At 69.7% G+C, this 54689-nt stretch carries 53 protein-coding genes, 1 pseudogene and 1 riboswitch (2 of these 55 running past the window's edge); of the genes and pseudogenes, 22 read left to right on the top strand and 32 right to left on the bottom strand.

Annotated elements, in window-relative coordinates:
* From BKK80_RS02900 to thiC, 6 genes are all read right to left on the bottom strand, one after another.
* Positions 1-406 carry the 5' portion of a GNAT family N-acetyltransferase gene (locus BKK80_RS02900; RefSeq protein WP_071010792.1) on the bottom strand. It extends 116 nt beyond the left edge of the window, so 406 of the gene's 522 nt are visible here — the first part of the coding sequence; its start codon is at positions 404-406; its stop codon lies off the left edge, out of view.
* Positions 407-807: 401 nt separating this feature from the next.
* The gene (locus BKK80_RS02895) at positions 808-1950 is read right to left on the bottom strand and encodes a thiamine phosphate synthase (RefSeq protein WP_071010791.1); all 1143 of its coding nucleotides are present in this window, start codon (positions 1948-1950) and stop codon (positions 808-810) included.
* Complete coding sequence (locus tag BKK80_RS02890; RefSeq protein ID WP_071010790.1) at positions 1947-2783, bottom strand: thiazole synthase; 837 nt, start codon at positions 2781-2783, stop codon at positions 1947-1949. The genes BKK80_RS02895 and BKK80_RS02890 overlap by 4 nt, the downstream gene beginning before the upstream one ends.
* Before the next feature lie 4 nt (positions 2784-2787).
* Positions 2788-2985 (bottom strand): sulfur carrier protein ThiS, encoded by a 198-nt coding sequence (thiS, locus tag BKK80_RS02885; RefSeq protein ID WP_071068573.1) that lies wholly within the window; start codon positions 2983-2985, stop codon positions 2788-2790.
* 15 nt (positions 2986-3000) lie between these two features.
* Positions 3001-4167, bottom strand: coding sequence for an FAD-dependent oxidoreductase (locus BKK80_RS02880; protein ID WP_071010788.1), 1167 nt, complete (start codon positions 4165-4167; stop codon positions 3001-3003).
* 138 nt (positions 4168-4305) lie between these two features.
* Entirely contained in the window at positions 4306-6189 is a 1884-nt protein-coding gene (gene thiC / locus BKK80_RS02875) for a phosphomethylpyrimidine synthase ThiC (protein WP_071010787.1), read from the bottom strand.
* Positions 6190-6293: 104 nt separating this feature from the next.
* Positions 6294-6395: riboswitch (TPP riboswitch) on the bottom strand.
* A 292-nt stretch (positions 6396-6687) separates the two neighbouring features.
* Here thiC and BKK80_RS02870 point away from each other — a divergent pair.
* Positions 6688-8349: an acyl-CoA dehydrogenase family protein gene (locus BKK80_RS02870; RefSeq protein WP_071068572.1), complete on the top strand. Its 1662-nt coding sequence runs from the start codon at positions 6688-6690 to the stop codon at positions 8347-8349.
* 244 nt (positions 8350-8593) lie between these two features.
* Complete coding sequence (locus BKK80_RS37810; RefSeq protein ID WP_071068571.1) at positions 8594-10138, top strand: methyl-accepting chemotaxis protein; 1545 nt, start codon at positions 8594-8596, stop codon at positions 10136-10138.
* A gap of 85 nt (positions 10139-10223) precedes the next feature.
* On the opposite strand, the gene BKK80_RS02860 is transcribed toward BKK80_RS37810, so the two are convergent.
* The 3 genes from BKK80_RS02860 to metK all read right to left on the bottom strand — a co-directional run bounded on the left by BKK80_RS02860 (position 10224) and on the right by metK (position 14525).
* Positions 10224-11903: a GMC family oxidoreductase gene (locus tag BKK80_RS02860; RefSeq protein ID WP_071010784.1), complete on the bottom strand. Its 1680-nt coding sequence runs from the start codon at positions 11901-11903 to the stop codon at positions 10224-10226.
* A gap of 240 nt (positions 11904-12143) precedes the next feature.
* Positions 12144-13088, bottom strand: a complete 945-nt coding sequence (locus tag BKK80_RS02855) for a Kdo hydroxylase family protein (RefSeq protein WP_071068570.1) — start codon at positions 13086-13088, stop codon at positions 12144-12146.
* A 273-nt stretch (positions 13089-13361) separates the two neighbouring features.
* Positions 13362-14525 (bottom strand): methionine adenosyltransferase, encoded by a 1164-nt coding sequence (gene metK / locus BKK80_RS02850; RefSeq protein WP_071010782.1) that lies wholly within the window; start codon positions 14523-14525, stop codon positions 13362-13364.
* A 255-nt stretch (positions 14526-14780) separates the two neighbouring features.
* Between metK and BKK80_RS02845 the strand changes: the two genes are divergently transcribed.
* The 4 genes from BKK80_RS02845 (at position 14781) to BKK80_RS02830 (ending at position 18342) form a co-directional block, all read left to right on the top strand.
* Positions 14781-15656, top strand: coding sequence for a lysophospholipid acyltransferase family protein (locus tag BKK80_RS02845; RefSeq protein ID WP_071010781.1), 876 nt, complete (start codon positions 14781-14783; stop codon positions 15654-15656).
* Positions 15653-16546 carry a lipid A biosynthesis lauroyl acyltransferase gene (locus tag BKK80_RS02840; RefSeq protein WP_071010780.1) on the top strand — a complete coding sequence of 298 codons (894 nt, stop codon included), beginning with the start codon at positions 15653-15655 and terminating at the stop codon, positions 16544-16546. The genes BKK80_RS02845 and BKK80_RS02840 overlap by 4 nt, the downstream gene beginning before the upstream one ends.
* Before the next feature lie 55 nt (positions 16547-16601).
* The gene (gene dapF / locus BKK80_RS02835) at positions 16602-17468 is read left to right on the top strand and encodes a diaminopimelate epimerase (RefSeq protein WP_071010779.1); all 867 of its coding nucleotides are present in this window, start codon (positions 16602-16604) and stop codon (positions 17466-17468) included.
* Between the two features lie 64 nt (positions 17469-17532).
* Positions 17533-18342, top strand: coding sequence for a polyphosphate kinase 2 family protein (locus BKK80_RS02830; protein WP_071010778.1), 810 nt, complete (start codon positions 17533-17535; stop codon positions 18340-18342).
* A 37-nt stretch (positions 18343-18379) separates the two neighbouring features.
* On the opposite strand, the gene BKK80_RS02825 is transcribed toward BKK80_RS02830, so the two are convergent.
* The 3 genes and pseudogenes from BKK80_RS02825 to pyrE form a co-directional block, all read right to left on the bottom strand.
* Positions 18380-19660 (bottom strand): DUF3734 domain-containing protein, encoded by a 1281-nt coding sequence (locus BKK80_RS02825; RefSeq protein WP_071038484.1) that lies wholly within the window; start codon positions 19658-19660, stop codon positions 18380-18382.
* 135 nt (positions 19661-19795) lie between these two features.
* A pseudogene (locus BKK80_RS35335) lies at positions 19796-19957 on the bottom strand (3-hydroxybutyrate dehydrogenase); the annotation flags it as partial.
* A gap of 77 nt (positions 19958-20034) precedes the next feature.
* Positions 20035-20736 carry an orotate phosphoribosyltransferase gene (gene pyrE / locus BKK80_RS02820; RefSeq protein WP_071010777.1) on the bottom strand — a complete coding sequence of 234 codons (702 nt, stop codon included), beginning with the start codon at positions 20734-20736 and terminating at the stop codon, positions 20035-20037.
* A 29-nt stretch (positions 20737-20765) separates the two neighbouring features.
* Between pyrE and BKK80_RS02815 the strand changes: the two genes are divergently transcribed.
* A complete protein-coding gene (locus tag BKK80_RS02815) occupies positions 20766-21542 on the top strand; it encodes an exodeoxyribonuclease III (RefSeq protein ID WP_071010776.1) in 777 nt (258 codons plus the stop codon).
* Between the two features lie 127 nt (positions 21543-21669).
* Positions 21670-22617 (top strand): N-acetyl-gamma-glutamyl-phosphate reductase, encoded by a 948-nt coding sequence (argC, locus tag BKK80_RS02810; protein WP_071068569.1) that lies wholly within the window; start codon positions 21670-21672, stop codon positions 22615-22617.
* 376 nt (positions 22618-22993) lie between these two features.
* Here argC and BKK80_RS02805 read toward each other — a convergent pair whose 3' ends face one another.
* Positions 22994-23950 carry a M48 family metallopeptidase gene (locus BKK80_RS02805; protein WP_071010774.1) on the bottom strand — a complete coding sequence of 319 codons (957 nt, stop codon included), beginning with the start codon at positions 23948-23950 and terminating at the stop codon, positions 22994-22996.
* Positions 23951-24112: 162 nt separating this feature from the next.
* Between BKK80_RS02805 and BKK80_RS02800 the strand changes: the two genes are divergently transcribed.
* Positions 24113-25369: a muropeptide transporter gene (locus tag BKK80_RS02800; RefSeq protein WP_071010773.1), complete on the top strand. Its 1257-nt coding sequence runs from the start codon at positions 24113-24115 to the stop codon at positions 25367-25369.
* A gap of 63 nt (positions 25370-25432) precedes the next feature.
* Here BKK80_RS02800 and BKK80_RS02795 read toward each other — a convergent pair whose 3' ends face one another.
* Together BKK80_RS02795 and BKK80_RS02790 are read right to left on the bottom strand one after the other, a co-directional pair.
* Positions 25433-26284 (bottom strand): acyl-CoA thioesterase, encoded by an 852-nt coding sequence (locus tag BKK80_RS02795; protein ID WP_071010772.1) that lies wholly within the window; start codon positions 26282-26284, stop codon positions 25433-25435.
* A 123-nt stretch (positions 26285-26407) separates the two neighbouring features.
* Positions 26408-27322: a DMT family transporter gene (locus BKK80_RS02790; protein WP_071010771.1), complete on the bottom strand. Its 915-nt coding sequence runs from the start codon at positions 27320-27322 to the stop codon at positions 26408-26410.
* A 137-nt stretch (positions 27323-27459) separates the two neighbouring features.
* Between BKK80_RS02790 and BKK80_RS02785 the strand changes: the two genes are divergently transcribed.
* Positions 27460-28452: a LysR family transcriptional regulator gene (locus BKK80_RS02785; RefSeq protein WP_071010770.1), complete on the top strand. Its 993-nt coding sequence runs from the start codon at positions 27460-27462 to the stop codon at positions 28450-28452.
* Here BKK80_RS02785 and metW read toward each other — a convergent pair.
* From metW to argB, 5 genes are all read right to left on the bottom strand, one after another.
* The gene (gene metW / locus BKK80_RS02780) at positions 28431-29042 is read right to left on the bottom strand and encodes a methionine biosynthesis protein MetW (protein ID WP_071010769.1); all 612 of its coding nucleotides are present in this window, start codon (positions 29040-29042) and stop codon (positions 28431-28433) included. The two genes, BKK80_RS02785 and metW, sit on opposite strands and share 22 nt — an antisense overlap.
* Positions 29039-30211: a homoserine O-succinyltransferase MetX gene (gene metX, locus BKK80_RS02775; RefSeq protein ID WP_071010768.1), complete on the bottom strand. Its 1173-nt coding sequence runs from the start codon at positions 30209-30211 to the stop codon at positions 29039-29041. Before metX ends, metW begins: the two co-directional genes overlap by 4 nt.
* Positions 30212-30551: 340 nt before the next feature.
* Positions 30552-31220: a nucleoid occlusion factor SlmA gene (gene slmA, locus BKK80_RS02770; protein ID WP_071010767.1), complete on the bottom strand. Its 669-nt coding sequence runs from the start codon at positions 31218-31220 to the stop codon at positions 30552-30554.
* Positions 31207-32208 carry a pyrimidine 5'-nucleotidase gene (locus BKK80_RS02765; RefSeq protein ID WP_071068568.1) on the bottom strand — a complete coding sequence of 334 codons (1002 nt, stop codon included), beginning with the start codon at positions 32206-32208 and terminating at the stop codon, positions 31207-31209. The genes slmA and BKK80_RS02765 overlap by 14 nt, the downstream gene beginning before the upstream one ends.
* Before the next feature lie 60 nt (positions 32209-32268).
* Entirely contained in the window at positions 32269-33186 is a 918-nt protein-coding gene (argB, locus tag BKK80_RS02760) for an acetylglutamate kinase (protein WP_071010765.1), read from the bottom strand.
* Positions 33187-33457: 271 nt separating this feature from the next.
* On the opposite strand from argB, the gene BKK80_RS02755 reads away from it, so the two are divergent.
* Genes BKK80_RS02755 through BKK80_RS02745 form a run of 3 tightly spaced genes read left to right on the top strand, consistent with a single transcriptional unit; the run spans position 33458 to position 34558 of the window.
* Entirely contained in the window at positions 33458-34036 is a 579-nt protein-coding gene (locus tag BKK80_RS02755; RefSeq protein ID WP_071015998.1) for a sigma-70 family RNA polymerase sigma factor, read from the top strand.
* 42 nt (positions 34037-34078) lie between these two features.
* Positions 34079-34312: a zf-HC2 domain-containing protein gene (locus BKK80_RS02750; RefSeq protein WP_071010764.1), complete on the top strand. Its 234-nt coding sequence runs from the start codon at positions 34079-34081 to the stop codon at positions 34310-34312.
* A 12-nt stretch (positions 34313-34324) separates the two neighbouring features.
* Positions 34325-34558 carry a cysteine-rich CWC family protein gene (locus BKK80_RS02745; RefSeq protein WP_071010763.1) on the top strand — a complete coding sequence of 78 codons (234 nt, stop codon included), beginning with the start codon at positions 34325-34327 and terminating at the stop codon, positions 34556-34558.
* Between the two features lie 15 nt (positions 34559-34573).
* Here BKK80_RS02745 and BKK80_RS02740 read toward each other — a convergent pair whose 3' ends face one another.
* Positions 34574-35077 (bottom strand): DMT family transporter, encoded by a 504-nt coding sequence (locus BKK80_RS02740; RefSeq protein ID WP_071010762.1) that lies wholly within the window; start codon positions 35075-35077, stop codon positions 34574-34576.
* A gap of 91 nt (positions 35078-35168) precedes the next feature.
* On the opposite strand from BKK80_RS02740, the gene BKK80_RS02735 reads away from it, so the two are divergent.
* Positions 35169-36104, top strand: coding sequence for a LysR family transcriptional regulator (locus BKK80_RS02735; protein WP_071010761.1), 936 nt, complete (start codon positions 35169-35171; stop codon positions 36102-36104).
* Positions 36105-36431: 327 nt separating this feature from the next.
* Here the strand turns inward: BKK80_RS02735 and BKK80_RS02730 are convergent, their stop codons facing one another.
* Positions 36432-36950, bottom strand: a complete 519-nt coding sequence (locus BKK80_RS02730; RefSeq protein WP_071068567.1) for a copper chaperone PCu(A)C — start codon at positions 36948-36950, stop codon at positions 36432-36434.
* A gap of 197 nt (positions 36951-37147) precedes the next feature.
* Here BKK80_RS02730 and BKK80_RS02725 point away from each other — a divergent pair, with 197 nt between their 5' ends.
* Positions 37148-38485, top strand: coding sequence for an ATP-binding protein (locus BKK80_RS02725; protein WP_083384193.1), 1338 nt, complete (start codon positions 37148-37150; stop codon positions 38483-38485).
* A 42-nt stretch (positions 38486-38527) separates the two neighbouring features.
* A complete protein-coding gene (locus BKK80_RS02720; protein WP_071010759.1) occupies positions 38528-39145 on the top strand; it encodes a response regulator transcription factor in 618 nt (205 codons plus the stop codon).
* 29 nt (positions 39146-39174) lie between these two features.
* Here the strand turns inward: BKK80_RS02720 and BKK80_RS02715 are convergent, their stop codons facing one another.
* The 6 genes from BKK80_RS02715 to BKK80_RS02690 all read right to left on the bottom strand — a co-directional run bounded on the left by BKK80_RS02715 (position 39175) and on the right by BKK80_RS02690 (position 44618).
* Positions 39175-39522, bottom strand: coding sequence for a hypothetical protein (locus BKK80_RS02715; RefSeq protein ID WP_071010758.1), 348 nt, complete (start codon positions 39520-39522; stop codon positions 39175-39177).
* Positions 39523-39697: 175 nt separating this feature from the next.
* Positions 39698-39901, bottom strand: a complete 204-nt coding sequence (locus BKK80_RS02710; protein ID WP_071010757.1) for a CsbD family protein — start codon at positions 39899-39901, stop codon at positions 39698-39700.
* Between the two features lie 300 nt (positions 39902-40201).
* Positions 40202-41533, bottom strand: a complete 1332-nt coding sequence (hslU, locus tag BKK80_RS02705; RefSeq protein WP_071010756.1) for an ATP-dependent protease ATPase subunit HslU — start codon at positions 41531-41533, stop codon at positions 40202-40204.
* A 41-nt stretch (positions 41534-41574) separates the two neighbouring features.
* On the bottom strand, positions 41575-42111 hold the full coding sequence (hslV, locus tag BKK80_RS02700; RefSeq protein ID WP_071010755.1) for an ATP-dependent protease subunit HslV: 537 nt from the start codon (positions 42109-42111) through the stop codon (positions 41575-41577).
* Positions 42112-42332: 221 nt separating this feature from the next.
* A complete protein-coding gene (locus BKK80_RS02695) occupies positions 42333-43319 on the bottom strand; it encodes a tripartite tricarboxylate transporter substrate-binding protein (protein WP_071010754.1) in 987 nt (328 codons plus the stop codon).
* A 393-nt stretch (positions 43320-43712) separates the two neighbouring features.
* A complete protein-coding gene (locus tag BKK80_RS02690) occupies positions 43713-44618 on the bottom strand; it encodes an alpha/beta fold hydrolase (protein ID WP_071010753.1) in 906 nt (301 codons plus the stop codon).
* A 158-nt stretch (positions 44619-44776) separates the two neighbouring features.
* Between BKK80_RS02690 and BKK80_RS02685 the strand changes: the two genes are divergently transcribed.
* The 6 genes from BKK80_RS02685 to BKK80_RS02660 all read left to right on the top strand — a co-directional run bounded on the left by BKK80_RS02685 (position 44777) and on the right by BKK80_RS02660 (position 51941).
* Complete coding sequence (locus tag BKK80_RS02685) at positions 44777-45307, top strand: Fur family transcriptional regulator (protein WP_071010752.1); 531 nt, start codon at positions 44777-44779, stop codon at positions 45305-45307.
* A 60-nt stretch (positions 45308-45367) separates the two neighbouring features.
* Entirely contained in the window at positions 45368-46468 is a 1101-nt protein-coding gene (locus BKK80_RS02680; RefSeq protein ID WP_071010751.1) for a CobW family GTP-binding protein, read from the top strand.
* A gap of 310 nt (positions 46469-46778) precedes the next feature.
* Positions 46779-47465: an RNA polymerase-binding protein DksA gene (dksA, locus tag BKK80_RS37295; RefSeq protein WP_236903715.1), complete on the top strand. Its 687-nt coding sequence runs from the start codon at positions 46779-46781 to the stop codon at positions 47463-47465.
* Between the two features lie 255 nt (positions 47466-47720).
* Positions 47721-49019, top strand: a complete 1299-nt coding sequence (gene zigA, locus BKK80_RS02670) for a zinc metallochaperone GTPase ZigA (protein WP_071010749.1) — start codon at positions 47721-47723, stop codon at positions 49017-49019.
* Positions 49009-49449 carry a hypothetical protein gene (locus BKK80_RS02665; protein ID WP_071010748.1) on the top strand — a complete coding sequence of 147 codons (441 nt, stop codon included), beginning with the start codon at positions 49009-49011 and terminating at the stop codon, positions 49447-49449. Before zigA ends, BKK80_RS02665 begins: the two co-directional genes overlap by 11 nt.
* A gap of 332 nt (positions 49450-49781) precedes the next feature.
* Positions 49782-51941, top strand: a complete 2160-nt coding sequence (locus tag BKK80_RS02660; protein ID WP_071037594.1) for a TonB-dependent receptor — start codon at positions 49782-49784, stop codon at positions 51939-51941.
* Positions 51942-52126: 185 nt separating this feature from the next.
* On the opposite strand, the gene BKK80_RS02655 is transcribed toward BKK80_RS02660, so the two are convergent.
* From BKK80_RS02655 to BKK80_RS02640, 4 genes are all read right to left on the bottom strand, one after another.
* On the bottom strand, positions 52127-52696 hold the full coding sequence (locus tag BKK80_RS02655; protein ID WP_231907968.1) for a GNAT family N-acetyltransferase: 570 nt from the start codon (positions 52694-52696) through the stop codon (positions 52127-52129).
* 105 nt (positions 52697-52801) lie between these two features.
* Entirely contained in the window at positions 52802-53746 is a 945-nt protein-coding gene (locus BKK80_RS02650) for an MBL fold metallo-hydrolase (RefSeq protein ID WP_071010746.1), read from the bottom strand.
* A 4-nt stretch (positions 53747-53750) separates the two neighbouring features.
* Positions 53751-54008, bottom strand: a complete 258-nt coding sequence (locus BKK80_RS36205; RefSeq protein WP_071037595.1) for a DUF1289 domain-containing protein — start codon at positions 54006-54008, stop codon at positions 53751-53753.
* Positions 54009-54345: 337 nt separating this feature from the next.
* Positions 54346-54689, bottom strand: the 3' portion of a protein-coding gene (locus BKK80_RS02640) for a YbaK/EbsC family protein (RefSeq protein ID WP_071010744.1). The gene runs 172 nt beyond the window's last position; the window shows 344 of its 516 coding nt (coding positions 173-516); its start codon lies beyond the right edge, outside the window; it ends in the stop codon at positions 54346-54348.

Raw genomic sequence — 54689 nt, 5'->3', positions numbered from 1 at the left:
CGACGAAGCCCAGCCTCGCATAGAACGGCGCGTTCCAGGGCAGGTGCGAGAAGGTGGTCAGCCCAAGCGACACCAGCCCCTGCGCGCGCGCCCACTGCACCACCGCCGCCACCAGCGCGCGGCCGATGCCGCGGCGGGCGTGCGCCGGATGGACGTCCATCTCGTCGAGGAAGGCCTGCGCGCCGGACCGGCTCGCCAGCGCGAAACCGGCCACCGTGCCGTCGCCGGCCTGCGCCACCCACAAGCGGCCCTGCCGCTGGGCATCGCACAGGTCCTGCGCGGGCAAGGTCTGCGCGCGCAGCGCGGGCGGCAGGTCATCGGCAGGAAACAGCGCAGCGGCGGCACGCTCGATGGACGGCAAGGCGGCGAGGTCGTCGATGGCGGCGAGGCGGACCTGGTAGGGCATGGGAAGACAGGGATGAGGCCGGGATGAGGCCAGGATGAGGCCGGGTCGAAACCGATGGCGTGAGCCAGGCCGCCACGGCCTGCCGGCGCCTGCCCTCACCCCCGGCGGGAGAGGGGAGCGAACCGGCGCGAAGCGAATCTCGTCGCGCCGGGCGAAGCCATCCGGATGCGCCCAAGCCGATCGGGAGAGCCAACACGCGCACCCGCGCCGCTCGACAGAACCAACAGGTGTTCCCCCTCTCCCCTCACGGGGAGAGGGCCTGGGAGAGGGGTGGGCTAACAAGGCGCCACGCCCAAACGAAGCCAGCGGTGTGGCCCAACACGCAAGCACAGAATCAAAGCCAACGGTATGGCCCGCCCCCCCCGCGATGCCAGCCATGCCGGCCAGCGCCAGTCCCCGCCCTACCCCGCCGGGAACATCCCCTTCAGGTTTGCCACCGCGGCCGGCACATCGGCCGCCTCGGTGATCGCGCGCACCACGGCCGCGCTGCCGACGCCCGTCGCCAGCACCTGCGGCAGGCGCGCGGCATCCACACCGCCGATGCCGACCAGCGAGGGCACCACCGGCTGCATCAGGCGCACATAGGCCTGGAAACGGCCCAGGCCCTGCGGCGCGGTGGGCATGACCTTGGTGGTGGTGGGGAAGATCGCGCCCAGCGCCAGGTAGCTCGGCCGCAGCGTCGCTACGCGCAGCATCTCGGCGTAGCCGTGGGTGGACACCCCCAGGTGCAGGCCGCTGGCGCGCAGGGCGTAGAGGTCGGCCTCGTCGAGGTCTTCCTGGCCGAGGTGGATGCCGTAGATTCCGCTGCGCGCGCTGTCGTTGCCGTGCGCGGCATGCCAGGCGACGGCGATGCGCCAGTGGTCGTTGATGAACAGCCGCGAGGCGGAGCCGCGCGCGGCCAGCGCGGCGCGCTCGACTTCGCGCTGCACCGCCTGGGCGTCGTCCGACTTGAAGCGCAGCTGCACGGTCGGCACCGCCAGGGCGACCAGGCGCTCGATCCAGTCGGCGTCGGGCACCACCGCGTACAGCCCCAGGGCGGGGCACGGCGGGAAGGCGGGCGGCAACTGGTCGGGCGCGGCCAGCGCGGGATGGCGCACCTGCGGGAAGCGCGCGAAGGCATCCGGCCAGTCCAGCGTGCCGGTACGCCAGGCTCGCGCCAGGCAAAGCGCGTCATGGGCGGGGAAATGCATCTGCAGGCAGGCCAGCAGCACGGCGACGAAGCCGGGGCCATGCGGCGCGTCACTATCCGCGCCAGCGCCCAGCACCCAGGTGCCCATCGGCGAATGCACGGTGTCGATCCACTGTCCGCCCTCGCGCTCGCTGCAGATCAGCACCGCGCCGGCTGCCGCCACGCGGGCGATCACCGGCGGCTCGGCCTCGCCATCGGCCAGCAGCACGTCATGGTCCTGCAGCAGCGCGGGCGCATCCTGCAGGCGCCAGGCGCGCCAGGCCTGGTCGGCGGCGCCGAAGGTGGCGCCGTGGCGCGCCAGCAGCTGCTGGCGCAATGCGGCGTCGCACGCCGCCTGCACGCCGTGCGCGCTCATGCCGCGCCCCCCGTGCCGGTGGCATGCCAGAACGGCATGCCGACCACCGGCGTGCTGGCCTGCGCGATCTCGCGCTCCGGCATCGGACCGGCCAGGTAGGCAGTGCGGCCCGCGGCCACCGCCAGAGCGAACGCGCGCGCCATCTCCACCGGATAGGCCGCCTGCGCGACCGCCGTATTCAGCAGCACGCCGTCATAGCCCCATTCGAGCACCTGGGCCGCATGCGAAGGCAGGCCCAGGCCGGCATCGACGATCAGCGGCGTATCGGGCAGGCGCTCGCGCAGCACGCGCATCGCATGCGGGTTGACCGCGCCTTTGCCGGTGCCGATGGGTGCGGCCCAGGGCATCAGCGCCTGGCAGCCGACGTCGAGCAGGCGGCGGCACAGCACCAGGTCTTCGGTGCAATAGGGCAGCACCTTGAAGCCTTCCTTGATCAAGGTCTCGGCCACCGCCGGCAGGTTCAGCGTGTCGGGCTGCAGCGTGTAGTCGTCGCCGACCAGCTCGAGCTTGATCCAATCGGTCTCGAACACCTCGCGCGCCATCATGGCGGTGGTGATCGCTTCCTGCGGCGCCAGGCAGCCGGCGGTATTGGGCAGCACCGGCACCGCCAGCGACTTGAGCATCTGCCAGAAGGCATGGCCGCCCTCGCCGTCGCCGACGGCGCCCTGGCGGCGCAGCGCCACCGTCAGCATGGCGGGATGGGAGGCCTCGACTGCGGCCTGCAGCGTGGCCGGCGAGGGATAGCGCGCGGTGCCCAGCAGCAGGCGCGAGTCGAAGGTCTCGCCGTACAGCACGAAGGGATCGCGCGCGGCGGGGCTTGCTTGCAATGTCATCGGTTCAGCCTCCCGTCACGGGTTGCACGAGATCGACGCGGTCGCCGGCGGCGAGCGCGGTGGCCGCATGGGCGACACGCGGCACGAAGTTGCCGTTCAGCGCCGCCGCGAAGGGCGGCGCGATGCCGGCGCGCGTCGCCGCGTCCGCCAGCGTGGCCGGCGCTTCGAGGGCGAAGGGACGGCCGTTGAGCAGGATTTCCATGGTTTCCATTCGGCGTCAGTGCAGCGTGGCCAGCGGCCTGGAAGCATCGGTCTCGATCATGCCGGGCCAGCGCAGCGCCGCCGGCACGGCGTGCGCGGCGGGATCCCCGCCCAGCAGCGCGCGCACCACGGCGCAAGCCGCCTCGGTCACCGCCGGGGCGATCAGGAAACCATGCCGGTACAGGCCGTTGAGGCGCACCACGCGCGCCTGCTGGTCGACACGGATGGCCGGCAGGTGGTCTGGCCGCGTGGGACGCCGCTGCACATTGAGTTCCAGCACGCGCGCCTCGCCGAAGGCCGGATCGAGCGAGTAGGCCGCCGACAGCAGTTCCAGCGCGGAGCGCACGCTCATCGGCGAATCATCCTCGCTTTCCAGCTCGGTGGCGCCGATCACATAGAGGTCGTTGGGCTTGGGCGCGATGTAGATCGGATAGCGCGGGTGCAGCAGGCGCACCGGGCGGTGCAGCTTGACCTCGGGCGCATGCACGCGCACCACCTCGCCGCGCAGGCCGCGCAGGCCCGGCATGCCACCGGCGGCCTGGGCCGGCCAGTCGCGGCGCGCTCCCAGTCCACGGCAATCGAGCACCACATCGGCGCGGATGCCCAGGCCGGGCAGGTCTCCGGCCTCCACTTCGCCAGCCTCCCACACGCAATGCACGCCTTCGGCCACCGCGCAGTGAAGCAGTGAGCGCAAGGCACCGCGATTATCGAGCTGCCCCTCGCCGGCCAGCAGCAGGCCCTGCTGGAAGCGGCCCGCCAGCGCGGGCTCCAGTTCGGCCACGCCGCGCGCGTCGAGCGCACGCATGCGCTCGGCTACCAGTTCCGGTGGCGCCACCGCGCGCACGCGGCTGGTGAACAGCGACATCTCGGCGCGGTCGCGCGCATGCCATACGACCAGCGTGCCATCTTCCTGGAAGAAGACCGGCTCGGGCAGCTCGGCCACCCAGGCGCGCCACAGGTCGACGCTGGCAATGCCCAGCTCGACGATGCGGCGCTCGGCGATGGCGGATTCCGCCAGCGGGGCCAGCATGGCCGCCGCCACGTGGGCGGCCGAGCCCGCGCCATCCGGGCCCATGCGCTCGACCAGGGCCACGCGCGCGCCGGCGCGTGAAAGCAACCAGGCGGCGATGCGCCCGGACAGGCCGGCGCCGAGAATGGCGACATCAAACGACTGCTGTGTCATGGGATTCGTTGTGCCGGCCGCGCGGGCGCCTGTGCGCCGCGCGGCCGGCCTCCTGTGCATCTGGGAGCGGCCGGCGCGCCAGGCGCGCGGACCGCTCCGGGATCGCGGGCATGCCCGCGTGGCGTGTGGGCCGAAGCCTTACGAGTAGATCTTGCCGCCTTGCTTGACGAACTCGATCGACTTCTCCTGCATGCCCTTCTCGGCCTCGGGCAGCGAGGCGGCGTAGTCGCGCACTTCCTGCGTGATCTTCATCGAGCAGAACTTCGGGCCGCACATCGAGCAGAAGTGCGCGATCTTGGCGCCTTCGGCCGGCAGCGTGGCATCGTGGTACGAGCGCGCGCGCTCCGGATCGAGGCCGAGGTTGAACTGGTCTTCCCAGCGGAACTCGAAGCGGGCCTTGGACAGCGCGTTGTCACGCAGCTGCGCGCCCGGCCAGCCCTTGGCGAGATCGGCCGCGTGCGCCGCGATCTTGTAGGTGATGATGCCTTCGCGCACGTCTTCCTTGTCGGGCAGGCCCAGGTGCTCCTTGGGCGTGACGTAGCACAGCATGGCGGTGCCCATCCAGCCGATATTGGCGGCGCCGATGCCGCTGGTGATATGGTCGTAGCCCGGCGCGATGTCGGTGACCAGCGGTCCCAGGGTGTAGAACGGGGCTTCGTAGCAGTGCTTCAGCTCCTCGTCCATATTGGCCTGGATGCGCTGCAGCGGCACGTGGCCCGGACCTTCGATCATCACCTGCACATCGTGCTGCCACGCCTTGGCGGTCAGTTCGCCCAGGGTGCGCAGTTCGCCGAACTGGGCATCGTCGTTGGAATCGGCGATGCAGCCCGGACGCAGGCCGTCGCCCAGGCTGAACGACACGTCGTACGCCTTCATGATCTCGCAGATCTCGTCGAAGTGCGTGTACAGGAAGTTTTCCTTGTGGTGGGCCAGGCACCACTTGGCCATGATCGAGCCGCCGCGCGAAACGATGCCGGTGACGCGGTCAGCGGTCAGCGGCACGTAGCGCAGCAGCACGCCGGCGTGGATGGTGAAGTAGTCCACGCCCTGCTCGGCCTGCTCGATCAGCGTGTCGCGGAACATCTCCCAGGTCAGGTCCTCGGCGATGCCACCGGTCTTGTCCAGCGCCTGGTAGATCGGCACCGTGCCGATCGGCACCGGCGAATTGCGCAGGATCCATTCGCGCGTTTCGTGGATGTGCTTGCCGGTGGACAGGTCCATGATGGTGTCCGCGCCCCAGCGGATCGACCACACCATCTTTTCCACTTCCTCGGCCAGCGAGGAGGTCACGGCCGAATTGCCGAGGTTGCCGTTGATCTTGACGCGGAAATTGCGCCCGATCGCCATCGGCTCCAGTTCGGTGTGGTTGATGTTGGCGGGGATGATGGCGCGGCCGGCGGCGATTTCCTTGCGCACGAACTCGGGCGTGATGTCTTCCGGACGCAGCGGCAGGCCGGCGCCCAGCGCGTTGCCGGGGTGCTGGCGCAGCAGCGCCTTGTACTCGGGCTTGTCGTACAGCGCCTGCAGGTTCAGCGATTCGCGCAGCGCAACATACTCCATCTCCGGCGTGACGATGCCGCGGCGCGCATAGTGCATCTGGGAGACATTGGCACCGGCCTTGGCGCGGCGCGGATTGGTCAGTTGCGAGAAGCGCAGGTGGGCCGTGGCGGGATCGTTGGCGCGTGCGCGCCCGTACTCGGAGGACAGGCCGGACAGGATTTCCGTGTCGCCGCGCTCCTCGATCCACTTGCCGCGCACCGAAGGCAGGCCTGCCTTGAGGTCGATATGCACGTCGGGATCGCTGTAAGGACCCGAGGTGTCGTAGACCGGGATCGGCGGGTTGGCCATCTCGCCCTTCTCGGTGCGCGTGGCGGTCTGCAGGATGGTGCGCGAGGGCACGCGGATATCGGGCCGGCTGCCGGTCAGGTAGGTCTTGCTGGAAGCCGGGTAGGCAAACTTCTGGTCGAGATCGCTGGCGAGCGTCTCGAAGGATGCGGCGGGGGCGGAATTGTTGCGGGCCATAGTGTCGTCCTCTCTCGTGCGGGGGATGGACGAAACCAGGAGCGCGGTGAGCATGCCGTGCCGGTTTGGCCGGGGGGGCATGTGCCTTGCGAAAGGCAGAGCGGTTCGGCTTACATGAAACTTCCCACGCCGGTACTAGCCGGATCGGGTTCGAAGGGACTCTCTCAGCCGCACGGCCCATCCGCGCGGCACCCCTGTTTCATCCAACGGGCTCAATTTAAGCACAAGCAGGGTGCAGGCGCCAGCCTTGTTTCGAAACGGCGCGCCTGCGGGACGCAGCGCGCCGGGGGTGCCGCCACCAAGCGGCTGCGGGGGCACCCCGCGTGCCGCCATGGACCCATGCAGGCTCGCGCGGTGGCACCAGTGCCGCCACGCGCGGCGGCCGGACAGCGCGCCGCCGGCCGCCGCCTTACGGGAATGTCCGGCAAATGGCCTACCATGCCAGCAGCAGGACCGTCGCAACGCAGCCCCAGCCCCTCAGCCAGGAGACAGGACAAGATGACCGACGCCGCCACGCACCGCGTGTTCAACCAGGTGCCCGAGCTGTCCGGGTACAACCTCTTCGCCACCGACCCGGCGCTGCGGACCGCGCTGGACCGGCTGGGCGGCGCCTGGCATGCCGGCGCGCTGGAGGATTTCGGCGCGCGCCTGGGCCAGCCCGAGGTGCTGGAGTGGGGCGCGCAGGCCAACCGCCACCCGCCGGAGCTGCACACCCACAGCCGCACCGGCGAGCGCATCGACCGCGTCGACTTCCATGCCAGCTGGCACAGCCTGCTGGGCCTGCTGCGCGGCCAGCAGCTCCAGGCGCTGCCGTTCTCGCAGCCGCGCGAGGGCGCCTGGGCGGCGCGCACCGCCGGCTATTTCCTGCAGGCCCAGGTCGAGGCCGGCTCGCTGTGCCCGGTCACCATGACGCTGGCCAGCATCCCGGTGCTGGCCAAGGAGAGCGCGCTGTTCGCCGAACTGGCACCGCGCTTGTACAGCGCCGAGCACGACGCCCGCGACCTGCCCTGGCGCGACAAGCGCGCCATCATGATCGGCATGGGCATGACCGAGAAGCAGGGCGGCTCGGACGTGCGCAGCAACACCACGGTGGCGCGCCCGCTGCGCGGCGAGGGACGCGGCGCCGCATACGCGCTGACCGGCCACAAGTGGTTCTTCTCCGCGCCGATGTGCGACGCGCACCTGGTGGTGGCGCGCGTGGGCGCGGAGGACGGGCCGCTGTCGTGCTTCTTCGTGCCGCGCTGGCGCGACGACGGCAGCAAGAACGCGGTGCAGATCCAGCGCCTCAAGGACAAGCTCGGCAACCGTTCCAACTCGAGCAGCGAAGTCGAGTTCCGCGACGCCACCGGCATCCTGATCGGCGAGGAAGGGCGCGGCATCCCCACCATCATCGAGATGGCGACCTACACGCGGCTGGATTGCGTGATCGGCAGCGCGGCACTGCTGCGCGCGGCGCTGGTGCAGTCCCTGCATCACGCGCGCCACCGCATGGCCTTCGGCCGGCTGCTGGCCGACCAGCCGCTGATGGACAACGTGCTGGCCGACCTGGCCTTGGAAAGCACCGCCGCCACGCTGCTGATGATGGAACTGGCCCATGCCTTCGAGCGCGCCGACGGCGACGCGCTGGCCTCGGCCTGGAAGCGCGTGGTCACGCCCGCCGCCAAGTTCTGGGTCTGCAAGCGCACCATCGAGGCCACCGGCGAGGCGATGGAGGTGTGGGGCGGCAACGGTTACGTCGAGGAGAGCCCGATGGCGCGCCTGTACCGCGAGGCGCCGGTCAACTCGATCTGGGAAGGCTCGGGCAACATCATGTGCCTGGATGTGCTGCGTGCGCTGCAGCGCAGCCCGGAGGACGGCGCACGGCTGCTGCAGGACCTGGCCCAGCGCGCGGGCGGCCACCCGGCGGTGCGGGCCGAGCTGGCTTCGCTGCAGGCGCAGCTGCGCGCCGCGCCCGACACGCTCGAAGCCGGTGCCCGGCGTTTCGCCCAGGGCCTGGTGCTGACCGCGCAGGCGGCGCTGATGCTGGCCCATGCCGATGCCGAAAGCGCCGCACTGTTCGTCGCCAGCCGGCTCGGGCACCAGCACGGCCGCGTCTTCGGCACGCTGGATGCGCCGCCCGAGACACTGCGCCGCGTGGCGGCACGCGCCTGGCCGGCCTGAAGCGGGCCGCGGCTGCCGCCGCCGATACACCACGCTGAGACATGAGACGAGGACGGGGCGCGCGAGCGCCCCGTTTTCCTGTGGCGCGGCGAGCCCTTTTGTATCCGGAACGAGATGGCACTTCAGGGGCAGGGGCGGCACGCCGTAAACCGTCACGTGGTAGCGGCAAGCTGAAACAATAAAAAGCGCCGCCTGGATCCCATTCGTCACACGAGGCGGCGCTGCATTCGCATCCGTTCCCCCAATGAACCTGTCCCAACGCTTGTTGCTCACCCTGTCGCTGGCCCTGCTGGCACTGCTCTTCGTCGGCCTCGGCGGCATCTGGCAGATGAGCCGCTCGGAAGAGCGCTTCGAGTACTTCAACGACAACACCCTCACCAGCGTGCGCGACCTCGACACCATGGAGCGCGCCGTCACGTCCATGCGGGTGGCGCTCTACCGCCATGCGCTCGCCGATACCCCGGAACTGAAAAGCGAAGCAGAAGGCATGCTGGCCGATGCCGCCAAGAGCTTCGAGACCGCCCTCTCCAAGTACGAGCGCGAGGACATCTCCGACGACACCGACCGCAAGATGCTCGAGACCGACCGCGCAGCCATGTCGCGCTACCGCGCCGCGCAGGGACCGTTCCTGGAGAAATCGCGCGCCAGCGGCGACGCCGAAACGCACCTGATGCTGGTGCGCGGCGAACTCGACCAGGCCTCCGCCGCACTGCGCAAGGCCATCCTCGATCACGGCGACTACAATGCGCGCATGGGTGCCGAGCTGGTCGCCAGCAACAAGGCCGCCTACACCTTCGCGGTGCGCGCCTTCTCGATCGCCATCGCGATGGCCATCCTGATCACCGCCGTGCTCGCCTTCTCGCTCTACCGCCGCATCCATGACAGCCTGGCACAGATCCAGGGCTCGCTCGAACACGTCAGCACGACGCTCGACCTCGGCCACCGCGCCACGGTGGGCCGGCTGGACGAGGTGGGCCGTACCGCCGACGCCTTCAACCGCCTGGTGGAGCGCGTCGCCGCCACGCTGGGCGAGGTGCGGCGCTCGACCGAGTCGGTGACGGTGGCGGCCAGCCAGATCGCCGCGGGCAACACCGATCTCTCCTCGCGCACCGAGCAGCAGGCCGCGTCGCTGGAAGAAACCGCATCGAGCATGGAAGAGCTGACCACCACGGTCAAGCACAATGCCGACAACGCGCGCCAGGCCAGCTCGCTGGCCGCCAATGCCGCCAGCGTGGCCGAACAAGGCAGCGCCTCGGTGCAGCAGATGGCCAGCACCATGACCGCCATCAGCGACAACGCCGGCCGCATCGCCGAGATCACCGGACTGATCGAGGGCATCGCCTTCCAGACCAACATCCTGGCACTGAACGCAGCGGTGGAAGCTGCGCGCGCGGGCGAGCAGGGGCGCGGCTTCGCCGTGGTGGCCGGCGAGGTGCGCAGCCTGGCCCAGCGCTCGTCGAGCGCGGCCAAGGAAATCAAGGAACTGATCGACACCTCGGTAACGACCGTGCGTGAAGGCTCGCAGCAGGCGGAGAGCGTCGGCGGCACCATGGAGGAGATCCGCCAGGCGGTGAAGCGCGTGTCGGACATCATCGCGGAGATCGCCGCCGCTTCCGGCGAACAGAGCGCGGGCATCACCCAGGTGAACCAGGCGGTCGGCCAGATGGACCAGGTCACGCAGCAGAACGCCGCGCTGGTGGAGGAAGCCGCGGCCGCGGCGCAGTCGCTCGACGACCAGGCGGCCAAGCTGCGCGAGGCGGTCGGCGCCTTCCGCCTGGCCGCGGCCTGAGCGGAGCCTCGGCCCGGACCGAGGCATGGGGCGCGGTGCCGCAGCACCCTGCCCCGCCGCCCCGTCGGCATCCGGGCGTAGCGACTCAGGCCTCCAGCGCCGGCTCGGGCAGCCGCAGCGTGACGTGCGGCGCGAAGCGGATCAGGTCGTGCGCGCGCTCGCCGATCATGATGGCCGGGGCATTGGTGCTGCCGCCGACCAGCGTCGGCATGATCGACGCATCGACCACGCGCAGCGCCTGCACACCGCGCACCCGCAGTTGCGGATCGACCACCGCCCGCGTGTCCATGCCCATGCGGCAGGTGCCGACCGGATGGTAGATGGTGTCGGCGCGGGCACGGATGAAGGCGCGCACCGCATCGTCGTCGCTGCCATCGGCGCGCAGGCCGGCGGAATACAGTTCCTTGCCGCCGAGTGCGGCCAGCTGCGGCATGGCGAAGATGCTGCGCACGATGCGCACGCCGGCGACGAGATCGTCGAGGTCGCGCACGTCGGACAGGTAGCCGGGGTCGATGCGCGGCGCAGCCCGCATATCGGGCGAGGCCAGCCTGACCTCGCCGCGGCTGCGCGGCCGCAGCAGGCAGACGTGGCAGGAATAGCCGTGGCCGAGGTGCATCCTGCGCAGGTGGTCGTCGGCCATGGCGACGACGAAATGCAGTTGCAGATCCGGCTCGTCGAGCCCCGCACGGCTGCACACGAAGGCGCCGGCCTCGGCATAGTTGGAGCTGAGCATGCCGCTGCGGTCGCGCCGGTAGCGCAGGATCTCGCCCAGCAGGCGGAACACGCCGCCCAGCGACACCCCGAACAGTTCCGGCGAACCCACGCGCTTGTGCAGCGCCACCCCGAGGTGGTCCTGCAGGTTGCCGCCAACGCCCGGCAGGTCGTGCACCATGGGAATGCCGAACTCGCCGAGGTGCCGCGCCGGCCCCACGCCGGAGACCATCAGCAGTTGCGGCGAACCGAAGGCGCCGGCACTGACGATCACCTCACGGCGCGCCCGGATCAGTTGCTCGCGGCCGTCCTGCCGGACCATCACGCCGATGGCGCGCCGGCCGGCGAAGGCGATGCGCAGGACCGGCAGGCCGGCCAGCACGTGCAGGTTGGCGCGACCGCCGTTGCAGGCCGCGCCGCCGCGGCCGCCGTGCAGATAGGCGCGCGCCGCGTTCCAGCGTTCGCCGCCGTGCTGCGTGACCTGGTACCAGCCGGCGCCTTGCTGGGTTTCGCCGTTGAAGTCGTCGTTGTACGGATAGCCCGCTTGCTGCGCGGCTTCGATGAAACGCTGGCCGAAGGGATTGGGCGTGCGCAGGTCGCTTACTTGCTGCGGTCCGCTGCCGCCGTGCAGCGGGTGGTCGTCGCGCCCGTCCACGCGCACATTGCATTCGGCCCGGCGGAAGTAAGGCAGCACGTCGTCCCAGGACCATCCATCGCACCCCGCCGCGGCCCAGTCGTCGTAGTCACCGGGGCGGCCGCGCAGGTAGATCATGCCATTGAGGGAGGAGCTGCCGCCCAGGCCACGCCCGCGCGGCTGGTAGCCGCGGCGGCCGTCGAGGCCAGGCTGCGGCACCGTGGCATAGCCATAGTTGCGTGCCCCCGCGCGGGGCAGCAGCGCGGCGTAGCCGGCCGGCGTCCACACCAGCGTGTGGTGGTCGCGCCCTCCGGCCTCCACCAGGGCGATGCTGTCGCCGCCACTGTCCGCCAGGCGTCCCGCCAGGGCGCAGCCAGCGGAGCCTGCGCCGACGATGACGAAATCGAATTCGCGTTCCATCTGTTCCCCCGCCTGCGCGCCGCCTTGTCCTGCAAGGCAGTCATCCGGTGCGGGCGCCGCCCCGCGGTCTTGCCGTCGGGACCGCATGCGCCACGAGAACCAGTGTAGGCGTTCGCGCCGCTGCTGGGAATGGCAGCGGGGTCATGCACGAGCGCCGCTGTGCGGGCGTTCGCACGGCGGGAGGAACAAGCCGGGGACGGGTGCCGGCCGGGGCATGGTGCCGGCCCGGCGCGGGCGGGCTCAGCCGGCCAGCATCGGCCGTCCGAGCATGCGCGACAGCACCGCCTCGGGCGAATGCGTGTGGTCGGAGATGGCCTTGGGCGCCAGGTAGAAAGTCTGTTCCATCATCGCGCGGCCGCGCATCGCCGCATGCAGGACCTGGTCGCTGAAGACGATCCAGGTCGAGCCGGGCGGGAAGTGGAACTCCTGCTGCGGCACCTGCGCCTGGTAGTCCAGGTCGGCCTTGGCGAGGTCGTGCAGCTGCAGCATGCGGTGGTCGTATTCCGAACGCCTGCGCTTGGTGATGTGGAGCTGCTTCATCAGCCATGCCTGGCCCGGCCACATGCCGCGCGTCTGCGGCACGAAGCGGCGCGCGAAGTCGCCGAAGGGCTCGCCCACGCGCCAGACGCGCGGCGCGTCCGGGTCGATGTTGTGGAACACGCGCAGCAGGCGCTGCCCGAGCAGCGGATTGGAGGGGAAGGAATCCACGTGCAGCCGCGTATCGTCCTTGCGCCAGCTCACCGGCCGCCCGGCGATCTCGCTGGGCCGCAGCGAGGTGCCGGCGCGCTTCATGTGCGGACCGTACTCGGGGAACAGGGTCAGCACCAGCTTCTCGCTGTACTCGGCATAGCGCCGCACCAGCGCCGACATGGCGGCCAGGTCGGCTGCGCTGCCCACCGCGCCGCGCACAGCGCTGCTGTCGGCACGCAGGTTGATGTTCTTGGACTTGCCGTCCGACCAGCGGCTGTCGAGGAAGCGCTCCTCGCCCGGCTCGAAGTGGAACTTCAGCTCGGGAAAGTACAGCACGCAGCCCTGCTCCAGTTCACGGCGCAACGCCGCCGCAGTCGCCGGTGAAACCTGCGGCTGCCAATCGGTGTAGGGCTGGGGACGGATCAGGTCGAGCGCGGGCGCGGCGGCCTGGGAACGATCGGCCGGCGACGAGGCGCGGGTCTGGGCAGTAGCCATGGCAATCCTTGATGGGCTGGCGGCCGGCAGTGGGCACGGCAACCACCGCGCGCGCGGCGGCGCGGCCCGGCCACGCGATGGCGGCATTCTACCCCGCCCTATCCGGAGCGGCGCCGGCGCCGCGTGCGCCGCTTGACCTCGGACAAGAGGGGCGCCGGCGTCCCGGCCGCCCGCGGCTGAAACGAAAACGCCGCCCCGGGGGCGGCGTCGGGTGACGTCTGATCGCGCCTGATGGCGTCAGGCCGGAGCAGTCCCGGCCAGGCCGTCAGCGGCTCAGAGGCCGGCGGCGGCGCGCAGCGCGGCGGCCTTGTCGGTGGCTTCCCACGAGAACTCCGGCTCCTCGCGGCCGAAGTGGCCGTAGGCGGCGGTCTTCTCATAGATCGGGCGCAGCAGGTCCAGCATCTGCACGATGCCCTTCGGACGCAGGTCGAAATGCTCCTGCACCAGTTCGGCGATCTTCTCGTCCGAAATCTTGCCCGTGCCTTCCGTGTAGACCGTGATATTGATCGGACGCGCCACGCCGATGGCGTAGCTGACCTGCACCTGGCACTGGCGCGCCAGGCCTGCGGCCACCACGTTCTTGGCGACGTAGCGGGCGGCGTAGGCGGCCGAGCGGTCGACCTTGGACGGATCCTTGCCGGAGAAGGCACCGCCGCCGTGCGGCGAGGCGCCGCCATAGGTGTCGACGATGATCTTGCGGCCGGTCAGGCCGCAGTCGCCCTGCGGGCCGCCGATGACGAAGCGGCCGGTCGGGTTCACCAGGTACTTGGTTTCCTTCAGCATCTCGGCCGGCAGCACCGGCTTGATGATCTCCTCGATCACCGCCTCGCGGATCTGGGCCTGGCTGATCTCGGGCGAGTGCTGGGTCGACAGCACGACGGTATCGACACTGTGCGGCTTGCCGTCCACATAACGCACGGTCACCTGCGACTTGGCATCCGGGCGCAGCCAGGGCAGGCGGCCGTCACGGCGCAGCAGCGACTGGCGCTCGACCAGGCGGTGCGCGTAGTAGATCGGGAACGGCATCAGTTCCGGGGTTTCGTCGCAGGCGTAGCCGAACATCAGGCCCTGGTCGCCGGCACCCTGGTTCAGGTAGTCGTCCGAGGCGCGGTCGACGCCCTGGGCGATGTCAGGCGACTGCTTGTCGTAGGCGACCAGCACTGCACAGCCCTTGTAGTCGATGCCGTAGTCGGTGTTGTCGTAACCGATGCGCTTGATCGTATCGCGTGCGACCTGGATGTAGTCGACGTTGGCGGTCGTCGTGATCTCGCCGGCCAGCACCACCAGTCCGGTGTTGCAGAGGGTCTCGGCGGCGACGCGCGCATATTTGTCCTGGGACAGGATGGCGTCCAGGATGGCGTCGGAAATCTGGTCGGCGACCTTGTCGGGATGGCCTTCGGAAACGGATTCCGAAGTGAACAGGAAGTCGTTTGCCACGAACTTATTCTCCAGGTTGGCTATTGCGTGCCAGCCTGGTCAGCTCCAGCGGCGACGCTTTAGCGGTATTTACATTCCGCCCGGGTAGAGCGGCATCGCCCCGCAAGTTGTCAGTTAACTCGGCGATACGCGCTATTATACGCGCCTGTTTGCTGCCTTGCACCGTGCCCTCGCCGGCGCGGCGGCCGCCACGCCGCCCTGCGCAGCCCGCGGCAAGCGCGGCGGCGAGACCGACCTACCCGGCCTACCGAAACGATGACTTTCCTGTTCTGGCTGATCTCCCGGCTGCCGCTGCGCTGGCTGCATGCCGCCGGCGGCATCCTCGGCCTGCTGGCAGCGCGCCTGCCCGGCCGCTATGCCACCCGGCTCGACGAGAACTTCCGCCTGGCCTTCCCGGCCGCCACCGATGCCATGCTGGCCGATGCCGCGCGCTCGACGGGCCGCATGATGCTGGAGATGCCCTACTTCTGGAGCCGCAAGACCCTCAAGGCGAAGCTCTATGATTTCAACGACCGCGTCTGGCCCGAGCTGGACAGGCTGCAGGATGCGCACGGCAAGGGACTGATCATCCTGACGCCCCACCTGGGCTGCTTCGAAGTGCTGCCGCAATCCTACGCGCTGCGCCGTCCCGTAACCTGCCTGTTCAAGCCGCCGCACCAGCCCTGGCTGCGCGACTTCGTCGAACGCATGCGCGGGCGCGACAACATCGCCATGGCGCCGGCCACCCCGCGCGGCGTGCGCATGCTGGTCAAGGCACTCAAGCGCGGCCAGGCAGTCGGCATCCTGCCCGACCAGGTACCGAGCGCCGGCGAGGGCGCCTGGGCGCCCTTCTTCGGCAAGCCTGCCTACACCATGAGCCTGGTACAGCGCCTGCAGCAGCTCACCGGCGCGCCGATCGTGATGGTGTTCGCCGAGCGCCTGCCGCATGGCGGCGGCTACCGCGCCCACCTGCGCGTGATCGACGGCATGCTGCCCGACGACCCGTCGGCCGCCGCCGCCGTCATCAACCGCACCGTGGAATCGCTGGTGGCCGACGCGCCGACCCAGTACCTGTGGGGCTACAACCGCTACAAGCATCCGGCGGGCGCCAGCCTGCCGCCGCAGGCCGCCACCGACCCGAGCACCCCATGAGCCGCGTCCTGACCCGGCTCGGCATCGGCCTGCTGAGCGTGCTGGGCAAGCTGCCCTATCCGCTCGTCGCGCGCTTCGGCGAAGCGCTCGGCAGCCTGCTGCACTGCGTGCCGAGCAGCCGCCGCCGCGTGGTCGAGACCAATCTGCGGCTGTGCTTTCCCGACAAGAGCGAGGCGGAGATCCAGGCGCTGTCGCGCCAGACCTTCCGCCAGGTCTTCCGCAGCTTTGCCGAGCGCGGCATCTTCTGGACCGGCAGCGAGAAACAGATGCGCCGCTGGGTGCAGATCGATGACCAGGCCGACCTGGTGGCGCTGGACGGCACGCCGCACATCCTCGTCACCATGCACCTGTCGGGCGTGGAAGCGGGCGCCATCCGCCTGACCATCCACCTGCGCGACCACGTGGGCCGCTCGGGCGCCTCGCTCTACACCCAGCAGAAGAACCGCCTGTTCGACGCCTTTCTCAAGGAGGCGCGCGGCCGCTTCGGCGCCAATATGATCTCGCGCAGCGACAGCGCGCGCGATATCCTGCGCTGCCTGAAGAAGGGCGAGGCGCTGCAGCTGATCGCCGACATGGACTTCGGCGAACGCGATTCGGAGTTCGTGCCGTTCTTCGGCGTGCCCGCGCTGACCCTGACCTCGGTGGCGCGCCTGGCGCGGCTGACCGGCGCCAAGGTCGTGCCGATCTATACCGAGATGCTGCCCGACTACGGCGGCTATGTGCTGCATATCCTCCCGCCCTGGGACGGCTATCCGGGCGAGAACGTCAGCGAGGACACGCGGCGCATGAATGCCTTCTTCGAAGACTGCATCCGCCCCCGCATCGCCGAATACTACTGGGTGCACAAGCGTTTCAAGCACCGTCCTCCGGGCGAGCCGGAAGTTTACTGAGACCGGCCCGCGGCCGCGCCGGCGGTGCCGGCGGGCGCGGGCTACAATCGCTGACATGAAACTCCAGTTCACCAAGATGCAGGGTGCCGGCAACGACTTCGTCGTGCTGGACGGCATCCACCAGAAGATCGACCTGAGCCCGGCCCAGTGGCGCGCGCTCGCCGACCGTCATTTCGGCGTGGGCGCCGACCAGATGCTGGTGGTCGAGCCCGCCACGCGCGATGACGCCGATTTCCGCTACCGCATCTTCAACGCCGACGGCGGCGAGGTCGAGCACTGCGGCAACGGCGCGCGCTGCTTCGTGCGCTTCGTGTCCGACCGCGGCATGACCGACAAGCGCTCGGTGCGCGTCCAGGTGATGAAAGGGCTGATCACGCTGACCCTGCAGGACGACGGACAGGTCACGGTCGACATGGGCGCGCCCGAGCTGGAACCCGCGCAGGTCCCCTTTGTTCCGGCCGGCCTGCCGCAGCGCAGCGAAGGCGAGGACACCCAGTACGGGCTCGAGGTCAACGGCCGTACCGCATGGATCACGCCGGTGTCGATGGGCAACCCGCACGCAGTGCAGGTGGTGGACGACGTGGAGCACTTCCCGGTCCTGCAGGATGGCCCGCTGATCGAGCACCACGCCAGCTTTCCGCAGCGCGTCAACGCGGGCTTCATGGAGATCGTCGAGCGCGGCACGGTGCGGCTGCGCGTGTTCGAGCGCGGCGCTGGCGAAACGCTGGCCTGCGGCACCGGCGCCTGCGCGGCGGTGGTGGCCGGCATCCGGCGCGGCCTGCTCGACTCGCCGGTCAAGGTGCATACGCACGGCGGCGACCTCACCATCGCCTGGGCCGGCGGCGCCAGCCCGGTACTGATGACCGGCCCCGCCACGACGGTATTCGAAGGCAGCATTGACCTCGACCGGCTGCCGGTCTGATCATGGGGGCTTGGCGCCCCTTTCGCCACTTGGCGGCAAGCGGGGCGCGCCCTTGGAGCGCACGATGACGCTGGAGAATTTCCGCATCACCCATGGCAAGGACTTCCGTCTTGCCGAGTTCGCCGCCGGCGCCAAGCCCATCTCGAGCGGCGACAAGGCCGCCGACCTGGCGCGCCTGGACGATATCTGCGAGAAACTCGACGCCATGCAGGATGTGTTCTATGCCGAACACCAGCGCAAGCTGCTGGTCGTGCTGCAAGGCATGGACACCGCCGGCAAGGACGGCACGGTGCGCAGCGTGTTCCGCACCTTCGACCCGCTCGGCATCCGCGTGGTCGCCTTCAAGTCGCCCACGCCGGAAGAGCTGGCGCACGACTACCTGTGGCGCGTCCATGCCCAGGTGCCGCGGCGCGGCGAAATCGTGGTCTTCAACCGCAGCCATTACGAAGACGTGCTGATCACGCGCGTGCACGGCTGGATCGACAAGGCCGAATGCGAGCGCCGCTACCGGCAGCTGCGCGACTTCGAGAGAATGCTGACCGAGACCGGCACCACCGTCGTCAAGTGCTTCCTGCACATTTCCAAGGAAGAGCAGAAAGCGCGCCTGGAGGCGCGCCTGGCCGATCCCGAGAAGCACTGGAAATTCGACACCACCGACCTGGCCGAGCGCAAGTACTGGAAGGAGTACATGGCGGCCTACGAGGACGCCATCGCGGCCACCAGCACGCCCGAGACACCCTGGTACGTGGTGCCGGCGGACTCGAAGACGCACCGCAACCTGATGGTCGCCGAGATCCTGTTCGCCGTGTTCAGCGCCATGAAGCCGGCCTATCCGCCCGCCAAGCCGGAACTCGCGGGCCTGAAGGTCGACTGAAGGTCGACTGAACGCCGCACCCGGCCCACTGTACCCGCTACTCGCCGTGGCCCCGGTCCCGGTGCACGTCGTGGGTCACGAAGGGATGCTCGGCACTGGGCATGGCCAGCCATTCCGGATGCTGCAGGGTCTGGCGGATATCGGCCAGACCGCTTTCCCAGTGTTCCTCCATCGCCAGCCGGCCGAACTGGTAGTCCTTGGCATTGCCCTCGAAGCTCTTGTCGCGGTAGATCAGGTGGACCACGTTGCGCCGCGCCGTGCAGGCGTGCTCGAGCGCGCGCTTGTACCAGGGGTCCTCGCGCCCGGCCGGCGGCACCAGCTCCAGCACCTCGCTGAGCAGGCGGCGCAGGTTCTGCTGCTCGCACAGGGCATCGGTCACCGCGCGCGTGCGGCTCGAATACTGGATATCCTTCTGCCGCTCCGCCACTTCCATCAGGTTGTGCGGCAGGTGCCCGCGCGCGCTCCACAGGTCGACCTGGAAGATCAGCGCATCGCGCCGCGGCTGCGCGCTCAGCACCTCGGCCAAGGGCGTATTGGAGACGAGACCGCCGTCCCAGTAGTACTCACCGTCGACCTCCACCGCAGGAAAGCCCGGCGGCAGCGCGCCCGAGGCCATGAAGTGTTCGGGCCGCAGCGTCTCGCGCGTGTTGTCGAAGTAGGCGAAGTTGCCGGTGTGCACATTGACCGCGCCGAGCGAAACGCGCATCGCGCGGTGGTCGTTGATGCGGTCGAAATCGGCGAAACGCTCCAGCGTGGCGCGCAGCGCCGAGGTGTCGTAGAAGCTGGCCTGCCCGGTCGGCACATGGCCTGACAGCAGCTTGGGCAGCGAACGCGGCACGAAGAAGCCGCGCTGACCCTCCAGCACCGCGCGCATGGCATGCCAGCCGTCGTACCACAAGCGCAGCGGATCCGGCCAGTCGACCGCGTCCCAGTCCATCCAGCCGTGCGGGAGGCTCGGCAGCCAGGGCTGCCCGCAGATGTACTCCCAGAAGCTGCGCAGCTGTTCGACGCGCCGCTGGGGCGCATTGCCGGCGATCACGGCGGCATTGAGCGCGCCGATCGAGATGCCCGCGACCCAGTCCGGCTCGATACCGTGCTCCGCCAGGCCCTGGTAGACACCGCCCTGGTAGGAGCCCAGCGCCCCGCCGCCTTGCAGCACCAGCGCCCGCACGCGGTAGGCGCGCGCCAGTGCTTCGATGCTCGCGGCATGCGGGACCGCCGGCGCCGCGTGCGCCTGCCGCGGCGCTGTGGCCGCTGTGGCCGCTGTGGCGGCTGTGGCCGATGCTCCAGCCCTTGCCCTCTTCACCGCGGCCGGCACCTGTGCACCGTTGCCGCGGCGTGCCGGCGCGCGCCGCGCCCCACCCTGCCCGTTCCCTGCCACGCCCGTTCCTCCGTCTGCCTCGTTCAAACCCCGGGCGGCCGTCCCGGGGCGGCCGGCCACGCTTGCCCTCATTTACTGCATATACCAGCCGTGGCTGACAATGAAGGACTTCCCGGTCAACGCCGCGGTCGGGAAGGCACACAGGAACAGCGCCGTGCGCGCGACATCGTCCACCGTGGTGAAGACGCCGTCGACGGTACCGCCCAGCATCACGCGGCGCACCACCTCTTCCTCCCGCGGAACGCTGCATGCGGCGGCGGCCTGCGCAGGCCGCCGCCACGCCGCCGCGAGGCAAGCCCGCGGCCGCGTCGTCAGACGCCGTAGCGTGCGCGGTAGGCGGCCACGGCCTCGCGCGAGGCCCCCAGCGCCGGATCCTGGGAGGCGTCGAGATAGGCCAGCAGGTCGCCCAGGCTGGCGATCGAGATCACCGGCACACCATACTCGCGCTGCACGTCCTGCACCGCCGAATGGGTCCCGACCTGGTCGGCCGTGCCGCTCTTCTCCATGCGGTCCAGCGCGATCAGCACCGCGGCCGGCTCGGCGCCGGCGGCACGGATCATCTGCATCGACTCGCGCACCGAGGTGCCGGCCGAGATCACGTCGTCGATGATCACCACCTTGCCACGCAGCTTGGCGCCCACCAGGGTGCCGCCCTCGCCATGGTCCTTGGCTTCCTTGCGGTTATAGGCGAAACCCACGTCGCGGCCCATGCCGGCCAGCGCCACCGCCGTGGCCGAGGCCAGCGTGATGCCCTTGTAGGCCGGCCCGAACAGCACGTCGAACTCCAGGCCCGAGGCCAGCAGGGTCTTCGCGTAGAATTGCGCCACCTGACCCAGCATGCCGCCCTGGTTGAACAGGCCGGCATTGAAGAAATACGGCGACTTGCGGCCGGCCTTGGTGACGAATTCGCCAAAGGACAGCACGCCTGCGTCGAGCGCGAAGCGGATGAAGGTCTGCCTGAGTTCGGCCGCTTCCCCCGGCTGCGTGGCGGAGGGCGTAGTCTGCTGCGTCATCTTTTCTCTCTATATCGAAATTTCCCGAGATGTTACGGATTATCAGCGCCAACCTCAACGGCATCCGCTCCGCCTCCAAGAAGGGGTTTTTCGAGTGGATGGGCAAGCAGGACGCCGACATGGTCTGCGTACAGGAACTCAAGGCGCAGGCCGCCGACATGACCGAAGCGTTCCTGGCGCCACATGGCTACCACGGCTACTTCCACTATGCGGAGAAGAAGGGCTACAGCGGTGTCGGCCTCTACACCCGTCACCGCCCGGAACGCGTCATCACCGGCTTCGGCAACACCGAGTTCGATAACGAGGGCCGCTACGTCGAGGTGCAGTATCCGCACCTGGCGGTGATTTCCGTCTATGTGCCCTCGGGTTCCAGTTCGGAAGAGCGCCAGCTGGCCAAGTTCCGCTTCATGGAAGCCTTCCTGCCCCACCTGCTGCAGCTCAAGGCCAGCGGGCGCGAGATCGTGCTGTGCGGAGACGTCAACATCGCGCACAAGGAAATCGACATCAAGAACTGGAAGGGCAACCTGAAGAACTCAGGCTTCCTGCCCGAGGAACGCGCCTGGATCGGCGAACTGTTCGACACGCACGGCTATGTCGACGTGTTCCGCCGCCTCGACCCGCGCCCCGAGCAGTACACGTGGTGGAGCAACCGCGGCCAGGCCTATGCCAAGAACGTGGGGTGGCGCATCGATTACCACCTGGCCACGCAGAAGATCGCCGAGACGGCAAGCGCCACGTCCATCTACAAGGACGAGAAGTTCAGCGACCACGCACCGCTGTCGATCGACTACGATTTCGCCTTGTAGGGCACGTGCGCCTGCGGCGCCCGCCGCCACGGGCGATCGCATGCTGCAGTGCGTCAGCAACCCCGCTACAATGCAGGGCCCCGCCTTGCGCGGCGGGTCCGCAACGTCCAACCCCAGTGAGTCCGCCATGGTTTTCAAAGTGTTCGTCGATGGTCAGGAAGGCACCACCGGTCTCCGGCTGCTCGACTATCTCTCCGGTCGTCCCGACGTGGAACTGCTGCGCATCGCCGAGGACAAGCGCAAGGACCCGGCCGAACGCGCGCGCTTCCTGAATGCCGCCGACGTCGCTTTCCTGTGCCTGCCCGACGTGGCCTCGCGCGAGGCGGTGTCCCTGGTGACCAACCCGGACACCTGCATCATCGACGCCAGCACGGCCTTCCGCACCAGCGACGACTGGGCCTACGGCCTGCCCGAACTGACGCGCGGCCAGCGTGACAAGGTGCGCCAGAGCAAGCGCATCGCCGTGCCCGGCTGCCACGCCAGCGCCTTCATCACCGCGGTGCGCCCGCTGGTCGAAGCCGGCGTGATGCAGGCCGACTATCCGGTCTCGGCCTTCTCGCTGACCGGCTACAGCGGCGGCGGCAAGAAGATGATCGCCGAGTACGAAGCCGGCGATAACCCCAAGCTGACCAGCCCGCGTCCCTACGCCCTGGGCCTGACCCACAAGCACCTGCCCGAAATGCGCGTGCAGACCGGCCTGGCGCAGGCGCCGGTATTCACCCCGGTGGTCGGCAACTTCCTCAAGGGCCTGGCCGTGACCGTGCCGGTCTACCCGGACCGCCTGGCACGCAAGGTCTCGCCCGAGCAGATCGTCGAGATCTACCGCCAGCACTACGAAGGCGAGCAGTTCGTGCGCGTGCTGCCGTTCGACGCCGACAGCAACCTCGACGCCGGGGCCTTCGATGTGCAGGGCTGCAATGACACCAACCGGGTCGACCTGTTCGTCTTCGGCACGCCGGAGCATGTGGTGCTGATGGCGCGCCTGGACAACCTGGGCAAGGGTGCCGCCGGCGCGGCGGTGCAGTGCATGAACGTGCATGTGAGGGCGGATGAAGCGACCGGGCTGACTGCCTGATCTTTTCCTGCCCCGGGGCCCTGCGGGTTGCGGGGCCGATGCCGGATCGATGCCGTTCAGCGGGAGCTGGGCGGCATTTTTCTTTTGGGGGATTGGTTGGGGTCTATGTGAATTGGGCTCGACGTTCGTGACTTGGTGCTCTGGGGCTTGAGTTCGGGCGATTTCGGTCTGCGAGGCAACAGCCTGTTTCGACTCCCCCTGCGGGGGAGCCGACTCGCTTTCGTGACGCAAGGCTTTTGCGCGTGGATTCGAGTGGTATCGGTCAGTGTGACAACGGCCTGTTTCGACTCCCCCCGCAGGGGAGTCGAAACAGGCCGTTGCCTCGCACACCGAAAACGCCCCAACCCAAGCGCCAAAGCAGCCAGCGCCAGCCATCCTACTTCTTCAACGGCCTCTGCTTATCCTCATCCCCGCTATCCACCGGCGCATCCCCCAGATTCTTCATATTCGCCTGATAAGGCGGCAACTCACTCATCGTCATATTGCGCGCCTGCACATACAGCGGCAGCACCTCAGGCATGTGCTTCTCCAGCTCGGCGATACGGCTGCGCCCGGAGGGATGGGTGGAGAGGAATTCGGCGCCGGCCTGCGACTGCGTGACCGTGCCCATCTTCTGCCACAGCGAGACCGAGGAGCGCGGGTCATAGCCGGCGCGCGCGGCGATGTCCATGCCGACCAGGTCGGCTTCGGTCTCGTCGGCGCGCGAGAAGCGCAGTGTCAGCAGGTGGGCGCCGGTGCCCAGGGCCATATTGCCCAGGTTGCCGAAGCCGAACAGCTGCGAGATCACGTTGGCGCCAAGGTTGGTGATCTCGGACTGGGCAGCGCGCTCGCGCGCGTGCTCGCGCAGCGCGTGGGCGATCTCGTGCCCCATGGCCATCGCCACTTCGTCGTCGGTCAGCTTGAGGCGGTCGAGCAGGCCCGCGTAGAAGGCGATCTTGCCGCCGGGCATGCAGAAGGCATTGACCTGGCGGGTGTTGATCAGGTTGACCTCCCAGTTCCACTGCCGCGCGCGCTCGTTCCAGCGCACGGTCTCGGGCAGCAGGCGGCGCGCGATCGCGCGCAGGCGGATGAGCTGCGGATTGTTGTCGGGCATCAGCGTGCGCTGTGCCACCGCCTCCTGCTTGATCTGCTCGTACTCCTGCGCCGCCTGCCGCTCGATATCCTCGAGCGGCACGATCTTGCGGATCGAGGCGTTGCGGTCTTCGAGCCGGATGCCGTCCTCCTGGGCTAGGAGCGGAAGCGGGAGCAGGACCAGCGCAAGGCCGAGCGCCGCGCAGAGCGGCCGGCCTGGCATGGCCTTGGCGGGCTGCCGAACACACTGGCGACGGGACATGTCACAACCTCGGTCATGAAAAAAGGCCGGCATACTGGCGAAGGGAGCGAAGGCCGTTCGGATGCCGGTCAGGGTGATGCAATAATACACGGCGCCCGCGCGGCCGCAGGCGAGATTCCGCCGCGGCCCGGCACGCCTGCCCAGCCGTCCGTCCATGCATTCATGACCTTCCACGACTATCTCGACATCTTCCGCAACCGCCGTATCGGCGCCATGCTGGCGCTGGGCTTCGCATCCGGCCTGCCGCTGGCGCTGACCTCCGGCACGCTGCAGGCCTGGATGACCGTCGAGGGCCTGGACATCAAGACGATCGGCTTCTTCTCCCTGGTGGGCCAGGCCTATATCTTCAAATTCCTGTGGGCGCCGCTGATGGACCGCTACACGCCGCCGCGGCTGGGCCGCCGCCGCGGCTGGCTGTTGCTGACCCAGCTCGGCCTCGCCGCCGCCATCGCCGGCATGGCCTTCTGCCCGCCGCGCGAAGCGCTGTGGGCACTGGCCGCGCTGGCCGCGCTGGTGGCCTTCCTGTCGGCCTCGCAGGACATCGTCTTCGACGCCTACAGCACCGATGTGCTGCAGCCGGCCGAGCGCGGCGTGGGCGCGGCGGTCAAGGTGCTGGGCTACCGGCTGGCCATGCTGGTCTCGGGTGGACTGGCGCTGTGGCTGGCCGACCGCGTGCTGGGCTGGCCGCAGATGTACCTGCTGATGGCGGCGCTGATGGCCGCCTGCGTGCTGTCCCTGCTGTGGGCGCCCGAGCCGGACGCGCCGGCGCGCGCGCCGCGCTCGCTGGAAGAGGCGGTGCTCGGCCCGCTGCGCGACTTCTTCTCGCGCCCCGGGGCCTGGTGGCTCCTGCTGCTGATCGTGCTGTACAAGCTGGGCGATGCCTTCGCCGGCGCGCTCTCGACCACCTTCCTGATCCGCGGCGTCGGCTTTTCGGCGGGCGAGGTCGGCATCGTCAACAAGACGCTGGGCCTGGCCGCCACCATCGTCGGCGCCCTGTTCGGCGGCACGCTGATGGTGCGCCTGGGCCTGTACCGCTCCCTGCTGCTGTTCGGCGTGCTGCAGGCCGTGTCCAACCTGGGCTACTGGATGCTGGCGGTCACGCCGCAGCACCTGTGGACCATGGGCGCCGCCATCGGCGTGGAGAACCTGTGCGGCGGCATGGGCACGGCCGCCTTCGTCGCGCTGCTGATGGCCTTGTGCAACCGCTCCTTCTCGGCCACGCAGTATGCACTGCTGTCAGCGCTGGCTTCGATCGGCCGCGTCTATGTGGGACCGAGTTCGGGCTACCTGGTGGAAGCCTGGGGCTGGGCGCCCTTCTATCTCGGCACGGTGGCCATCGCGATTCCGGGCGTGCTGCTGCTGCGCGCCATGCGCGGCACCATCCACCGCTACGAGGCCGAGGCCCGCGCCGGCAACTGAAGCCGGCAACTGAAGCCGGCAGCCGGGGCCGGCAACCTCCACCGGCACCGGGCCCGCCGCCGGCTATTCCTTGTAGTAGACGATCTGGTGCGAGGTCGCCAGCAGCTCGCCGGCGGCGCTCCAGATCTGCGCGCTCTGGTCGAAGTAGCCCTGCCGGAACACCTGCGCCCGGGCGCTGGCCAGCACGTGGCTGTCGCCCAGCGCCGCCAGCGTGGCGGCGTCGGCATGGAAATAGGTGGTCAGCGACACCGTGCCGGCCGGCACGAAGCCGGCGCGCTTGAGGAAGATGCGCGGATAGAAGGTATCGCACCACGAAGCCACGGCGGCAAAGTCGGGCGTACGCGCCGGCGCGTCGCGCAGCCAGAACTGCGTCAGGCTGTCCGGATGCTCCGTGCCTGCCTCGGCGCTCGGCTTGGCACCGCGCAGCGGGCGCATATCGTAGGCCTTGAGCCAGCGCACCGGGGCGAAGCCGCCCGCCGCCGGCACCTGCTCCGGCGGCGGCGCCTCCGGACGCACGGCCTCGCCGCAACCCCAGGTCTCGCGTCGCACGGCGAAGACGGCGCTGGCGGTGGTCGCCACCACGCCCTGCTGGCGCAGTTCCAGGCTCCAGTGCTGGGTCGAGCGGTTGGTGCGCGAGGGCCGCGCCTCGATCTCGAACGGACCTTCGGCGATCGGGCCGGCGAAGTTCACGGTCAGCGCGATCGGGTCGCCCAGCCGCTGCGGATGCTGCAGCACCGCCTGCAGCAGCGTGGCGGCGGTGATGCCGCCGAAGGGGCCGATCATGTTCCAGTAGGCCGGCGTGGTGCGGCCGAGGAAGCGGTCGGGACCGGCCGGCTCGAGCGCCAGCGCGTCGTCGAAGGGGTGCGGCGCCAGCGTTCCGGCCGCGTCTGCGGAAACTGCGGAGACTGAGGACATGGAAAAAAGTACGATCGTTCGGTAACGATGGCTACAGTAGTCGTAGTCAGCCTGACCGTCAAGCCTGGTCGCGTGCCACGGCCGGCAGATCGCCCGCATGAGCCCGCCCTGGCCCGGCTGCCTTCAACGGCCCGCAGCCTGGCGTCCGCCCGGCAGTTGCCAGCCGCGCTGGTTGGCAACCACGGCCAGCAGCACCAGGGCCATGCCCGCCAGTTGCGCCGGGCTCAGCACGACGCGAAAGACGAGCACATCGATCGCGATGGCGACCAGCGGATAGATGAAGGACAGGGTCGCGATCGACAGCACGCCGAGGCGCTGGAAGGCGGCATACAGCCAGGTGTACATCACGCCGGTATGCAGCAGCCCCAGCGCCAGCAGCGCCCCCCAGGCCTGCGCGCCGTAGCTGCCCGGGGCCGGGTGGGCCAGCGGCAGCAGCAGCGGCACTCCCAGCAGCATCTGCAGGCCGGCGATCTGGGCCGGCGGCAGGCCCTGCAGCCGGCGCGTGGCGAAGGTGGTGACGGCATACAGCAGGGCCGCAACCAGGGACAGCGCGACGCCGGCCAGCAGCCGGCCAGGCGTGCCGCTGCCGCCGTGCTCCAGCCCGGTGATCAGCACGACACCGGCAAAGGCCAGCAGCAGCCACGGCAGCCGCCCGGCGCCCACGCGCTCGCGCTGGAACAGCGCCACCAGCCACAGCAGGAAGAAGGGCTGGGTGTGATAGACCACGGTGGCGATCGAGATGCCGCTGTAGCGGTAGGCCGAGAACAGGCAGATCCAGTTCAGGATCAGGGCGATGCCGCCGAGCGCCAGCCAGCTCCACTGGCGTGTGTCCATGGGCCTCCAGCCCCGCTGCAGCGCCAGCGCGCCGAGCAGCGCCAGGCCGCCCAGCAGGCAACGGAACCAGACCACGTCGATGGGCGGCTGGCCGCTCATCACCACGAAAGCGCCGATGGTGCCGGACAGCGCCATGGCGGCGACCATGCGCCAGGTGCCGCCTGTCGCGGCGTGCGCCGGCGGCGCGGATGCGGGATTCGTCATGTCGGGATTTGCGTCGAGGTCAGCGGAGGACCGGTGCGGGCCATTCTTCCACCCGCCATCCAGATCAACAATCCGTCCACTGAACAATTACCATGTGACAAAAAGTCAAAATCCGACACCCCAAGGAGCGACTGCGGATGCCGATGCCCTCCCTCAATGCCATGGCCGTGTTCGCCCGCGTGGTCGATGCCGGCAGTTTCTCAGCGGCCGCGCGCCAGCTCGGCATGACACCTTCGGCGGCCAGCCGCCATGTGTCGCGGCTGGAGGCGGCGCTGGGCACCGCCCTGCTGCAGCGGACCACGCGCGCGGTCGCGCTGACCGAGCCGGGCCGTGCGGTCTACGCGGCCTGCACGCGCATGCTGGCGGGCGCGCGCGAGGTCGAGGCGCTGGCCGGCGCCCAGCCAGGCGAGCCGCGTGGCCTGCTGCGCGTCAGCGCCCCGGTCTCGTTCGGCCAGGCCTGGCTGGCCCCGCGCCTGCCCGCGCTGCTGGCGCGCCATGCGGGACTGGAGCTGCAACTGTCGCTGACCGATCGCCTGGTGGACCTGGTCGAGGAAGGCGTCGACGTGGCCGTGCGCATCGCGCGCGACCTGGCGCCGGGCCTGGTGGCGCGGCCGCTATGCGCGGTGCGCTACCGGCTGGTGGCCGCACCGGCCTTCCTGGCACGCCACGGCGTGCCAGGCACGCCCGCGGCACTGCCGGCGCTGCCTTGCCTGTACCTGGGCTACGGCGCATTCGGCGAGCAATGGACGCTGCGGCGCGAGGACCGCGCGACGGAGGGGGAAACGGCAGAGGCGGGAAAAGCAGCAGGGGCGGAAAGCGACAGCAACGCCACGGCCGAAATGGCCGAGACGGTCACCGTGCGGGTGCCGCCGCGGGTAACGGTGAACAACAGCGCGGCCATCGTGGCGATGGCCGCGGCCGGCGCCGGCATCGGGCTGGTGCCCGACTTCGCCGCGGCGCAGGGCCTGGCCGACGGCAGCCTGGTGAGCGTGCTCGACGACTGGCGCGTGCTGGAACCCTATGCCGGCACCGCCTACGCCGTGTACACGCCGACGCGGCACCTGGCCCCCAAGGTGCGCGCCTTCATCGACCACCTGGCCGCGCCGGCTCAGGCCGAGCAGACGCGGTAGACGGCCAGGCTGCCGCGCCAGTTGGCGGCCCAGTTGACCGTCACGCCCTCGTGCATGACCACACGGTCGAGCACGCGCAGGCCGACCTTGGGCGCCAGCGCCTCGAAATCCTTGATGGTCAGCACGCGCACGTTGGGGGTGTCGTACCACTGGTAGGGCAGCGACTCCGACACCGGCATGCTGCCGCGGAACACCGACAGCCGGTGCGGCCAGTAGCCGAAGTTGGGGAAGGACACGATGCACTCGCGTCCCACGCGCAGCGTGTCGCGCAGCACCTGCGCGGTGTTGTGGATGGTCTGCAGGGTCTGCGACAGGATCACCGTGTCGAAGCTCTTGTCCTCGAACAGCTTGAGCCCGCCCTCCAGGTCCTGCTGGATCACGTGCACACCCTTCTGCGCGCACGACAGCACGCCCTCGTCGCGGATCTCCACGCCGTAGGCCTGCACCGACAGTTCGTCCTGCAGCACGCGCAGCAGGCTGCCGTCGCCGCAGCCGAGATCGAGCACGGTCGAGTTCGGCTCGACCCAGCGCGCGATGGCGCGGAAGTCGGGGCGCAGCGCCAGGATATTGGGATTGGCCGCGGCATTCATGCGCCGATCTCCTCAGCGACGCGCTCGTAGTAGGCGCGCATCAGGTTGTGGTAGCGCGCGTCGTCGAGCAGGAAGGCGTCGTGGCCATGCGGTGCGTCGATCTCGGCGTAGGTGACCGGGCGCTTGTTGTCGAGCAGTGCCTTGACGATCTCGCGGCTGCGGTTGGGGGCGAAGCGCCAGTCGGTGGTGAAGCTGGCCACCAGGAAGCTCGCCTGGGTCTGCGCCATCGCGCGGGTCAGGTTGCCGCCGAAGGCCAGCGCGGGGTCGAAGTAGTCGAGCGCGCGCGTGATCAGCAGGTAGGTGTTGGCGTCGAAATACTCGGCGAACTTGTCGCCCTGGTAGCGCAGGTAGCTCTCCACCTGGAACTCGACGTCGAAGGAGAAGCGGATGTCCTCGGTCTTCAGCTCGCGGCCGAATTTCTCCGCCATGTCCTCGTCGGACAGGTAGGTGATGTGGCCGATCATGCGGGCCACGCGCAGGCCGCGCTTGGGCTTGACGCCGTGCGCGTAGTAGTTGCCGCCGTGGAAATCGGGGTCGGACAGGATGGCGCTGCGCGCAACCTCGTTGAAGGCGATGTTCTGCGCCGACAGCTTGGGCGTGGAGGCGACCACGATGCAGTGGCGCAGGCGCTCCGGGTACATCAGGCTCCAGGCCACCGCCTGCATGCCGCCGAGGCTGCCGCCCATCACCGCGGCGAACTGGCGGATGCCGAACGCATCGGCCACGCGCGCCTGCGCATTGACCCAGTCCTCCACCGTCACCACCGGGAAGGCCGCGCCATAGGGCAGGCCGGTGGCCGGATTGGGACTCATGGGGCCGGTCGAGCCGAAGCAGGAACCGAGATTGTTGACGCCGATGACGAAGAAACGGTCGGTGTCGAGCGGCTTGCCCGGACCGACCATATTGTCCCACCAGCCCACGTCGCGCGGGTCGTCGGCATAGATGCCGGCCACGTGGTGGGAGGCATTGAGCGCGTGGCAGACCAGCACGGCGTTGCTGCGCTCGGCGTTGAGGGTGCCGTAGGTCTCGACCATCAGGTCGTAGCCGGCGATCGAAGAACCGTTGCGCAGCTTGAGCGGCTCGGGGAAATGCATGCGCTGCGGCGCGACGATGCCGACGGAATCGGGCGGCAGGTCGCGCAGGGCAGGCGGCGGAGCAACGTCTGTCATGAATGGAGCCCGTTGGTGCACGGGCATAAAAAACCCGACCGGCATTGCGCAAACCTCATCGCAGCCAAGTCGGGCTCCCGCGGTTTCCCGCGTGCCGGCGGCATCTCTGCAGTGTTGCTCTGTCGCAGTGTTGCAGTGTTGCAGTGGCGCCGGCCCAACCTCTTTAGCCGCATTTATATTCGCAGGCGGGCGGTACCGGAATCCGGACACCACCTGGCTGCCGCGCGCCCGCAAGCCAGTCATCAAATCGGCGCGACCGGCACATTATAGAGCAATCCGCGTGGATCGCGGCGCGGGGAAGCGGAGCGGTGCCCGGCGGGGCACCGCCGGCGACAGCGCGTCAGCCCAGCAGCACGCGCAGCTGGGCCTCGGCGTGCTCGCCCGGCAGCTTGCGGAAACCGCTCTTGGCATAGCGGTGCCACTGGCCCTGCACCGCGGACACGATCAGCGCGGCGCGCATCGACACGTCCGCGTCGGGCGGGAAGGCGCCCTGGCTGACGGCGACCTTCAGGCACTGGCGCAGCGAGGCCTCGATGCGGTCGATCATCTGGTTGATGCGCTCCTGCAGGCGCTCGTGCTCGCCGACCAGCGCCTCGCCGGTCAGCACGCGCGTCATGCCCGGATTCTTCTCGGCGAAGGACAGCAGCATGCGCACGATCGCATGCGCCTGGCGCAGGCCGTGCTCTTCCTGCGTGGTGATCTGGTTGATGAGGCCGAATACCGACTGCTCGATGAAGCCGATCAGGCCTTCGAACATCTGCGCCTTGCTGGCGAAGTGCCGGTACAGGGCCGCCTCGGACACGCCGAGCTTGGCCGCCAGCGCAGCGGTGGTGATCTTCTCCCCGCGCGGATGCTCGAGCATGCCGGCCAGGGTCTGCAGGATCTGGATGCGGCGCTCGCCCGGGCGGGGACGCTTGCGCGCGGGCGCGGCGGCGTCGCCGCCGTCCTGGACGGCGCCGGCGGGCGCGGCCGGCGCCGGGCCGCTAGTGTGCCCGTTACTGTGCATCATGACCCTTGCTCCGCGTTTGTCGTTGTCGTTGGAGTTGATGCATGGATTGTACTTTTACCTTCACATAGGCGGGACGATTGACGACGCGGGCGCGCACCCGCGGCGCGCTGTCCGGCATCGCCTGCGGTGCCGGCGGCTGGCGCCCTTCGGACCCGGCTGGCGGTACCTGGGCCTCGGCCGCGACCAGGGTCACGGCGCGCTCCTGCGCGGTGTGCGGGGCATGGCGGCCATCCTCGGCCGCGAGGGTGGTACGCAGCACGGCGTCGGCGGTGACGCCCGGCACCGCGGCCTCGGCCGGAGCCGGCAAGGCCTGCGGGCGGGCCGGCGCCAGCGCGCGCAGGTAGCCGGTGACCCAGGCGGTGCCGATGCCCATGCCCGCGTAGCGCTTCAGGTGCGACAGCGTGTCCTCGACCAGCACGGCGCGGTGCGGCGCGATGCGCTCCTGTGCCAGCAACCGGCGCAGCATGCGGCGATCGGGCTTGGGCCGCAGGTGCCCGTGCACCCACATCTGCTCGATCGCCACTACGCGTTCGAAATACTGGGCGATGCCGGCGATGCGCAGCACCGCCAGCGCATAGTCCTGCGGCGCATTGGTCACCAGGATCTTGCGCCCGGGCAGGCGCCGCAGGTGTGCGGCCAGGCCGCGCCTGACCTTGATCATGCGCGCCAGCTCGGGAAAGTCGTGTGCGGCGCGCAGGAAATCGGCGGCGTCGACGCCGTGGTGCCGGATCATGCCCAGCAGCGTGGCGCCGTAGCGCTGCCAGTAGGCCACGCGCACCTCGCTGGCACGGGCCTCGTCACAGCCGAGCACGCGCGCCACGTAGGCCGTCATCTGCCGGTTGATGGCCGGGAAAATGGCGTGCGAGGCATCGTGCAGCGTATTGTCGAGATCGAACAGCCAGACGGTGGGCCCGGCCGTATTGCCGGCGGCGCGGCGCAGGCGGCCGCGGCGCGTGCCATGCGTTCGCGTTGGGTAGGGGTAGGACAAGCCGTCGAGAAGTGGAGTAACGGTCGCGGCCGCGTGCAGGCGCCGCCGCGACGGGTCCGCTCAGTGCGAGCGGATCATGGTGCCGAACGCCTGCTCGGTAAGAATTTCCAGCAGCAGCGAGTGCTCGATGCGGCCGTCGATGATGTGCACCGAATTGACGCCGCTCTTGGCGGCATCGAGCGCCGACGAGATCTTCGGCAGCATGCCGCCGGAGATGGTGCCGTCGGCGAACAGCTCCTCGATCTCGCGCGCCGACAGATCGGTCAGCAGATTGCCCTTCTTGTCCATCACGCCGGGGATGTTGGTCATCATCACCAGCTTCTCGGCCTTCAGGATCTCGGCCATCTTGCCGGCGACCACGTCGGCGTTGATGTTGTAGGCCTGGCCGTCGTCGGAGAAGCCGATCGGCGAGATCACGGGAATGAAGGCGTCGTCCTGCAGGGCGCGCACCACCGCCGGGTTGATCGCCTCGATGTCGCCGACGAAGCCGATGTCGATGAAGGTGCCCGGATTCTCGCGGTCCGGCATCTGCAGGCGCTTGGCGCGGATCAGCCCGCCATCCTTGCCGGTCAGGCCGACGGCCTGGCCGCCGTACTGGTTGATCAGCATCACGATATCCTGCTGCACCTCGCCGCCCAGCACCCACTCGACCACTTCCATGGTCTCTTCGTCGGTGACGCGCATGCCCTGGATGAAGGTGCCGACCTTGCCGACCTTCTTCAGCGCCTCGTCGATCTGCGGGCCGCCGCCGTGCACCACCACCGGATTCATGCCGACCAGCTTGAGCAGGATCACATCGCGCGCGAAGCCGTGCTTGAGCTTCTCCTCGGTCATGGCGTTGCCGCCGTACTTGACCACGATGGTCTTGCCGTGGAACTTGCGGATATAAGGCAGCGCCTCGGCGAGGATCTCAGCCTTCAGGGAGGGGGCGATGGCGGCTACCGAGGTGACGGCAGGCCCGGGTGCGTCGGCGTTCATGGCAGGGGACATCCGAGAGGTTCAACAAGTATCATGATCGTGTCAAAATCGCTGCGCGGCGGGTTCGCCGCCTTCCGTGGAAGGCGTGGCACCGGTCGCCGGGAGCGGCAGGCGCCGATTTTACAAGAAACCGCGTGCCGCGCGCGCACACCGCCCGACGCAGGGCTGGCGGCGGCCGGGAAGGCCCGGCGCGGCGCCCCGCACGTGCGATGCGCGCAACAGCGAGCGATGCCCGCCGCCCGCCCCCTCAACCTTGCCGCAGGCCGCGCCGATGCCCCTCGATCCTGACGAACTGCAGTCCCTGCGCCCCCACCTGCTGCGCTTCGCCCTGCTGCAGCTGCGCGACGAGGCGCTGGCCGAGGACACGGTGTCGGAAACGCTGCTGGCGGCGCTGGAACACCCCGAGCGCTTCGCCGGCCAGTCAGCGCTCAAGACCTACCTGATCGGCATCCTCAAGCACAAGATCATCGACACGCTGCGCAGCGGCCGCCGCGAAGTGACGCTGGCGCTGAGCGCGGGCGAGGACGGCGACGAGCAGTCCGACCTCGAAGCCTTCGACGCCCTGTTCGCCCGCAACGGCCACTACCAGACCCCGCCGTCCGACTGGGGCGATCCCGACCGCACCTTCGAGCGGCGCGAGTTCTTCGAAATCCTGCAACTGTGCGTGGACCGGCTGCCGGCCAAGATCGGGCGCGTCTTCATGATGCGCGAGTGGCTGGAACTGGAATCGGAAGAAATCTGTCAGGATCTGCAGATCAGCGCGACCAATCTGTGGGTGATGCTCTACCGTGCCCGCATGCGCCTGCGCGAATGCCTCGAGCTGAACTGGTTCGGCCAGCGCGCGGGCTGATGCCGGCCGGCCCGGGAACCCGCCCGCCCCTCCTAGGAAACCATGCCTGATACGCCGCCACGCCGCCGCCTGATGCCGACCTGCCACGAGGTGCACCAGCTCACCATGCAGGGGCTGGACCGCGAACTCGGCTGGGTCCAGCGCCTGCGCGTGCGCAGCCACCTGACGATCTGCGACGCCTGCACCCGGTTCGCCGGCCAGATGCGCCTGATGCGCGCCGCCATGCGCCACCTCGGCCGCGACGACGGCGCGGCCGGGCCACGCCGGGAAGGCTGAGGCAAACGCCATATGAGCGACCGGCCGGCCCCGCCTCCCGCCCCCGCCTGCGCCGTGCTGACCGGCCAGTTGCGGCCGGTCGAGCACTGCAGCCGCTGCGGCAAGGGTTTCGTCTGCGGCCACGCGGCCGGCCTGCCCGCCTGCTGGTGCGCCAGCGAGCCGCTGCTGCCGGCGCGCGCCATCGTGCCGGGCCGGCACTGCCTCTGTCCCGACTGCCTGCGGCAGCGCCGCGCCGGACAGGACTGAGCGGGGCGCCCGGGCTCAGGCGCCGGCCGCGGCCCGCACGCCTGGCGCACCGCCCCACTGCATCACCGCCACCCCCAGCACCACCAGCAAGGCCCCGCCCAGGCGCGCAGCGCTCAGTTCGCGCACGGCAAACCCGGCCAGGCCGAACCGGTCGGCCGCCAGCGCCGCCAGCATCTGCCCTGCCACCACCGCGGCGATGAAGCTGCCCGCGCCCAGCCGCGGCGCCAGCACCAGCGCGGCGGTGATATAGAAGGCACCGAGCAGGCCACCGCTCCACATCCAGCCGCGCACGCCGGCGGCCGCACCGACCGCCGGCAGCGGCACGCGCAGCGCCGCCAGCACCAGCACCACCGCCACCAGGCTGACCAGCAGCGAGACCAGGGTCGCCCACAAGGGATGGCCCAGCGCGCGGCCCAGCCCGCCGTTGGCCCCGGCCTGCAGGGGAATGACCGCGCCGGCGGCGACGCCCATCAGCAGCGACGGCAGCAGGGCGGAGGGGGAAGCGAGAAGCGAAGCCATGGCGCGATTCGAGGAATATCCGAGAGCGCTCAGTTTCAAATATTCCCTTTAAAAATTCCAATTCCGACTTCAAAGATTTAATATTCGCAGCATGAATAATCTACGTGCTATCGACCTGAACCTGCTGGTGGTGCTGGAAGCCCTGCTGGCGGAACGCCATATCTCGCGCGCGGCGCTGCGCCTGCACCTGAGCCAGCCGGCCGTCAGCCATGCGCTCGGCCGCCTGCGCCAACTGCTCGACGATCCGCTGCTGGTGCGCGGCCAGGGCGGCCTGGTGCTGACCGCGCGCGCCCACGAGCTCTCCGGCCCGCTGGCCGAGGCGCTGGCGCAGGTGCGCATCCTGCTGGGGCCGTCCGGCTTCCAGCCGGCGACCGCGCGCCGCACCTTCCGCCTGGCCATGTCCGACTACGGCGCCATGGTGGTGCTGCCGCGCCTGCTGCGCGCGGTGCGCAAGGCCGCGCCGGGCATCGACCTGGTGGTGACGCAGGCCAGCCGTGAGGCAATGACGGCCAAGGTGGCGGACGGCGAGATCGACGCCGCGCTGGGCGTGTTCGCCAATCCGCCGGAAAGCGTGCGCGCACAGACGCTGTTCGAGGATGACTACGCCTGCGCGGTCGACGCCGCCACGGTACGCGACAACGGCCGGCTCGACCAGGTCGCCTACCTGGCGCGTTCCCATGTGCTGGTGGCCACGCACAGCGAGCGCGTCGACGCCATCGACGCGGCCGTGGCCAAGCTCGGCGGCCGCCGCAAGATCGCCTGCGTGCTGCCGCACTGGAGCGTGGCGCCCGCGCTGATCGCCGGGACCAACCTGGTACTGACGACGGCACGGCGCAGCCTGGCCGCGCTGCAGGAAGACCCGCGCTTCGCCGTGTTCGACCCGCCGTTCGCGCTGCCGGGGCTGACCTTCAGCATGATCTGGCACGAGCGCATCGAAGCGGATCCCGGCCACATGTGGCTGCGCGAACGGGTGGTGGCCGCGGCCGCGGGTCAGGAATCGGGAGAATCGATCAGCCTGCGCGGCTGAGCACTGGAATCGCCGGCATCGTCGGCGTCGCCGCAGCCGTCAGACTGCTCGGCTGCCCCGGCGGGCTGGCCCGACGGCGTATCGTGCCGCTTCGCGGCCGGGCCGCCGCGGCGGACGGCTGGCCGGCCACGCGAGGGCTGCGGCAAGGTTCCTGCGCCGGGCGCGGGAGGGGACGCTGGAAGAGGCGCGCGCCCGCGGCGCGGTGGCGGAGCGGGCGGCCGGGCCGCGCCGCGCGCCGGCACGCCGGTGCCGCCACGGTAGACCAGCTTCTGCCGGGTGCCCAGCTGCTTGTTGGCCATGGCGGCTGCCCGTGCCCTGCGGCGGCGCTCAGTGCATGTGGCCGCTATGGCCACCTTGGCCACCTTGGCCACCCTGCCCCATGGCTCCCTGCCCCATGGCGCCCAGGTCGCGCACCTCGGCTTCGACGCGCTGCTCGGTGACCTTGCCGCCCTGCTCGATCTTCAGCGTCAGGGGCACCTTGTCGCCGGCCTTGAGCTGGCCCTTCAGGCCCATCAGCATCACGTGGTAGCCGCCCGGCTTCAGTTCGACGTCCTGCATCTTGGGCAGGTCGATCGAGGCCACCGGGCGCATGCGCATCACGCTGCCGTCCATCTTCATCTCGTGCAGCTCCACGCTGGCCGCGACGGGCGAGGACACGCCCACCAGCTTGGCCGCCTCATGGGCGTGCAGGGTCATGAAAGCCCCGGAGGCGGTCTGGGCCGGCACGGTGCCGCGCGCCCAGGCATTGCTGACGTCGACCTGGGCCAGCGCCGCGCCGGAGGCCAGGGCGGCGAACAGGGCGACACAGGAAGCGGCGGCGCGGGCCGCACGGAACTTGGCATGCATGACTGACTCTCCTGAAGATGGGTCTGGTTGGTTCTGCTGCAGGACTCACATTAGACCACGCGGGACGGTGGCGGCCAGCGTCCGGCATCTCGGCGCGCGGGCGGATCGTCCAGTCTGGCAGCGCCGCGCCGGCGCACCAATGCGGCAAGGTGTCGCACGCGCCGGCCGACCGGCGCGTGCGTTGCTACACTGCCGCCATGCCATCCGCTCTCTTCCTGTACGCCCCCTTCGCGCCGGCGGCCGACGGCCAGGCGCGCCACAACCTGGTGAGCCTGCGCCGGCTGTTCTGGCTGCGCTGGGCGCTGCTGAGCGCGCAGGCGACCATGCTGCTGACCTGCGAGGCGCTGGCCGGCGTCATCCTGCCCTACCGCCCGCTGCTGATCATCTTCGCGCTGCAGACCCTGTTCAACCTGATGACGGGCCTGCGGCTGCATCTGCACTCCAGCGACGACGCCGCGCCCAGCGACGCGGAACTGATGGGTCAGCTGATGGTCGACCTGACCGCGCTGTCCGCCATCCTGTTCTTCACCGGCGGCGCCACCAATCCCTTCGTCTCCTTCTACCTGCCGGGACTGGCGATCGCGGCGGCCATCCTGCCGTGGCGCATGGTGATGGCGCTGGCGCTGTTCGCGCTGGCCTGCTATTCGGTGCTGCTGCTCGAATACGTGCCGCTGAACCTGATCAACCCGGACAACGCGGTCAACTACCACCTGGCCGGCATGTGGCTGAACTTCGTCGCCAGCGCGGTGATGATCGCCTTTTTCGTGGCGCGGCTGTCCGGCGTGCTGCGCCAGCGCGATGCCCAGCTCAGCCAGGCGCAGGAGCAGTTGCTGCGCGAGGCGCGCGTGGAAGCGCTCAATGCGCAGGCCGCCGCGGTGGCCCATGAGATCGGCACGCCGCTGTCCACGCTGGCGGTGATCGCGGGCGAACTGCGCGGCGATGCCGAACACCGCCAGCACGGCGCCACGCCGGTGGCAGGCTACCTGGCCGACCTGCAGACCATGGAGCAGCAGATCGAGCTGTGCAAGTCGATCCTGGCCCGGCTGCGCGAAGACCATGCCACGGTGGCACCCCAAGCCATCGCCTCCTGGCTGCCGGCCTTCGTCGAGCGCTGGCAATTGCGCCACCCGCAGGCGCAGCTGCAAGCCAGTGCCGCGCCCGCGGCCGCCGCGCAGGAAATCGAGCCGGCCCGGGTCGGCCAGATCCTCACCATCCTGCTCGACAACGCGGCGCGCAGCCAGCAGGGCGCCACCCCGCCGCTGCAATTGTCGATCGCGCTGGAAAGCGGCACCCCGCACGCCACGCTGTGCTTCCGCGTGGCCGACCACGGCGGCGGCATCGCACCGCTGCTGCGCCAGCACCTGGGCGAAGCCCCGGTGGCCAGCTCGCACGGCGGCCAGGGTATCGGCGCCTACCTGGCGCAAAGCACGGCGCTGCGCATGGGCGGCCGCCTGAGCTGGCACGACCATGCCGGCGGCGGCACCGTCGCCGAGCTGCGCCTGCCCCTGGCCGCGCGCGCGGCCGCCGGCGCCTGAATCCTCCAAGCCTGTTTCCCGAGACATCTCCCGAGATCCGCCATGAATGAAGTCCCCCCCACCGCTGCCGGCGACGCTCCGGGCGACCCCGCCGGCGCCCCCTTCCTGGTCGTCGACGACGACACCGTCTTCGCCGGCACGCTGGCGCGCGCGCTGGCACGCCGCGGCTACGCCGTGCAGGTGGCGCACACCCGCCAGGAGGCGCTGGCACTGGCCGAACGCACCGCCTTCGCCTATGTCACGCTGGACCTGCACCTGAACGCGCCCGCCGAGGCCGGCGGCACCGCTCCGGCGGACTCGGGCCTGCACCTGATCGGCCCGCTGCGTACCGCGCTGCCGCACGCGCGCATCCTGATCCTGACCGGCTATGCGAGCATCGCCACCGCGGTCACGGCGGTCAAGCAGGGCGCGGATGAATACCTGGCCAAGCCGGCCAACGTCGACTCGATCCTGACCGCGCTGATGGCGGGGGTGTCGGAGGACGCGGCGGAAGCCGCGCTGGAAGAGCCGGTGCCGCTGTCGGTGGCACGGCTCGAATGGGAGCACATCCAGCGCGTGCTCAACGAGCACGGCGGCAATATCTCGGCAACGGCGCGCGCGCTGAACATGCATCGCCGCACGCTGCAGCGCAAGCTGGGCAAGCGGCCGGTCTCGCGCTGACGGGAGGTGCCGGCGGGACATGCCCGCGTTCAGAGTCGCAACTGCACGTAGTTCCAGGCCAGGCCGTCGTCGTCGCCTACGCGATCGGCCAGCCGCAAGGCATCCGCGGCATGGCGATCGGCGCGCCAGACCAGGTCGGCGGCCTGCATGGCCTGCGCCAGCGGCGCAGCCCCGCTGGGGGTGCCTGCCGGAACGACGGTGCCGGCGTGGGCGGCAGTCACCAGCGCTGGCAAGCGCGCCGCCGGCGCGCCGCCACCAGCGCTGCAAGCCGCCGCGGCGTCCGGCGCCGCCGCCGGTCCGGGCCGCGCGCACAGGAACAGCGTGGCCGCCGCCAGGCCGCACAGCACGGCGGTGGAAATCATCAGTTCGCGTTTCATCTCGTCCTCCTCGGCGAAGCCGGGCCATGCCGGCGGAAATGGGCACGGCGGGCCGCGGCGGCCACGCCGTGCGCCCCGTACAGGCGACGGCCGCAGCGCCCTCAAGCGACTGCGGCCGCACAGCTTCGCAGCGCGCGCCGGCAGGCGCCAGCGCACTTACCAATGCTTACCTGGCTTACCAGCGTGAGTCACGCTCCCAGGCCTTGAGTTCTTCTTCCACGCGCTCCTTGGTGTAGCCATAACGCTCCTGGATCCGGCCGGCGAGCTGGTCGCGCTTGCCCTGGATGCGTGCCAGGTCATCGTCGGTCAGCTGGCCCCACTTCTCCTTGATCCGGCCCTTGGCCTGGTCCCACTTGCCTGCGATCTGGTCCCAATTCATGACAGCCCCCTGCTTGGCACGGCGCGCGCGCACGTGCGATGGATGGATAGATGGACAGCGCGCAGCCGGGTTGTCCGGCCCGGCCCGCGCGAACAAGCTTAGGAGCGCGCCGGACGTCACAGCAGGCGTGCCGCGCCGAAAGGCGTGTCGGACGATTCCCACAGGGCAGCCGGGACGCAAGACCGAGGTCAAGGGTGAGGAACCAGGACGAGGAACAAAAAAAAGCGCACCTTGCGGTGCGCTTTTGTTGCGGCCCGGTCGGCCGCGGTAAGCGGACCAGGGCCCCGATGCCGCGTGCGCTCAGAGCACGTAACGCGACAGGTCCTCGTTGCCGACCAGGTCGCCCAGGCGCGCGTCGACGTAAGCGGCGTCGACAGTGATCGTCTCGCCCGACGACTTGGCCGCGTGGAACGACAGGTCTTCCAGCAAGCGTTCCATTACCGTGTAGAGGCGGCGCGCGCCGATGTTCTCGACCTTCTCGTTGACCGAGAAGGCGATCTCGGCCAGCCGGCGGATGCCGTCCGGCGCGAACACCAGGTTGACCTCTTCGGTGGCCAGCAGCGCCTGGTACTGCTTGGTCAGGCTGGCATCGGTCTGGGTCAGGATGGCCTCGAAGTCGGATACCGACAGCGACTCCAGCTCGACGCGGATGGGGAAGCGGCCCTGCAGTTCGGGAATCAGGTCGCTGGGCTTGGACAGGTGGAAGGCGCCGGAAGCGATGAACAGGATATGGTCGGTCCGGATCATGCCGTACTTGGTGCTCACCGTGGTGCCCTCGACCAGCGGCAGCAGGTCGCGCTGCACGCCCTGGCGCGACACCTCGCCGCCGCCGATCTCGCTGCGGCTGGCGATCTTGTCGATCTCGTCCAGGAACACGATGCCGTTCTGCTCGACATTGGCCACGGCCTTGTGCTTGAGCTCCTCGTCATTGACGAGCTTGGCGGCTTCCTCGTCGACCAGCAGCTTGAAGGCTTCCTTGACCTTCATCTTGCGGCGCGCCTTCTTGCCCTGGCCCATGCCGGCGAACATCGAGCGGATCTGCTCGGTCATTTCCTCCATGCCCGGCGGCCCCATGATGTCCATGCTCGGCAGGCCGGCCGACACCTCGAGCTCGATCTCCTTGTCGTCGAGCTGGCCCTCGCGCAGCTTCTTGCGGAAGACCTGGCGGGTGTTGGTGTCCTTCTCCTCGGGCTGGGCGAAGCCGACGTCGCGCGCGGGCGGCAGCAGCACGTCGAGCAGGCGGTCCTCGGCGGCCTCCTCGGCCTTGACGCGCACCTTCTTCATCTCCGATTCGCGCGTCTGCTTGACCGCCATCTCGGCGAGGTCGCGCACGATGGTGTCGACGTCGCGGCCCACATAGCCCACCTCGGTGAACTTGGTGGCCTCGATCTTGATGAAGGGCGCGTCGGCGAGCTTGGCCAGGCGGCGCGCGATCTCGGTCTTGCCGACGCCGGTCGGCCCGATCATCAGGATGTTCTTCGGCGTGATTTCCTGGCGCAGGGGCTCGGCCACCTGCTGGCGGCGCCAGCGGTTGCGCAGGGCGACGGCCACGGCCTTCTTGGCCTTGTCCTGGCCGATGATGTGCTTGTCGAGTTCGGAAACGATTTCCGACGGGGTCATGGTTTGCGACATGGTATCCGTTCAGTGATGGCCGGGGGCGGGCCGCCCGACGCTCATTCCAGCGTCTCGATGACGAAATTGGTGTTGGTGTAGATGCAGAGTTCGCCGGCGATGGTGAGCGACTTCTCCACGATGTCCTTGGGGGCCAGGTCGGTATTCTCGACCAGGGCCTTGGCCGCCGACTGGGCGTAGGAGCCGCCCGAGCCGATCGCGGCCACGCCGCCCTCGGGATCGAGCACGTCGCCGTTGCCGGTCAGCACCAGCGTGGTGTCGCGGTCGGCGACGATCAGCATGGCCTCCAGGCGGCGCAGGGCGCGGTCGGAACGCCAGTCCTTGGCGAGGTCCACGGCAGCGCGCGTCAGCTGGCCCTGGTGTTTCTCCAGCTTGGCCTCGAAACGGTCGAGCAGGGAAAAAGCGTCGGCCGTGCTGCCGGCGAAGCCGACCAGTACCTTGCCGTTGTAGATACGGCGTACCTTGCGCGCCGTGCCCTTCATGACGACGTTGCCGAGCGTGACCTGCCCGTCACCGCCGAGCGCGACCTGGTTGCCGCGGCGTACGCTGAGAATAGTGGTGCCGTGATACTGTTCCATGATGGCTTCGGAGAGGGGATCTGCCCAGCAAGTGGCGGCGGCCGGCGCGAATTCAAGGGCCGGCGCCCGGGAGGCTGCGCGGCGCACGCGCCGCACAGCGGTTCCCTCACTATAGACGCCCCCCGCCGGCGCGGCGCAGCGGCGCCGCAAAGCAAAAGGCCACGCCGCCGGCGTGGCCTTTTGCGCTGGGCAAGCCGCCCGCCGGGCAGCCTGGGCGCGGATCAGTCGGCGTAGACGCCGGCCTTGCGGATCACCGGAGTCCACTTGTTGATCTCGCCGGCGAGGAAGGTGCGCAGCGAATCCGGCGTGGCGCGCTGGGCCGGTACCGCCTCGGCACCCAGTTCGGCCATCTTGGCACGGAAATTGGGGTCGGCCACGGCCTTCTGCAGGGCCGCCGACAGCTTGTCGATGACCGGCTTGGGCGTGCCCTTGGGCGCGTACATGGCGTGCCAGATCTTCACTTCCACGCCCGGCAGGCCCTGCTCGCCCGCGGTCGGGATGTCCTTGAAGGCTTCTACGCGGCGCGCCTGCATGGCGGCGTAGGGCTTGAGCGAGCCGGCCTTGAGCTGGCCGGCGATATTGGTGGTCTGGTCGCATATCAGGTTGACCTGGCCGCCCAGGATGTCGGTCAGCGCCGGCGCCGTGCCCTTGTAGGGCACCGTGGTCAGCTCGGTCTGGATCGCGCTCTGGAACAGCAGGCCGCACAGGTGCGAAGCCGAGCCGATACCGGCATTGGCCAGCGAGAGCTTGCTGGCATTGGCCTTGATGTACGGCAGCAGGTCCTTGAAGTTGCTCGGCGGCAGGTTCTTGTTGCCGACCATCACCATCGGCACGTCGGCGATCTCGCCCACCATCTCGAAATCCTTGAGCGGGTCGAAGCCGAGGTTGCGGTACAACGCCGGCGCGGTCGACATGCCGATGTGGTGGATCAGGATGGTGTAGCCGTCGTTGCGCGCCTGCGCGACCTTCTTGGCGCCGATGGTGCCGCCGGCGCCACCCAGGTTCTCGATGACGATCTGGGTACCCAGGTGCTTGGACATGATCATGGTCAGCTCGCGCGCAACCTTGTCGGTCGGACCGCCGGCGGAGAACGGCACCACGGCCGACACCGGCTTGCTACCCGGATACTCGTCAGCATGTGCGCCAGGCGTCACCCAAATCAGACCGACCGCCAGCGCGGCCGCCACCTTCAGTGCAACTCGTTTCATCTTCTCTCCTGGATACCCTGTTGTTCCCGTCCACGGTATGGCGCCCGGCCGGATTCGCCAGGCGCGTGCCCGCCGCCGCTCGCGGCGGGCCGCCCAGTGCCGCGAGGCGCCGCAGATCCGGCCTCGCCCCGGCGTCACCCCGCGGCAATGCGCCGGCTCCGGGGTGGGCGGAGCGCAATGCTATCAATTGCAGACATCCAGACACATTAGTGCTAACCCGGTCGCTGGCTGTGGCGGCGGAGCGGCCTGGCGGCGCAGCGGCCGCCTGCCTGGTGGAACGGAAAACAGGAGATATGAGAAACAAGCGTCACAAAACAGGCCGTCGCGGCGCTGCACCGGGTGCCTGGCCGCCCTGGCGCCCTGGCGCTCCGGCGTGCCGGCGCCGCAACCGCCTCAACGGAAGAAGGCCAGCATCTCCCCGGCCAGTGCCTCGGCGGCCTCCTCCGGCACGTAGTGACCGCAGGGCAGCGCCTGCCCGCTGACGTCCTGCGCGACTTCCTGCCACAGCGCCAGCGGCTCGAAGCAGCGCGCGACCACGCCGTGCTCGCCCCACAGCACCCGCAGCGGGGGCGCCAGCCGGCGCCCGGCCTCGCGGTCGGCGCGGTCGTGCTCCAGGTCGACGCCGGCCGAGGCACGGTAGTCCTCGCACATGGCATGCACGCGCGCCGGTTCGCGCATGGCTGCGCCATAGGCGGCCAGGGCATCGGCGGCGAACGGCTCGGGACCGCCCTGGCGCATGCCCAGGCCCAGGCAGCGCGCCAGGAAGAAGTCGGGCTCGGCATTGATCAGGGTTTCCGGCAGGGGCTCTGGCTGGATCAGGAAGAACCAGTGCCAGTAGGCGGCGGCGAAGGCCATGCTGGTGCGCTCGTACATGGCCAGCGTGGGGGCGATATCGAGCAGCATCAGGCGGCTGACCGCCTCCGGATGGTCCATGCAGAGCCGGTGCGCCACGCGCGCGCCGCGATCGTGGGCGCACAGCGCGAAGCGCGGGTAGCCGAGCGCCGCCATCAGCGCGACCTGGTCCTGCGCCATGGCGCGCTTGCTGTAGGCGGCATGCCCGGGCCCGCCGGGCGGCGCCGAACTGCTGCCATAGCCGCGCAGGTCGGTGGCGATCACGGTGAAGTGGTCGGCCAGCGCCGGCGCCACCTTGTGCCAGATCAGGTGGCTCTGGGGAAAGCCATGCAGCAGCAGCAGCGGCGGGCCGGAGCCGCCCCGCACGCCGGCGATCTCCGCGCCGCCCACCTTCAGGCGCAAGGGTTCGAAGTTGGGATACAGCAGCGCGCTCGCGTCGTTGAGCATCTCGGGTCTCCTCCCTGGCGGCGGCGCCCCGCGGCGGGACGCCGGCCTCTTGTTGGCGATGATAGGCGCATTCGCCGCGACGGAAGCCAAGGCATGGCCAGCCCCGCCAGAATTGCAACTAAATTGCATCACCCAGGGGGCTATGGTTAAATCGGGTCATGACCCACCCCTCCGAGACCTGGCCGGCCGGCGCGCCGGCCGCAGCCGCCCTGGACGACGCGCGCGAACGCCTGCGGCGGCTGGGCGCGCGCGTGACGCAGCCGCGCCTGTGCATCCTGGCCTGCCTGATCGGCAGCGACGAAGCCCTGACCCACCAGGCGGTGCTCGACCGCATTCCCGCCACCGGCGAAGCCATCGACCGCGTGACCGTCTACCGCGTGCTCGACTGGCTGGTCGAACAAGGCCTGGCGCAGAAGCGCGCCGGCAACGACCGCGTCTTCCGCTTCAGCCTGGTCGAGCACGAGGCGGCGCGCGCCCAGGTCCATCGCCGGCACAGCCATTTCCACTGCACGCGCTGCGACCGCACCTTCTGCCTGGACGACGGCAGCGTGCCCGCCGGGCTGGACGCCCCGCGCGTGCCCAGCGGCTTCGCCGTCGAACACGTCGAGCTGACCGTCAATGGCATCTGCGCCGAATGCGGCGCGCGCACCGAACCTGCGCGGCAGGCAGCGCCGGCGCAACCCGAATAAACGAGGCGGCACCGCCCGCCCGTGCGGCGCCGCGCCTTTCCCCTTCCACGGAGAACGACAATGTCCAAACTGATCCCGGTCACCATCCTGACGGGCTTCCTCGGCAGCGGCAAGACCACGCTGCTCAAGCGCATCCTGAACGAGCAGCACGGCATGAAGATCGCCGTGATCGAGAACGAGTTCGGCGAAGAGAACATCGACAACGAGATCCTGGTGCAGGACGGCCGCGAGCAGATCGTGCAGATGAGCAACGGCTGCATCTGCTGCACCATCCGCGGCGACCTGGTGGCTGCGCTGTCGCAGCTGATCAGCCGCCGCGATGCCGGCGAGATCGACTTCGATCGCGTCGTGATCGAAACCACCGGCGTGGCCAATCCCGGTCCGGTGGCGCAGACCTTCTTCATGGACGAGGAGATCGCGCAACGCTACCTGCTCGACGCGGTGGTCACGCTGGTCGACGCCAAGCACGCCGAGCAGCAGCTGGACAAGCAGGAAGAGGCGCAGCGCCAGGTGGGCTTCGCCGACGCCATCTTCATCACCAAGGCCGACCTGGTCGGCGAGCCCGAGGTGGCGGAGCTGCGCCACCGCCTGCTGCACATGAACCCGCGCGCGCCGATCCGCACCGCGCACTTCGGCGAAGCGCCGATCGACGCCATCTTCGACCTGCGCGGCTTCAACCTGAACGCCAAGCTGGAGATCGACCCCGACTTCCTGCGCGCCGACGACGAGCACGATCACGACCACGGGCATGACCACGAGCACGGCGAGCAGTGCGGCGCCGACTGTGGCCATGACCATGGCCATGACGCTCATGGCGACCATGGCCATGGCCATGCGCACGATCACCACCACCACCACCATCACACCGATCGCATCGCTTCCTTCGTCTTCCGCAGCGAGCAACCTTTCCACTATGGCAAGCTGGAGGAGTTCCTGTCCGGCATCCTGTCGGTGTACGGCGAGAAACTGCTGCGCTACAAGGGCGTGCTGTACATGCAGAACGTGGACCGCAAGGTCGTGTTCCAGGGCGTGCACCAGTTGATGGGCAGCGATGTCGGGGCCAAGTGGGGCGACGAAACGCCTGGCACCAAGATGGTGTTCATCGGCGTCGACCTGCCCAAGGACGCCATCCTGAAGGGCCTGGCCAACTGCCTGGCCTGAGCGCCGGCCCGCCGGTCCGGCCCCGCATGCCCCCCTTTCGGGTGGGATTTGGGGTCTGGATCGGAAAAGACCGCCAAAATCGACCGGTTTTCCCCCGTATCTCGGAAAAATTTGTTCAAGTACAATAGGTCGGATTTAGTGCGGGCGGCGTGGCTTGGAATTCGCCACCCGAGTTCGGCAGGACGGCGTCCGTCGTCGGTACGAGGTGGGTCGCCAGGCGCGGTCGCAGTGCTTCGTGCGGAGACCGCCTGATTCCGCCCCGGGGCACCGGCAAGCGTCATCCCAGATCGACGCGAAAGAGAGGTGTCCCATGTCAGCCGCAACAAAAACGAAGGAAAGCCGCAGCAAGACAGCTAGCGTTGCGGCCGAGACGATAGAGGCGCCGTCCCGCAAGGCGGCATCGGGATCCCGCAGTGACACGGCGCGCGCCGCTGCAAGCGGGTCCAAGGGAGGCGCGCGAAGCAGCAAGACTGCAGCCAGCCAGAGTGAAACGTCCACGCCGCGCAAGCAGCCGGACACTGCACCCGAGCGGAGCCCCGCCCCGCCGGTCGCATCAACAAGAGAATCAGCAGCAACCATGAGCAGCAATAAACTTCTGACTGAAGCTGAAATCCTGAAGATGGGCGACAAGGATTACATGAATGAAGCGCAACTCGCTTTCTTCAAGCATCGCCTTGAACAGCTGCGCGACGACATCCTGAAGAACGCCGACCAGACGACGGAGCACCTGCGCGAAACGGTCATCGTGCCGGATCCGGCCGACCGCGCCACCATCGAGGAAGAGCATGCCCTCGAGCTGCGCACCCGCGATCGCGAGCGCAAGCTGCTGAAGAAGGTCGAGCAGGCCCTGGTCCGCATCGAATCCGGCGAGTACGGCTGGTGCGAGGAAACCGGCGAGCCGATCGGCGTGCCGCGCCTGCTGGCGCGCCCCACCGCCACGCTGTCGCTGGAAGCCCAGCAGCGCCGCGAACTGCGCCAGAAGCTGTTCGGCGACTGAGCATTGCCGGCTTCCGGCGGGCAGCGCGCCCCCGCCAGAGCACGGCCCGGCTTGCCGGGCCGTTTTGTTTTGTGCGGGCCGCCCTGCGCGCCCGCCACCCGCCACCTGGCCGGCGGCGGGCAGTCATTCTGTCTTTGTGGTGTCATCGACACCGGCCTAAGATGGAGGCCTGGGCCCGGCTGTGCGTCGGGCCGGCTTTCTGTTACAGTCGCAACTTTGTTGCAATAACCAGCGCCACGCGGCGCTCCGCTTGTCATGGCCGATCGCCTGCCCGTCACCGTGCTGTCCGGATTCCTCGGCGCCGGCAAGACCACCCTGCTCAACCACGTGCTCGCCAACCGCGAGGGCAAGCGGGTCGCTGTGATCGTCAACGACCTCGCCGACGTCAACATCGATGCGCGCCTGGTCGGCGACGGACGCGTGGCCCAGGCCGGCGAGCGGCTGATCGAGCTGTCCAACGGCTGCATCTGCTGCACCTTGCGCGAGGACCTGCTGACCGAGATCGGCAAGCTCGCGCGCGAAGGCCGCTTCGACTACCTGCTGGTCGAGTCCACCGGCGTGGCCGAGCCGCTGCCGATCGCCGAGACCTTCACCTTCGAGGACGAGCACGGCACCACGCTGGACCAGGTCGCCCGCCTCGACACCATGGTCACGGTGGTGGATGCCGCCCACTTCCTGCGCGATTTCAACGAAGCCGACTACCTGAGCGACCGCGGCCAGGCGCGCGACGAAGACGACGACCGTACCGTGGTCGACCTGCTGATCGAGCAGGTCGAGTTCTGCGACGTGATCGTGCTGAACAAGATCGACCTGGTCAGCGCAGCCGAACGCGAGCGCCTGGCCGGCATCCTGCACACCCTCAACCCGCGCGCCGACATCGTGGCCGCCTCCTTCGGCCAGGTGCCGCTGGCGCGCCTGCTCGACACCGGCCGCTTCGATTTCGAGGCCGCCGCCGCGGCCCCCGGCTGGCTGGCCGAACTGCGCGGCGAGCATGTGCCCGAGACCGCCGCCTACGGCATCGGCAGCTTCGTCTACCGCCGCCGCCGCCCCTTCCATCCACAGCGCTTCGCCGCGCTGATCCATGGTGACTGGCTGCGCGAGCATGGCAACGTGCTGCGCTCCAAGGGCTTCTTCTGGCTGGCCGGCCGCATGGACACCGCAGGCAGCTGGAGCCAGGCCGGCGGCGTCTGCCGCCATGGCGGCGCCGGTGCCTGGTGGGCGGCCGTCGATCCGGCCGAATGGCCGGCCGAGGACGAGGCCCGCGCCGCCATCGAGGCCGACATGCTGGACGAGGACGGCCAGCCTGCACGCTTCGGCGACCGCCGCCAGGAACTGGTCTTCATCGGCCAGGACATGGACCGCGCCGCGCTGGAAGCCCTGCTCGACGCCTGCCTGCTGGACGATGCCGAGATGGCCGCCGGCCCGTCCGCCTGGGCTGCCTGGCAAGACCCCTTCCCCGCCTGGGACGACACCTTCGACGGCCTCGACGGCGACGACGGCGACGACGACTGCGGTCACGATCCGGACCGCTGCGACTGCGGGCATGCGCACTGAACGGCACGCGCCGCGCCGGCCGAGCCTGGCGCACGCGCTCTGGCTCTCGTTGTGCCTGCTGCTGGCCCAGCATGCCGGCCTGACGCACCGCGTCCTGCACGGCGGCCTGCAGAACCAGCCGCTGCTGGCGGCCGCCGAAGCGGCGCCGGCTGCGGCCGGCCTGCTGTCGGACCCGCTGGCCGACCCGCTGGCCGACGGCACCCTCGATGAAGGCCCGCGCGACCCGCTCGCTCTGCGGGGCGGCGGCCACTCTTGTGTCCTCTTCGATGCGGCGGCCCTGGCCGACACGCATTGCAGCCTGGCCCTGCCCGGCGTGCTCGCGCACGGGCACCCGCACGCGCCGGCCAGCGCCGAGGCGGCCCGGCCCGACCTCGCCCCCCTCACAGCCTTCCATCCGCGCGCCCCACCGGCAGCGCTCGCACTCGCCTGATCCCCGGGGCCCGAGCGGCCCCGCCTCCACCAGCATCCACCGACCCGCGGACCGCCGCCGGCCGGGCCCGTCGCATACCCGCACGCGCCCGGCGGCGCCTAGTGTCCTGATTCTTCCATTCGTTGGATCGCCCGGTCTGTAGAGAAGACGTTCGAGGCCAGGAACGACGCGCAGCAAGGCTGGAGCCTTGCGGGCATTCGTGACGGCGCATCGCATGGCTTATCGACGGACTCAGGACACACCGAGTCAACGAATTTGTGATTCAGGACACTTGCCCCGCGCGTCGCTCCGCGCCGGCACCGCGCCGGCGCGGCCCCTATCGATTGCGAGCCATGCCCAACCTGCAAGCCCACAAGAAGAACGCCTCGCGGCGCCCCTCACGCTCCGCCCTGCGCGCCATCTCCGCGCTCACCGCCCTGCTCGCCTCGGGCGGCGCCTATGCGCAAGGCGCTCCCGCCGAAAGCGCGGACGCCGCGGAAAGCGCCGAGCGCAACACCCTGAAGACCGTGGTGGTCACCGCCAACCCGCTCGGCAGCGAACTCAACGAGATGGTCGCGCCCGCCAGCGCGCTGCAGGGCGATGCCTTGACGCTGCGCCAGGGCAGCACGCTGGGCCAGACCCTGGATGGCCTGCCCGGTGTCTCCTCGACCGGTTTCGGACCCAATGCCAGCCGGCCGGTGATCCGCGGCCTCGACGCCGACCGCATCAAGATCCTGCAGGACGGCGGCAGCACCGTCGACGCCTCCTCGCTGTCCTATGACCACGCGGTGCCGGTCGACCCGCTGGTGGCCGAGCGGATCGAAGTGGTACGCGGCCCGGCCGCGCTGATGTACGGCGGCAACGCCATCGGCGGCGTGGTCAACGTGATCGACAACCGCATTCCGAAGGCACCGGTGGAAGGCGTCGGCGGCGCGCTCGACACCAGCGCCACCGCCGGCGGCGACCAGGGGCGCGGCGCCAGCGCCCTGCTCGAGGCCGGCAACGGCCGCTTCGCCATCCACGCCGATGCCTTTGCCCGCAAGACCAGCGACCAGCGCATTCCCGGCTTCGCGCGCAGCGCCGCGCTGCGTGCCAGCCAGCCCCTCGCCGAAGGCGAGAGCGAGGCCTACGGCCGCCTGCCCAATACCAGCGCCCAGCAGGACGGCGGCTCGCTGGGCGGCGCCTATACCTGGGCCGATGGCTTCGTCGGCGCCAACTACAGCGCCTACCGCAACGAATACGGTACCCCCGCCGAGTCCGACGTGCGCCTGAAGATGAAGCAGGACCGCTTCGCCCTGGCCGGCGAGGCACGCGAGTTGTCCGGCGCCACCGGCGGCTGGCTGGAGGCGGTCAAGGCGAGCTTCAGCCACACCGAGTACGAGCACAAGGAAATCGAGCACGGCGCGACCGGCACCATCTTCCGCAACCGCGGCTGGGATGCGCGCGTGGAAGCACGCCATGGCAACATCGGCCCGCTGCGCGGCGTGGTCGGCGCCCAGTTCGGCCAGACCCGCTTCTCGGCGCTGGGCGAGGAAGCCTTCGTGCCCAGTACCGACACCGACAACGCGGCCCTGTTCGTGTTCGAGGAACTGCCCCTGGCCGCCGGCGGCGACCTCAAGCTGGACCTGGGCGGCCGGCTCGACCACAGCCGCGTCAGATCCAGTGCCAACGGCAACGAGCGCTTCAGCGACGCCAGCCGCAGCTTCAACGCCGCCAGCGCGTCGGCCGGCCTGCTCTACAAGCTGACGCCGGCCTGGTCGCTGAGCAGCAACCTGGCCTATACCGAGCGCGCGCCGACCTTCTACGAGCTGTTCGCCAACGGCCCGCACGTGGCCACCGGCACCTGGGAAGTCGGCGACCCGAACGCGGCCAAGGAACGCGCCACCTCGCTGGACCTCGGCGTGCGCTTCAAGAACGGGCCCCACAGCGCCAGCCTGTCCGGCTACTACAACCGCTTCGCCAACTACCTGGCGCTGCAGGCCACCGGCCATGCACGTGATGAGGCGGGCGACGTGGTCGCCGCGGGCACCGCAGGCGCCCTGCCGGAGTTCCGCTACGCAGGCGTGCCCGCCACCCTGTATGGCTTCGAGGCGGAAGGCCGCACGCGCCTGGCCGAGCGACTCGCCTTCGCCGGCGACAGCCTCGACCTGGAAGGCCGCGTCGACCTGGTACGCGGCAAGAACCGCGACACCGGCGAGCCGCTGCCGCGCCTGGCGCCGCTGCGCCTGGGCGGCGCGCTGATCTACGGCGCGGGCCCCTGGAACGCGCGCGTGGACGTCACCTATGCCGCGCGCCAGACCCGCGTGCCGGCCAACGACACGCCGACCGAGGCTTATACGCTGCTGGGCCTCGCGCTGAGCTACAAGTTCAAGCTGGCCGGCACCCAGACCCTGGTCTACCTGCGCGGCGATAACCTGACCAACCAGGACGCGCGCAATGCGACCTCCCTGCTGCGCGACATCGCGCCGCTGGCGGGACGCAGCGTCAAGGTGGGCCTGCGCACGACCTTCTGAGCACCCGCGTGGCGGCGGGCCGGTCCGCGCGGCGGTTCAGCGCGGGCCGGGCGGCCACTCCGTATACGGATAGGAGGGGATGGCCGCCGCATGCGCCTTTTGGCAGGTCCGGCACGGGCAATGCACGATCGGCCCGTCGAGCCGGTCGATCTCGAAGCGCACGGCCCCGCGCAGGCAACTGCCCTTCACCCTCTCCCTCCCAGGCTGGCCGGGCCGAACGATTCCGGCACCAGCGAATAGACCGCAGCCGCGCATGGCAGCCCGTGCATGACCAGGCGGTTGCGCGCGATGCATTCGAACTGCGCGCCGATCTTCTCCGCCACGCCGCGGCTGGCCGCGTTGTGCTCGGCCGCCACGATCTCCAGCCGCGTCAGGCGCAGGCGGTGGAAGGCGAAGCAGGCCATCATCGCCGCCGCGCGCGAGGCCAGGCCCTGGCGCTGGCGGCTGGCGCGGATCCAGTAGCCGAGATTGCCCATGTTGTAGGCGCTGTGGACATCGCTGACGGCGACACCGCCATAGAGCTCGCGGCCATCGGGCGAATACACGCCGACGTCGTAGCTGGACCCGGCGGCCAGGTTGTCGGCGCAGATATCGAACCAGGCCTGCGCGTCGAGCGCATCGTAGCCCTCGTGCGCCCACGGCATCCAGACGCCCACGCTGGCGCGCGACTCGCGCACGGCAGCCACGAATTGCGGCACGTCGGCGTGCCGGAACGGCCGCAACATGAACCCCTGTCCATGCAGCGTCTGCATCATGCGATTCCGTGCCTCCCTTTCAGGCAGATCTGCCTCAGGCCGCGCCTGGTGCAGGTCCGGCCACCATGGCATCCTCGGCATACGCCCTCCTCCCGCTGCGATCGCTCAGCCGCGATCCACCACCAGCCCATCCTGCAGCGCCAGCGCGCCGATGCCCGCCAGCGACCGCACCACTTCGTCGAGCATAGCACCGAGCGGCTGCTCCGACAGGAAGCGCGCGTGGATGCGCTGCATCAGCGGCGCCGCCTCCATCCAGGCCTGCAGCGCGTCCAGGCGCATGCTGCCCTGTTCCAGCAGCTTGAACTTGACCAGCACCTTGACCGCATGCGAGGCATTGCGGCGCGGATCGGCGCGCAGGTGGCCGAGCCGGCCGCGCGCCCGCGCCAGGGCCCCTTCCACATCGCTGAACAGGCGCCCGTGTCCCGGGATCACCAGCTTCGGCACCAGCCCGGCGATGCACTCCAGCACCGCGGCCTGCTCGGCGAAGCCGCTCTCGCCGTCCAGCTCGGGAAAGATCACGCCGAAGCCGTTTTCCCACAAGGCGTCGCCCGAAATCAGGATGCGCTCGTCCGGCGCGTACAGCATGACCGCATGCGGATCGTGCCCCGGCGCGGCTACCACGCGCCAGGCGATACCGCCCAGCATGAGTTCATCGCCATCGCGCAGCAGCTCGTCGAAGCCGAAGGGATCGCACTGCTGCCCGGTCTCGACGAAGCTGAGCGCCTCGGCATCCCAACGCCGCACCGCCTCCGCCTCGGCGGCAGGAATCGCGGTGCGCGGCTGCCAGCGCGCCTGCAGCGCGGCATTGCCGCCGCAGTGGTCGGAATGCAGATGGGTATTGATCAGGCGCCGCAGCGGCCGGCCGCCCAGCCCGGCCTCGACCAGCGCCAGTGTCTGCGCGCTGTGCGTGACATAGCCGGAATCGACCAGGGCGGTCTCGTCGCCGTCGACGAACAGGATATTGTTGGCCGACAGCCAGCCACGCTCGAACACGCGCAGCGTGGCAGGCAGGGCGAACGGTGCGGCAGGAGCAGAGGTGGGTGTGGGCATGGGGCTATTGTGGTGGCATCGTGCCGCTGCCGGCAAGCTGCTGCGCGCGCCCGGGCAGGCTGGCCCAGATGCGCCGCTTGTCGGCTTCGGTGGCGTTCGACCACGCCGCGATCTCGTCGATGGTGCGCAGGCAGCCCTCGCACCAGCCGCCGGCTGCATCCATGCGGCAGACATTGCGGCAGGGCGAAGGCACGGGCACCGCGCGCTGCGCGGCCTCGGCCTGGCGCTGCAGGTCGGCGAGTTGCACGGTGGTCCAGGGCACGGATTCTCCTGAGGGTAGGCGGCTGCGCGGCCGGCCGCGACGATGGCGGCGGCTGTCACAGGCGCGATCGCAGTTGCAGTTGCAGTTGCAGTTGCAGTTGCAGTTGCAGTTGCAGTTGCAGTTGCAGTTGCAGTTGCAGTTGCAGTTGCAGTTGCAGTTGCAGTTGCAGTTGCGAGTGTGGCCTCCCCTCTCCCGCGTGCGGGAGAGGGGTCGGGGGAGAGGGCCGGCCTTCGCCAGCACGACGGCATTCACTTCGCGCCAGCGCCCGCCCTCTCCCCCAGCCCCTCTCCCACAAGTGGGAGAGGGGAGCAAACCAGCGGCCTGGCGGAGGCCGATCCTAGCGCTGCGCGTCCTGCGCCACGTCGGCCACCTCGGCCCCCGTCATCGCCTGCAGCTGCGAGGGTGTCAGATTGAACACCGCATGCGGATGCCCTGCCGCCGCCCACAGGCTCTGGTAGCGGAACAGGTCGCGGTCGATCAGCATCAGCGGCTCGACCCGGTGGCCGATCGGGCAGACACCGCCGATGGCATAGCCCGTCTTCTCGCGCACGAAACGCGCGTCGGCCTTGCCGAGCGCGCCCACGCGCGCCGCCACCTTGTCCTCGTCGACACGGTTGCTGCCGCTGGCGATGACCAGCACCGGCGCATCGTCGGCAAGGCGGCGGAAGAGGATGGACTTGG

The sequence above is a fragment of the Cupriavidus malaysiensis genome (genome assembly GCF_001854325.1).
GTDB lineage: Bacteria > Pseudomonadota > Gammaproteobacteria > Burkholderiales > Burkholderiaceae > Cupriavidus > Cupriavidus malaysiensis.
This window is presented reverse-complemented; position numbering and strand designations above follow the sequence as displayed.

Excerpts from the sequence above, each read along its gene's own strand:
- BKK80_RS02690 (WP_071010753.1), bottom strand. The coding sequence starts at position 44,618 with ATGCTCAACGACGCGAGCGCGCTGCTGTATCCCAACTTCGAACCCTTG.
- BKK80_RS02815 (WP_071010776.1), top strand. The coding sequence starts at position 20,766 with ATGTTACGGATTATCAGCGCCAACCTCAACGGCATCCGCTCCGCCTCC.
- hslV (WP_071010755.1), bottom strand. The coding sequence starts at position 42,111 with ATGGAACAGTATCACGGCACCACTATTCTCAGCGTACGCCGCGGCAAC.
- BKK80_RS02830 (WP_071010778.1), top strand. The coding sequence starts at position 17,533 with ATGACGCTGGAGAATTTCCGCATCACCCATGGCAAGGACTTCCGTCTT.
- BKK80_RS02755 (WP_071015998.1), top strand. The coding sequence starts at position 33,458 with ATGCCCCTCGATCCTGACGAACTGCAGTCCCTGCGCCCCCACCTGCTG.
- BKK80_RS02745 (WP_071010763.1), top strand. The coding sequence starts at position 34,325 with ATGAGCGACCGGCCGGCCCCGCCTCCCGCCCCCGCCTGCGCCGTGCTG.
- BKK80_RS02785 (WP_071010770.1), top strand. The coding sequence starts at position 27,460 with ATGCCGATGCCCTCCCTCAATGCCATGGCCGTGTTCGCCCGCGTGGTC.
- metX (WP_071010768.1), bottom strand. The coding sequence starts at position 30,211 with ATGACAGACGTTGCTCCGCCGCCTGCCCTGCGCGACCTGCCGCCCGAT.
- BKK80_RS02800 (WP_071010773.1), top strand. The coding sequence starts at position 24,113 with ATGACCTTCCACGACTATCTCGACATCTTCCGCAACCGCCGTATCGGC.
- BKK80_RS02665 (WP_071010748.1), top strand. The coding sequence starts at position 49,009 with ATGCGCACTGAACGGCACGCGCCGCGCCGGCCGAGCCTGGCGCACGCG.
- BKK80_RS02655 (WP_231907968.1), bottom strand. The coding sequence starts at position 52,696 with ATGATGCAGACGCTGCATGGACAGGGGTTCATGTTGCGGCCGTTCCGG.
- BKK80_RS02890 (WP_071010790.1), bottom strand. The coding sequence starts at position 2,783 with ATGACATTGCAAGCAAGCCCCGCCGCGCGCGATCCCTTCGTGCTGTAC.
- pyrE (WP_071010777.1), bottom strand. The coding sequence starts at position 20,736 with ATGACGCAGCAGACTACGCCCTCCGCCACGCAGCCGGGGGAAGCGGCC.
- BKK80_RS02650 (WP_071010746.1), bottom strand. The coding sequence starts at position 53,746 with ATGCCCACACCCACCTCTGCTCCTGCCGCACCGTTCGCCCTGCCTGCC.
- thiC (WP_071010787.1), bottom strand. The coding sequence starts at position 6,189 with ATGGCCCGCAACAATTCCGCCCCCGCCGCATCCTTCGAGACGCTCGCC.
- BKK80_RS02860 (WP_071010784.1), bottom strand. The coding sequence starts at position 11,903 with ATGGAACGCGAATTCGATTTCGTCATCGTCGGCGCAGGCTCCGCTGGC.
- metW (WP_071010769.1), bottom strand. The coding sequence starts at position 29,042 with ATGAATGCCGCGGCCAATCCCAATATCCTGGCGCTGCGCCCCGACTTC.
- BKK80_RS02740 (WP_071010762.1), bottom strand. The coding sequence starts at position 35,077 with ATGGCTTCGCTTCTCGCTTCCCCCTCCGCCCTGCTGCCGTCGCTGCTG.
- BKK80_RS02680 (WP_071010751.1), top strand. The coding sequence starts at position 45,368 with ATGTCCAAACTGATCCCGGTCACCATCCTGACGGGCTTCCTCGGCAGC.
- argC (WP_071068569.1), top strand. The coding sequence starts at position 21,670 with ATGGTTTTCAAAGTGTTCGTCGATGGTCAGGAAGGCACCACCGGTCTC.
- BKK80_RS02840 (WP_071010780.1), top strand. The coding sequence starts at position 15,653 with ATGAGCCGCGTCCTGACCCGGCTCGGCATCGGCCTGCTGAGCGTGCTG.
- BKK80_RS02710 (WP_071010757.1), bottom strand. The coding sequence starts at position 39,901 with ATGAATTGGGACCAGATCGCAGGCAAGTGGGACCAGGCCAAGGGCCGG.
- dapF (WP_071010779.1), top strand. The coding sequence starts at position 16,602 with ATGAAACTCCAGTTCACCAAGATGCAGGGTGCCGGCAACGACTTCGTC.
- BKK80_RS02855 (WP_071068570.1), bottom strand. The coding sequence starts at position 13,088 with ATGGCTACTGCCCAGACCCGCGCCTCGTCGCCGGCCGATCGTTCCCAG.
- BKK80_RS02880 (WP_071010788.1), bottom strand. The coding sequence starts at position 4,167 with ATGACACAGCAGTCGTTTGATGTCGCCATTCTCGGCGCCGGCCTGTCC.
- BKK80_RS02750 (WP_071010764.1), top strand. The coding sequence starts at position 34,079 with ATGCCTGATACGCCGCCACGCCGCCGCCTGATGCCGACCTGCCACGAG.
- BKK80_RS02660 (WP_071037594.1), top strand. The coding sequence starts at position 49,782 with ATGCCCAACCTGCAAGCCCACAAGAAGAACGCCTCGCGGCGCCCCTCA.
- BKK80_RS02870 (WP_071068572.1), top strand. The coding sequence starts at position 6,688 with ATGACCGACGCCGCCACGCACCGCGTGTTCAACCAGGTGCCCGAGCTG.
- BKK80_RS02790 (WP_071010771.1), bottom strand. The coding sequence starts at position 27,322 with ATGACGAATCCCGCATCCGCGCCGCCGGCGCACGCCGCGACAGGCGGC.
- BKK80_RS02845 (WP_071010781.1), top strand. The coding sequence starts at position 14,781 with ATGACTTTCCTGTTCTGGCTGATCTCCCGGCTGCCGCTGCGCTGGCTG.
- BKK80_RS02685 (WP_071010752.1), top strand. The coding sequence starts at position 44,777 with ATGACCCACCCCTCCGAGACCTGGCCGGCCGGCGCGCCGGCCGCAGCC.
- zigA (WP_071010749.1), top strand. The coding sequence starts at position 47,721 with ATGGCCGATCGCCTGCCCGTCACCGTGCTGTCCGGATTCCTCGGCGCC.
- BKK80_RS02795 (WP_071010772.1), bottom strand. The coding sequence starts at position 26,284 with ATGTCCTCAGTCTCCGCAGTTTCCGCAGACGCGGCCGGAACGCTGGCG.
- thiS (WP_071068573.1), bottom strand. The coding sequence starts at position 2,985 with ATGGAAATCCTGCTCAACGGCCGTCCCTTCGCCCTCGAAGCGCCGGCC.
- BKK80_RS02725 (WP_083384193.1), top strand. The coding sequence starts at position 37,148 with ATGCCATCCGCTCTCTTCCTGTACGCCCCCTTCGCGCCGGCGGCCGAC.
- argB (WP_071010765.1), bottom strand. The coding sequence starts at position 33,186 with ATGAACGCCGACGCACCCGGGCCTGCCGTCACCTCGGTAGCCGCCATC.
- hslU (WP_071010756.1), bottom strand. The coding sequence starts at position 41,533 with ATGTCGCAAACCATGACCCCGTCGGAAATCGTTTCCGAACTCGACAAG.
- dksA (WP_236903715.1), top strand. The coding sequence starts at position 46,779 with ATGTCAGCCGCAACAAAAACGAAGGAAAGCCGCAGCAAGACAGCTAGC.
- BKK80_RS02720 (WP_071010759.1), top strand. The coding sequence starts at position 38,528 with ATGAATGAAGTCCCCCCCACCGCTGCCGGCGACGCTCCGGGCGACCCC.
- BKK80_RS02895 (WP_071010791.1), bottom strand. The coding sequence starts at position 1,950 with ATGAGCGCGCACGGCGTGCAGGCGGCGTGCGACGCCGCATTGCGCCAG.
- BKK80_RS02695 (WP_071010754.1), bottom strand. The coding sequence starts at position 43,319 with ATGAAACGAGTTGCACTGAAGGTGGCGGCCGCGCTGGCGGTCGGTCTG.
- BKK80_RS37810 (WP_071068571.1), top strand. The coding sequence starts at position 8,594 with ATGAACCTGTCCCAACGCTTGTTGCTCACCCTGTCGCTGGCCCTGCTG.
- BKK80_RS02735 (WP_071010761.1), top strand. The coding sequence starts at position 35,169 with ATGAATAATCTACGTGCTATCGACCTGAACCTGCTGGTGGTGCTGGAA.
- slmA (WP_071010767.1), bottom strand. The coding sequence starts at position 31,220 with ATGATGCACAGTAACGGGCACACTAGCGGCCCGGCGCCGGCCGCGCCC.
- BKK80_RS02715 (WP_071010758.1), bottom strand. The coding sequence starts at position 39,522 with ATGAAACGCGAACTGATGATTTCCACCGCCGTGCTGTGCGGCCTGGCG.
- BKK80_RS02805 (WP_071010774.1), bottom strand. The coding sequence starts at position 23,950 with ATGTCCCGTCGCCAGTGTGTTCGGCAGCCCGCCAAGGCCATGCCAGGC.
- BKK80_RS02730 (WP_071068567.1), bottom strand. The coding sequence starts at position 36,950 with ATGCATGCCAAGTTCCGTGCGGCCCGCGCCGCCGCTTCCTGTGTCGCC.